At 72.6% G+C, this 55834-nt stretch carries 54 protein-coding genes, 1 other RNA gene and 2 pseudogenes (2 of these 57 cut by a window edge); 31 read left to right on the top strand and 26 right to left on the bottom strand.

Annotated features, from left to right (window positions below; all coding sequences use genetic code 11):
- The 5 genes in view from AC1Z4A_RS08515 to AC1Z4A_RS08495 are tightly spaced (at most 14 nt apart) and all read right to left on the bottom strand, a layout consistent with a single transcriptional unit that may run on beyond the window.
- Positions 1 to 558, bottom strand: the 5' portion of a protein-coding gene (locus tag AC1Z4A_RS08515; RefSeq protein ID WP_483677255.1) for an ECF transporter S component. It extends 390 nt beyond the left edge of the window; only the first 558 of its 948 coding nucleotides appear in the window; it begins with the start codon at positions 556 to 558; its stop codon lies off the left edge, out of view.
- Positions 555 to 2186 carry an ABC transporter ATP-binding protein gene (locus tag AC1Z4A_RS08510; protein WP_483677254.1) on the bottom strand — a complete coding sequence of 544 codons (1632 nt, stop codon included), beginning with the start codon at positions 2184 to 2186 and terminating at the stop codon, positions 555 to 557. Before AC1Z4A_RS08510 ends, AC1Z4A_RS08515 begins: the two co-directional genes overlap by 4 nt.
- Positions 2183 to 3496 carry an energy-coupling factor transporter transmembrane component T gene (locus tag AC1Z4A_RS08505; protein WP_483683538.1) on the bottom strand — a complete coding sequence of 438 codons (1314 nt, stop codon included), beginning with the start codon at positions 3494 to 3496 and terminating at the stop codon, positions 2183 to 2185. Before AC1Z4A_RS08505 ends, AC1Z4A_RS08510 begins: the two co-directional genes overlap by 4 nt.
- Positions 3497 to 3510: 14 nt before the next feature.
- Complete coding sequence (locus AC1Z4A_RS08500; protein WP_483677253.1) at positions 3511 to 4191, bottom strand: SCO2322 family protein; 681 nt, start codon at positions 4189 to 4191, stop codon at positions 3511 to 3513.
- Entirely contained in the window at positions 4188 to 5468 is a 1281-nt protein-coding gene (locus tag AC1Z4A_RS08495) for an SCO2321 family membrane protein (RefSeq protein WP_483677252.1), read from the bottom strand. Before AC1Z4A_RS08495 ends, AC1Z4A_RS08500 begins: the two co-directional genes overlap by 4 nt.
- A 251-nt stretch (positions 5469 to 5719) precedes the next feature.
- Here AC1Z4A_RS08495 and AC1Z4A_RS08490 point away from each other — a divergent pair, with 251 nt between their 5' ends.
- The gene (locus tag AC1Z4A_RS08490) at positions 5720 to 7189 is read left to right on the top strand and encodes an aldehyde dehydrogenase (RefSeq protein ID WP_483677251.1); all 1470 of its coding nucleotides are present in this window, start codon (positions 5720 to 5722) and stop codon (positions 7187 to 7189) included.
- On the opposite strand, the gene AC1Z4A_RS08485 is transcribed toward AC1Z4A_RS08490, so the two are convergent.
- A complete protein-coding gene (locus AC1Z4A_RS08485) occupies positions 7186 to 7404 on the bottom strand; it encodes a DUF397 domain-containing protein (protein ID WP_483677250.1) in 219 nt (72 codons plus the stop codon). The genes AC1Z4A_RS08490 and AC1Z4A_RS08485 overlap by 4 nt on opposite strands.
- Positions 7405 to 7406: 2 nt before the next feature.
- A complete protein-coding gene (locus tag AC1Z4A_RS08480; protein WP_483677249.1) occupies positions 7407 to 8258 on the bottom strand; it encodes a helix-turn-helix domain-containing protein in 852 nt (283 codons plus the stop codon).
- Between the two features lie 339 nt (positions 8259 to 8597).
- Between AC1Z4A_RS08480 and AC1Z4A_RS08475 the strand changes: the two genes are divergently transcribed.
- Positions 8598 to 8765, top strand: coding sequence for a hypothetical protein (locus AC1Z4A_RS08475; protein WP_483677248.1), 168 nt, complete (start codon positions 8598 to 8600; stop codon positions 8763 to 8765).
- Complete coding sequence (locus tag AC1Z4A_RS08470) at positions 8762 to 9112, top strand: hypothetical protein (protein ID WP_483677247.1); 351 nt, start codon at positions 8762 to 8764, stop codon at positions 9110 to 9112. The genes AC1Z4A_RS08475 and AC1Z4A_RS08470 overlap by 4 nt, the downstream gene beginning before the upstream one ends.
- 17 nt (positions 9113 to 9129) lie before the next feature.
- Here AC1Z4A_RS08470 and AC1Z4A_RS08465 read toward each other — a convergent pair whose 3' ends face one another.
- Positions 9130 to 10353 (bottom strand): esterase/lipase family protein, encoded by a 1224-nt coding sequence (locus tag AC1Z4A_RS08465; RefSeq protein ID WP_483677246.1) that lies wholly within the window; start codon positions 10351 to 10353, stop codon positions 9130 to 9132.
- 167 nt (positions 10354 to 10520) lie between these two features.
- The gene (locus AC1Z4A_RS08460) at positions 10521 to 11189 is read right to left on the bottom strand and encodes a TetR family transcriptional regulator (protein ID WP_483677245.1); all 669 of its coding nucleotides are present in this window, start codon (positions 11187 to 11189) and stop codon (positions 10521 to 10523) included.
- A 209-nt stretch (positions 11190 to 11398) separates the two neighbouring features.
- Here AC1Z4A_RS08460 and AC1Z4A_RS08455 point away from each other — a divergent pair, with 209 nt between their 5' ends.
- From AC1Z4A_RS08455 to AC1Z4A_RS08435, 5 genes are all read left to right on the top strand, one after another.
- On the top strand, positions 11399 to 12808 hold the full coding sequence (locus AC1Z4A_RS08455; protein ID WP_483677244.1) for a glycosyltransferase family 4 protein: 1410 nt from the start codon (positions 11399 to 11401) through the stop codon (positions 12806 to 12808).
- Positions 12809 to 13107: 299 nt separating this feature from the next.
- Entirely contained in the window at positions 13108 to 13842 is a 735-nt protein-coding gene (locus AC1Z4A_RS08450; RefSeq protein ID WP_483677243.1) for a class I SAM-dependent methyltransferase, read from the top strand.
- On the top strand, positions 13839 to 14933 hold the full coding sequence (locus AC1Z4A_RS08445; RefSeq protein WP_483677242.1) for a prenyltransferase/squalene oxidase repeat-containing protein: 1095 nt from the start codon (positions 13839 to 13841) through the stop codon (positions 14931 to 14933). Before AC1Z4A_RS08450 ends, AC1Z4A_RS08445 begins: the two co-directional genes overlap by 4 nt.
- A gap of 132 nt (positions 14934 to 15065) precedes the next feature.
- On the top strand, positions 15066 to 15632 hold the full coding sequence (locus tag AC1Z4A_RS08440) for a hypothetical protein (protein WP_483677241.1): 567 nt from the start codon (positions 15066 to 15068) through the stop codon (positions 15630 to 15632).
- Between the two features lie 65 nt (positions 15633 to 15697).
- Entirely contained in the window at positions 15698 to 16489 is a 792-nt protein-coding gene (locus AC1Z4A_RS08435; RefSeq protein WP_483677240.1) for a maleylpyruvate isomerase family mycothiol-dependent enzyme, read from the top strand.
- A 26-nt stretch (positions 16490 to 16515) separates the two neighbouring features.
- Here AC1Z4A_RS08435 and AC1Z4A_RS08430 read toward each other — a convergent pair whose 3' ends face one another.
- The 6 genes from AC1Z4A_RS08430 to AC1Z4A_RS08405 all read right to left on the bottom strand — a co-directional run bounded on the left by AC1Z4A_RS08430 (position 16516) and on the right by AC1Z4A_RS08405 (position 22309).
- The gene (locus tag AC1Z4A_RS08430; protein WP_483677239.1) at positions 16516 to 17526 is read right to left on the bottom strand and encodes an LLM class F420-dependent oxidoreductase; all 1011 of its coding nucleotides are present in this window, start codon (positions 17524 to 17526) and stop codon (positions 16516 to 16518) included.
- Positions 17527 to 17748: 222 nt separating this feature from the next.
- On the bottom strand, positions 17749 to 18630 hold the full coding sequence (locus AC1Z4A_RS08425) for a hypothetical protein (RefSeq protein ID WP_483677238.1): 882 nt from the start codon (positions 18628 to 18630) through the stop codon (positions 17749 to 17751).
- Between the two features lie 175 nt (positions 18631 to 18805).
- Positions 18806 to 19792 carry an N-acetylmuramoyl-L-alanine amidase gene (locus AC1Z4A_RS08420; RefSeq protein WP_483677237.1) on the bottom strand — a complete coding sequence of 329 codons (987 nt, stop codon included), beginning with the start codon at positions 19790 to 19792 and terminating at the stop codon, positions 18806 to 18808.
- A gap of 23 nt (positions 19793 to 19815) precedes the next feature.
- A complete protein-coding gene (locus AC1Z4A_RS08415) occupies positions 19816 to 20460 on the bottom strand; it encodes a class I SAM-dependent methyltransferase (protein WP_483677236.1) in 645 nt (214 codons plus the stop codon).
- An 83-nt stretch (positions 20461 to 20543) separates the two neighbouring features.
- The gene (locus AC1Z4A_RS08410; protein ID WP_483683537.1) at positions 20544 to 21149 is read right to left on the bottom strand and encodes a response regulator transcription factor; all 606 of its coding nucleotides are present in this window, start codon (positions 21147 to 21149) and stop codon (positions 20544 to 20546) included.
- A gap of 5 nt (positions 21150 to 21154) precedes the next feature.
- On the bottom strand, positions 21155 to 22309 hold the full coding sequence (locus tag AC1Z4A_RS08405; RefSeq protein WP_483677235.1) for a sensor histidine kinase: 1155 nt from the start codon (positions 22307 to 22309) through the stop codon (positions 21155 to 21157).
- A gap of 261 nt (positions 22310 to 22570) precedes the next feature.
- Here AC1Z4A_RS08405 and AC1Z4A_RS08400 point away from each other — a divergent pair, with 261 nt between their 5' ends.
- From AC1Z4A_RS08400 to AC1Z4A_RS08390, 3 genes are read left to right on the top strand one after another with little or no spacing between them, the layout of a single operon-like run.
- Positions 22571 to 23458: a MaoC family dehydratase gene (locus AC1Z4A_RS08400; protein WP_483677234.1), complete on the top strand. Its 888-nt coding sequence runs from the start codon at positions 22571 to 22573 to the stop codon at positions 23456 to 23458.
- Between the two features lie 32 nt (positions 23459 to 23490).
- Positions 23491 to 24567, top strand: a complete 1077-nt coding sequence (locus AC1Z4A_RS08395) for a Zn-dependent alcohol dehydrogenase (RefSeq protein WP_483677233.1) — start codon at positions 23491 to 23493, stop codon at positions 24565 to 24567.
- A complete protein-coding gene (locus tag AC1Z4A_RS08390; protein ID WP_483677232.1) occupies positions 24564 to 25523 on the top strand; it encodes a 3-oxoacyl-ACP reductase in 960 nt (319 codons plus the stop codon). The genes AC1Z4A_RS08395 and AC1Z4A_RS08390 overlap by 4 nt, the downstream gene beginning before the upstream one ends.
- A gap of 299 nt (positions 25524 to 25822) precedes the next feature.
- Here AC1Z4A_RS08390 and AC1Z4A_RS08385 read toward each other — a convergent pair whose 3' ends face one another.
- Both AC1Z4A_RS08385 and AC1Z4A_RS08380 read right to left on the bottom strand, forming a co-directional pair.
- Positions 25823 to 25984 (bottom strand): hypothetical protein, encoded by a 162-nt coding sequence (locus AC1Z4A_RS08385; RefSeq protein WP_483677231.1) that lies wholly within the window; start codon positions 25982 to 25984, stop codon positions 25823 to 25825.
- A gap of 243 nt (positions 25985 to 26227) precedes the next feature.
- Positions 26228 to 27499: a hypothetical protein gene (locus AC1Z4A_RS08380; protein ID WP_483677230.1), complete on the bottom strand. Its 1272-nt coding sequence runs from the start codon at positions 27497 to 27499 to the stop codon at positions 26228 to 26230.
- Positions 27500 to 27813: 314 nt separating this feature from the next.
- On the opposite strand from AC1Z4A_RS08380, the gene AC1Z4A_RS08375 reads away from it, so the two are divergent.
- From AC1Z4A_RS08375 to AC1Z4A_RS08365, 3 genes are read left to right on the top strand one after another with little or no spacing between them, the layout of a single operon-like run.
- The gene (locus AC1Z4A_RS08375) at positions 27814 to 28653 is read left to right on the top strand and encodes a Nif3-like dinuclear metal center hexameric protein (protein ID WP_483677229.1); all 840 of its coding nucleotides are present in this window, start codon (positions 27814 to 27816) and stop codon (positions 28651 to 28653) included.
- 14 nt (positions 28654 to 28667) lie between these two features.
- Positions 28668 to 29411, top strand: a complete 744-nt coding sequence (locus AC1Z4A_RS08370; protein ID WP_483683536.1) for a zinc ribbon domain-containing protein — start codon at positions 28668 to 28670, stop codon at positions 29409 to 29411.
- 6 nt (positions 29412 to 29417) lie between these two features.
- Positions 29418 to 30605 carry a bifunctional RNase H/acid phosphatase gene (locus AC1Z4A_RS08365; protein WP_483677228.1) on the top strand — a complete coding sequence of 396 codons (1188 nt, stop codon included), beginning with the start codon at positions 29418 to 29420 and terminating at the stop codon, positions 30603 to 30605.
- Positions 30606 to 30671: 66 nt separating this feature from the next.
- On the opposite strand, the gene AC1Z4A_RS08360 is transcribed toward AC1Z4A_RS08365, so the two are convergent.
- The 3 genes from AC1Z4A_RS08360 to AC1Z4A_RS08350 all read right to left on the bottom strand — a co-directional run bounded on the left by AC1Z4A_RS08360 (position 30672) and on the right by AC1Z4A_RS08350 (position 33349).
- Positions 30672 to 32264, bottom strand: a complete 1593-nt coding sequence (locus tag AC1Z4A_RS08360) for a hypothetical protein (RefSeq protein WP_483677227.1) — start codon at positions 32262 to 32264, stop codon at positions 30672 to 30674.
- A 250-nt stretch (positions 32265 to 32514) separates the two neighbouring features.
- Entirely contained in the window at positions 32515 to 32952 is a 438-nt protein-coding gene (locus tag AC1Z4A_RS08355; protein ID WP_483677226.1) for a hypothetical protein, read from the bottom strand.
- A gap of 46 nt (positions 32953 to 32998) precedes the next feature.
- Positions 32999 to 33349, bottom strand: coding sequence for a hypothetical protein (locus AC1Z4A_RS08350; protein ID WP_483677225.1), 351 nt, complete (start codon positions 33347 to 33349; stop codon positions 32999 to 33001).
- A gap of 109 nt (positions 33350 to 33458) precedes the next feature.
- On the opposite strand from AC1Z4A_RS08350, the gene AC1Z4A_RS08345 reads away from it, so the two are divergent.
- The gene (locus AC1Z4A_RS08345; protein WP_483677224.1) at positions 33459 to 34418 is read left to right on the top strand and encodes a helix-turn-helix domain-containing protein; all 960 of its coding nucleotides are present in this window, start codon (positions 33459 to 33461) and stop codon (positions 34416 to 34418) included.
- Positions 34369 to 34506 carry a DUF397 domain-containing protein gene (locus AC1Z4A_RS08340; protein WP_483683535.1) on the top strand — a complete coding sequence of 46 codons (138 nt, stop codon included), beginning with the start codon at positions 34369 to 34371 and terminating at the stop codon, positions 34504 to 34506. The genes AC1Z4A_RS08345 and AC1Z4A_RS08340 overlap by 50 nt, the downstream gene beginning before the upstream one ends.
- Positions 34507 to 34556: 50 nt before the next feature.
- On the opposite strand, the gene yaaA is transcribed toward AC1Z4A_RS08340, so the two are convergent.
- On the bottom strand, positions 34557 to 35354 hold the full coding sequence (yaaA, locus tag AC1Z4A_RS08335; protein WP_483677223.1) for a peroxide stress protein YaaA: 798 nt from the start codon (positions 35352 to 35354) through the stop codon (positions 34557 to 34559).
- Between the two features lie 176 nt (positions 35355 to 35530).
- Here yaaA and rnpB point away from each other — a divergent pair.
- An RNA gene (gene rnpB / locus AC1Z4A_RS08330) (RNase P RNA component class A) lies at positions 35531 to 35936 on the top strand.
- Between the two features lie 38 nt (positions 35937 to 35974).
- Here the strand turns inward: rnpB and AC1Z4A_RS08325 are convergent.
- Both AC1Z4A_RS08325 and AC1Z4A_RS08320 read right to left on the bottom strand, forming a co-directional pair.
- Complete coding sequence (locus AC1Z4A_RS08325) at positions 35975 to 36235, bottom strand: hypothetical protein (RefSeq protein WP_483677222.1); 261 nt, start codon at positions 36233 to 36235, stop codon at positions 35975 to 35977.
- Positions 36228 to 36590 (bottom strand): hypothetical protein, encoded by a 363-nt coding sequence (locus tag AC1Z4A_RS08320; protein WP_483677221.1) that lies wholly within the window; start codon positions 36588 to 36590, stop codon positions 36228 to 36230. Before AC1Z4A_RS08320 ends, AC1Z4A_RS08325 begins: the two co-directional genes overlap by 8 nt.
- Before the next feature lie 146 nt (positions 36591 to 36736).
- Between AC1Z4A_RS08320 and AC1Z4A_RS08315 the strand changes: the two are divergent.
- From AC1Z4A_RS08315 to AC1Z4A_RS08300, 4 genes and pseudogenes are all read left to right on the top strand, one after another.
- Positions 36737 to 37208 (top strand): annotated as a pseudogene (locus AC1Z4A_RS08315) (transposase); the annotation flags it as partial.
- A 361-nt stretch (positions 37209 to 37569) separates the two neighbouring features.
- On the top strand, positions 37570 to 38349 hold the full coding sequence (locus tag AC1Z4A_RS08310; RefSeq protein WP_483677220.1) for a hypothetical protein: 780 nt from the start codon (positions 37570 to 37572) through the stop codon (positions 38347 to 38349).
- Positions 38350 to 38511: 162 nt separating this feature from the next.
- Positions 38512 to 38737 (top strand): annotated as a pseudogene (locus AC1Z4A_RS08305) (DUF397 domain-containing protein).
- A gap of 408 nt (positions 38738 to 39145) precedes the next feature.
- Entirely contained in the window at positions 39146 to 39961 is an 816-nt protein-coding gene (locus AC1Z4A_RS08300; protein ID WP_483677219.1) for a hypothetical protein, read from the top strand.
- A 203-nt stretch (positions 39962 to 40164) separates the two neighbouring features.
- On the opposite strand, the gene AC1Z4A_RS08295 is transcribed toward AC1Z4A_RS08300, so the two are convergent.
- Positions 40165 to 40611: an Lrp/AsnC family transcriptional regulator gene (locus AC1Z4A_RS08295; protein ID WP_483677218.1), complete on the bottom strand. Its 447-nt coding sequence runs from the start codon at positions 40609 to 40611 to the stop codon at positions 40165 to 40167.
- A 93-nt stretch (positions 40612 to 40704) separates the two neighbouring features.
- Here AC1Z4A_RS08295 and AC1Z4A_RS08290 point away from each other — a divergent pair, with 93 nt between their 5' ends.
- Together AC1Z4A_RS08290 and AC1Z4A_RS08285 are read left to right on the top strand one after the other, a co-directional pair.
- Positions 40705 to 41517, top strand: a complete 813-nt coding sequence (locus AC1Z4A_RS08290) for an LLM class flavin-dependent oxidoreductase (RefSeq protein WP_483677217.1) — start codon at positions 40705 to 40707, stop codon at positions 41515 to 41517.
- Positions 41514 to 41951, top strand: coding sequence for a nucleoside deaminase (locus tag AC1Z4A_RS08285; protein ID WP_483677216.1), 438 nt, complete (start codon positions 41514 to 41516; stop codon positions 41949 to 41951). Before AC1Z4A_RS08290 ends, AC1Z4A_RS08285 begins: the two co-directional genes overlap by 4 nt.
- Positions 41952 to 42060: 109 nt before the next feature.
- Here the strand turns inward: AC1Z4A_RS08285 and AC1Z4A_RS08280 are convergent, their stop codons facing one another.
- A complete protein-coding gene (locus tag AC1Z4A_RS08280) occupies positions 42061 to 42357 on the bottom strand; it encodes a hypothetical protein (RefSeq protein ID WP_483677215.1) in 297 nt (98 codons plus the stop codon).
- Positions 42358 to 42384: 27 nt separating this feature from the next.
- Complete coding sequence (locus AC1Z4A_RS08275; protein WP_483677214.1) at positions 42385 to 42852, bottom strand: hypothetical protein; 468 nt, start codon at positions 42850 to 42852, stop codon at positions 42385 to 42387.
- A gap of 330 nt (positions 42853 to 43182) precedes the next feature.
- Between AC1Z4A_RS08275 and AC1Z4A_RS08270 the strand changes: the two genes are divergently transcribed.
- The 8 genes from AC1Z4A_RS08270 to ahcY form a co-directional block, all read left to right on the top strand.
- A complete protein-coding gene (locus tag AC1Z4A_RS08270) occupies positions 43183 to 43683 on the top strand; it encodes a superoxide dismutase family protein (RefSeq protein ID WP_483677213.1) in 501 nt (166 codons plus the stop codon).
- 594 nt (positions 43684 to 44277) lie between these two features.
- Positions 44278 to 46806: a lantibiotic dehydratase gene (locus AC1Z4A_RS08265; protein ID WP_483677212.1), complete on the top strand. Its 2529-nt coding sequence runs from the start codon at positions 44278 to 44280 to the stop codon at positions 46804 to 46806.
- Complete coding sequence (locus AC1Z4A_RS08260) at positions 46803 to 48575, top strand: ABC transporter ATP-binding protein (RefSeq protein WP_483677211.1); 1773 nt, start codon at positions 46803 to 46805, stop codon at positions 48573 to 48575. The genes AC1Z4A_RS08265 and AC1Z4A_RS08260 overlap by 4 nt, the downstream gene beginning before the upstream one ends.
- Positions 48569 to 50227 carry an ABC transporter ATP-binding protein gene (locus AC1Z4A_RS08255; RefSeq protein ID WP_483677210.1) on the top strand — a complete coding sequence of 553 codons (1659 nt, stop codon included), beginning with the start codon at positions 48569 to 48571 and terminating at the stop codon, positions 50225 to 50227. Before AC1Z4A_RS08260 ends, AC1Z4A_RS08255 begins: the two co-directional genes overlap by 7 nt.
- 1 nt (position 50228) lies before the next feature.
- Positions 50229 to 51239 (top strand): radical SAM protein, encoded by a 1011-nt coding sequence (locus AC1Z4A_RS08250; protein WP_483677209.1) that lies wholly within the window; start codon positions 50229 to 50231, stop codon positions 51237 to 51239.
- On the top strand, positions 51236 to 52147 hold the full coding sequence (locus tag AC1Z4A_RS08245; protein ID WP_483677208.1) for a PHP domain-containing protein: 912 nt from the start codon (positions 51236 to 51238) through the stop codon (positions 52145 to 52147). The genes AC1Z4A_RS08250 and AC1Z4A_RS08245 overlap by 4 nt, the downstream gene beginning before the upstream one ends.
- 87 nt (positions 52148 to 52234) lie before the next feature.
- Positions 52235 to 54754, top strand: coding sequence for a lantibiotic dehydratase (locus tag AC1Z4A_RS08240; RefSeq protein WP_483677207.1), 2520 nt, complete (start codon positions 52235 to 52237; stop codon positions 54752 to 54754).
- A 1-nt stretch (position 54755) separates the two neighbouring features.
- Positions 54756 to 55834 carry the 5' portion of an adenosylhomocysteinase gene (gene ahcY, locus AC1Z4A_RS08235; protein ID WP_483677206.1) on the top strand. 358 nt of this gene lie beyond the right edge of the window, so only the first 1079 of its 1437 coding nucleotides appear in the window; its start codon is at positions 54756 to 54758; the stop codon falls past the right edge of the window.

Raw genomic sequence — 55834 nt, 5'->3', positions numbered from 1 at the left:
CGCGCCCATGGTCACCCAGCCCATGGCCAGCATCTGGAACGGCAGCCACGGGCCGACCCCGCCGGTCAGCAGCGCCGACGCAAACATCGACAGGGCGCCGAGGACGAACCCGAAGCCCGGCCCCAGCACCCGGCCGGACAGCACCATCAGGAAGAACATCGGCTCGATGCCGGCCGTCCCGGCGCCCAGCGGCCGCAGCGCGGCCCCGGCGGCGGCCAGCACGCCGAGCATCGCGACGGCCTTGGCGTCCAGGCCGGTGTCGGCGATCGTCGCGACGACCACGGCGAGGAGGAGTGGCAGCAGCGCGGCGAAGAGCCAGGGGGCGTCCTTGGAGTGGGCCAGGCCGGAGGCGGAGTCGGCGAGGAGGGGCCAGCCGAAGGCGGCTATGCCGATGGCGCTCACGAGGGCGAGTGCGGTGACGGACCGCGGGCCGAGGCGGATGGGGCGGGCGCGGTGGTCGGCCGGGGAGGTTTTTCCCCCACCCCGCCCCTTCCCGTAACCGGCGGGCTCCGCCCCCCGGACCCCCCGGTCCTCAAACGCCGGACGGGCTGGAATCATGCCTCCACCCCCAGTGCATCCCGCACCTGCGGCACCGTCAGCCAAGGCTGCGGTGCCAGCACCTTCGCCACCTGCGGGGCGAACGCGGGGGAGGAGACCACCACTTCCGGCGTCGGCCCGTCCGCCACCACCTCGCCCTCCGCCAGGATCACCACCCGGTGGGCCAGCTCGGCCGCCAGCTCCACGTCGTGCGTGGCCAGCACGATCGCATGGCCGCGGCCGGCCAGGTCGCGCAGGATCCCGACGAGGCGGGCCTTGGCCGCGTAGTCGAGGCCGCGCGTCGGCTCGTCGAGGAGCAGCAGCGGGGGCCGGGCCGTGAGCACGACCGCCAGCGCCAGCGCCAGCCGCTGGCCCTCGGACAGGTCGCGCGGGTGCGTGGTGTCCGGTACGTCCGGGAGCAGCCGGGACACCAGGGCGCGGCAGGTGCCGGGTGCGGCGTCCGCGTCGCGGTCGGCGGCCGCGCACTCGGCGGCGACCGTGTCCGCGTACAGCAGGTCGCGCGGCTCCTGCGGGACGAGTCCGACGTGCCGCAGGAGTTCGCGCGGGGCCGCGCGGTGCGGCACGACGTCGCCGCTCAGCCGCACCGAGCCGCGGGCCGGCTCGTGCATGCCGACCAGGGTGCGCAGCAGTGTGGACTTCCCGGCTCCGTTGCGGCCCATGAGGGCGACGGTCTCCCCGGCCCGTACAGACAGGTCGACGCTGCGCAGGGCGGGGACGGGGCCGTGGTGCACGGCGAGACCGGAGACGGCGACGACGTCTGTATCTGTTGGCGTTGCGGCGGCAGCCGCCTCCGCGCTTAGCGGCGCCAGCCGCTCCCGCAACGGTGCCGCCTTGCGGCGGGCGTCCCGTACGGACAGCGGCAGCGGCGACCATCCGGCCAGCCGGCCCAGGGCGACGACCGGCGGGTGGACCGGCGAGACCGCCATGATCTCGGCGGGGTCGCCGGAGACGGGGGCCGTGCCCGGCCCGGGCAGCAGGACGACCTGGTCCGCGTACTGCACGACGCGCTCCAGCCGGTGTTCGGCGAGCAGCACGGTGGTGCCCAGGTCGTGCACGAGGCGCTGGAGGACGGCCAGCACCTCCTCGGCCGCCGCCGGGTCCAGCGCGGACGTCGGCTCGTCGAGGACCAGTACCTTCGGGTGGGTGGTCAGCACGGATCCGATGGCGACGCGCTGCCGCTGGCCCCCGGAGAGCGTGGCGATGGGCCGGTCGCGCAGGGGCGCCAGTCCGAGAAGGTCGAGGGTCTCCTCGACGCGGCGGCGCATCGTGGCGGGCGGGACGCCCAGGGACTCCATGCCGTAGGCGAGTTCGTCCTCGACGGTGTCGGTGACGAAGTGGGCGAGCGGGTCCTGCCCCACGGTCCCGACGACGTCGGCCAGTTCGCGCGGCCGGTGGGTGCGGGTGTCGCGGCCCGCGACGGTGACGCGGCCGTGCAGGGTGCCGCCGGTGAAGTGCGGCACGAGGCCGCTGACGGTCCCGAGGAGGGTGGACTTCCCGGCGCCGGAGGGTCCGACGAGGAGGCACAGCTCGCCTTCGGGGACGGTGAGGTCGACGTCGGTGAGGGCGTGGTGAGTGGTGGTGCCGTCGGGGCCGTCGTAGGAGACCGAGACGTGCTCGAAGCGGATCACTGGGGGGTCTCCTTGTCGGGGGCGGCACCGGCGGGCCGGTGGGGGCGGGGGAGGAACTGGGGCTTCGCCCCGTTCCCTTCGGGGGTCCGGGGGCTTGCCCCCGGTTTCGGGAAGGGGCGGGATCGGGGAACAACTCCCGCCGCAACGGCGGGCAACCCCCCGCGGCCGGCCCGGCGGTGCCCAACCGCCCCCGGCCCCCGGGTAATCGACGGGGACGTCGGCGCCACAAACGCCGGCAGCAGGCCCAGCAACACCCCCGCCGCCGGCCATAGCGGCAGCACCGGCGCCGTCAGCGGCACCGCCGGCGGATGCAGCGCGTCCGGCGCCCAGTCCCCCGCGACGATCATCAACGCAGCCACCGCCACCCCCGAGCCCGAGACCAGCCACGCCCGCACCCCCCACCGGTCCGGCCGGTAGCGCGTGCGCACCGAGCGGCGGCCGCCCAGCCACAGTCCGCCCAGCGCCGCGGCGAGCCCCGCCAGCAGCAGGGGCAGCCCGTAGCCCGCGCCCTCATCGCCCAGCAGTCCGTACGTCCCCGCGCACACGCCCAGCAACCCGCCCAGCGTCAGCACGTTCGTGGTGAGCCGGACCGGGCGCGGCACCTCCGCGGTGCGGCCGTAGCCGCGCGCGTCCATCGCCGCCGCCAGTGCCACGGAACGCTCCAGCGCACCCTCCAGCACCGGCAGTCCCACCTGGAGCAGCGCCTTCAGGCCCCGGTCCGGTCGGCCCCGCAGCCGCCGCGCTGCGCGCAGCCGCTGGACGTCCGCGACCAGGTTCGGGGCGAAGGTCATGGCGACGACGACCGCCACGCCCGCCTCGTACAGCGCGCCCGGCAGGGACTTCAGCAGCCGCGCCGGGTTGGCGAGCGCGTTGGCCGCGCCCACGCAGATCAGCAGTGCGGCCAGCTTCATCCCGTCGTACAGGGCGAAGACCAGCGCCTCGGCCGTCACCCGGCCCCCGATGCGCACCCCGCGCGCCCAGTCCGGAAGCGGCACCTCCGGCAGGGTGACGAGGATGTGCGTGCCGGGGATCGGCGAGCCCAGGACGACCGCGAAGACCAGCCGGATGCCGATCACGGCCAGTCCGAGCTTGAGGAAGGCCCCGTACGAGCGCGCCCACGGCGCGTCCGTGCGGCGCGCCGCGACGACGTACCCGGCGACGCCGACCAGCATCGCCAGCAGCAGCGGGTTGGTGGTGCGCGAGGCGGCCGTCGCCAGCCCCAGCGCCCACACCCACCACGCGCCGGCGTGCAGCGCGGACGCGCGCCCCCCGGCCGGGTCCGTACGGCGGCTACGGCTCGCCCAGTTCATGCGGACCGTCCGGCTCATCCGCGACGGCGTCGGCGGGCTTGCCAGAACCCGGCGGCGCCGAGGGCGGCCACGACGGCGATGCCCCCGATCAGTCCGGTGGAGGGACCGCCGTCGCTGCCGTCGCCGTCGTCGTTCTTCTTCTGCTGCTCTGTTGCTTTCTGCTCCGCGGCCGAGGTGTCGACCTTCTCCGCGCACCCGCTCCTCGGATACCCGGCGATCGCGCACAGCAGGGCGGAGGAGTCGTAGCGGAGCGGCTTGGCGACGGCCGCCAGCGCGTCGCCCGCGCTCGCGTCCCCGCCGAGCCGCGCGCAGGCCGTGCGGGCCGCGGGCGGGGTCTCGCCGCCCGGTGCGTCGGCGGCCGTGCCGAAGTCGAGGACGACTGCGACCCGCTTGGCACCGTCCTCGGCGGGCGTGCCGTCGCACACCGCGCCGAAGTCGGCCGCCGCCCGCGGCTTGGCGGCCTGCGCGGAGTCCTCGCTCACGGCGAAGCGGAAGCCGACGACCTCGCCGTCGCGGGGCCGCAGCGTGGCGGGCCCCTGCGTGGCGTACGTCCAGTCCTTGCCGGAGGCCTGCCAGAACGACCAGTAGCGGTAGCCCTGGGCGGCGTGGGCCGGTGCCGCGCCGAGGGCGGCGAGCAGCCCGGTGAGGAGCGCGGCGAACAGTGACGCGCGGACGGTGCGGCGTATGCGGGTCACAGCTGGTTCTTCTTCTTGCGGCCGCTGATCAGGAAGCCGACGCCGACGCTTGCGACGAAGAAGATGCCGACGAACAACCAGATCTGGGAGCTGTCGCTGACCCCGTGCTTGTTCCGCTTCTCGTTCTTCTCCGGCGAGGCCGACGCGACGCTCGCGGGCGGGGGGCCCGTCAGGTTCAGGTCCGTGACCAGGTCGTTGCTGCCGAAGGAGCGCGGGTCGGCCCCGCCCGCACGGGCGGCGAGGACGAGCTTGGCGAGGCGGCCCGGGTCGCCCTTGGCCCACTCGGCGGCCTTGTTGCCCGGGTCCTGGAGCCACTTCAGGGACTTGCCGGCGGCGTCCCGGTGGCCGCCCGTGGCGAGGGCGAGGACGGTGTCGGCGGTGGTGCCGAAGTCCGGGCCCTCGGGGGCGCCGGGCATGGCGGACTTGAGGTAGCCGCCGTTCGCGTCGAGCTTCCTGGCCAGGTAGGCGGCCACGGCGTCGGCGGACGCGGCAGGGTCCTGCGGCTTGGCCTGCCCGTCGCCGCCCGCGCAGTCCAGCGGCTTGACCGGCCGGTCCGCTGCGTCCTTCTTCGCGGGCTCGGTCAGGAAGCCCTTGCCGAGCACCGCCTGCGCGGCGGCGGCCGAGGCCAGGTCGTTGGGCGCGAGTTCGTTCTGCTGCGGCTGGTAGGCGAACGCGCCGCGCTCGTCCTCCTTCTTGTCGCAGCCGAGCTGGAGGGCGAGCAGCGCGTCGTACGGGCTCTTGCCGCCCTTCGCCGTCGTCTTCGCCGGGTCCTGGCCGGCGGCCGCGAGGGCGCCGACGGCGATGGCGGTGGAGTTGGCGTCGCTGGGGCTGCCGGGGTTCATGCCCCAGCCGCCGTCCTCGTTCTGATGGGCCTTGAGCCAGTCGACGCCCTTGGTGACCGCCGCGGCCCGGCCGCCCACCGCCGCCAGGCCCTGCACGGCCGCCGCGGTCGCGTCGGTGAACTCGCCTGCCTTCGCGTCGCAGGCCTGGGCCGTGTCGGCCCGGTAGGAGGCGAAGCCGCCGTCCGCGCACTGCTGGCCTGCCAGCCAGTCGACGGCCTGCGGCGCGGGCGAGACGCCCGTCGCGTGCTGCGCGACGAAGGCCAGCGACTGCCGGAACACGCCGTCGAACTTCGGGTCCTTGGCCCCGTACAGCCCCGGTGCCGGGGACGGTGCACCGTCGGCGAAGGCGGCGGGGGCCGCGGCCGCGCTCAGGACGGCGGCGGTGGCCAGTGCCGCGGCGCCGCGGCGCGCGTGGACGGCGAAGGAGGGGGCCATGGGCTCGGTGCCTCTCGGTGTCGTTTTGGTGGGGAGCTGAACACTTTATCCGGCCGTTTTCCTGCCGCTCAGGCCGCCATACCGCCACGGGACCGGCAGGGAATCGCCACCGGAACGGCGCGGCCGGGGTGATATCAGGGGATATGCCGGATCCGGCGCCTGCGGCCTTGCCATTGCCCGCCCTCACGGGAGCTGCTATCAGTTCTGAAGCACGCTGCTTCTGATGCACCGTCAGATAGGGGGCCCCGGCCATGGCCGAATACGTCGAGCACGGGCAGCTCTTCATCGGCGGCAGGCCGGCCGACCCGGCCGCCGGTTCCGCCGGAGAGGTCATCGAGGTGGTCTCGCCGCACACCGAGGAGGTCATCGGGCGCGTCCCGCACGCCTCCCGGGAGGACGTGGACCGGGCCGTGACCGCCGCCCGCGCCTCCTTCGACTCCGGGGTGTGGGCCGGGCCGCCCCTGGCCGAGCGGCTCGCGGTCGTCACCCGGATCAAGGACGGGCTCGCCGCCCGCCACGAGGAGATCGCCCGGCTCGTCTCCGCCCAGAACGGCTCCCCGTACTCCTGGAGCGTCCTCGCCCAGGCCCTCGGCGCGGTGATGGTGTGGGACGCCGCGATCGCCGTCGCCCGCTCCTTCCCGCACGAGGAGCGGCGCATCGGGGCGCTCGGGCCGCTGCTGGTCCGGCGCGAGCCGGTCGGGGTCGTGGCGGCGGTCGTGCCGTGGAACGTCCCGCAGTTCACGGCCGCGGCAAAGCTCGCGCCCGCGCTGCTGGCGGGCTGCTCGGTGGTGCTCAAGCCGTCGCCCGAGACGCCCCTGGACGCGTACGTGCTCGCCGAGATCGCCGCCGGAGCGGGGCTGCCGGAGGGCGTCCTGTCGATCCTGCCCGCCGGGCGGGAGACGGGCGAGTACCTGGTCGGGCACCCCGGGGTCGACAAGGTCTCCTTCACCGGATCGGTCGCGGCGGGCAAGCGCGTCATGGAGGTCGCCTCCCGGCATCTCGCCCGCGTCACCCTGGAACTGGGCGGCAAGTCCGCCGCGATCGTCCTCCCCGACGCCGACCTGGACGCGGCCGTCGCCGGCATTGTGCCCAGCGCGTGGATGAACAACGGGCAGGCATGCGTCGCCCAGACCCGCGTCCTCGTCCCCCGCACCCGCTACGCCGAACTCGCCGAGCGTTTCGCGGCAGCGGCTTCCGCGCTGACCGTGGGCGACCCGCTCGACCCCGCCACGCAGGTCGGCCCGCTGGTCACCCGGCGCCAGCGGCAGCGCTCGCTGGACTACATCGCGCTCGGCCGCAGCGAGGGCGCCGAGGTCCTGGCGGGCGGCGGCCGCCCACCAGGCCGGGATCGCGGCTGGTACGTCGAGCCGACGCTCTTCGGCGGGGTCACCAACGCCATGCGGATCGCCCGCGAGGAGATCTTCGGGCCGGTGGTGTGCCTGCTCCCGTACGGGGACGAGGACGAGGCGGTGCGCATCGCCGACGACTCGGAGTACGGGCTCTCCGGCAGCGTCTGGACCGGTGACGTCGAGCACGGCATCGACATCGCGCGCCGGGTGCGCACGGGTACGTACTCGGTGAACACCTTCAGCCTCGACATGTTCGGCCCCTTCGGCGGCTACAAGAACTCCGGCCTCGGCAGGGAGGGCGGGCCCGAGGGGTATGCCGAGTATCTGGAGCAGAAGACGATTCACCTGCCGAAGGAGGCCGCGGTCGGCTAGAGGGTGCCGTTGAGTATGCCTGCGCGGAAGGCGTTCCATTCGTCGGCGGTGTAGCGCAGGTCGGGGCGGTCGGGGTTTTTGGAGTCGCGGACGGCGATGCCGCCGCCGGGCAGGTCGGTTATCTCGACGCACGACGCGCCACCATTGCTCTCGGGCGACTTGCGCCATGCGGCTCCGGACAGGTCAAGGCTGTAGAGGTCTTCCTTGCGATCCATTTCTAGTCCTTCTCCATGACGTGTTTGATGATCTCCCGTGAGTCGTCTACGGGAAGTGCGGCGGCAACGATGCGCTCGAACGCCTTCTCGAAGAGGTCTACGTGTTCGGTACCCTCGACGAACTGCCCACCCACCAGGTTTTCCGTGAGGACGACTGTCGGCCACGGGGCGGGGAACCGGACGACCTCGAACAGGCCGACCATCCCGGGGTTCGGTGGCATGGCCATGGGCAGGAGCTGGATGGTGATGTTCGGCAGCTCGATCATGTCCAGCAGGTGTCGCAACTGATCGCGCATGAGGGCCGGCTGGGAAGCGAATCGCTGGTGCAGCACCGACTCGTGGATGACGGCCCAGAAATTCAAAGGGGGCCTGCCGTCGCGGGCGGTGAGTACGGACTGACGCGCCTTGCGGACTTCGGCGAGGGCGATCACTTCCTCCTGGTGTCGCCAGAAGGTCGAGGAGGCGATGATCTCCCGGGCGTAGCTGCCCGTCTGCAACAGGCCAGGGACCAGTCCCATGGAGCAGACGCGGGTGCTCTCGGCGTCCGATTCCAGTGACAGGTAGTCCTTGATGTGCGCGTCGACCACGCTTCCGTAGGTCGTCCACCAGCCCTTCTTGCCTGCGTCTCTGGCCAACGCCTCGATCGCCATGAGCACATCCGGCGCGTCCACGCCGTAGACGCCGAGAAGCTTGGCGGCCTCGACGGGCCGGATGTGGACCTTGGCGTTCTCGATTCTGGAGAGCTTGCTGTTGTCCCAGCCGATAAGGGAAGCGGCTTGTTCGATGGTGAGACCGGTTTCGGTGCGGAAGCGGCGGAGGGCTTCACCGAGGCGTCGACGACGGAGGGTGGGCACCAGCGGAACTGTCGGCATTCCTTCGTTTCGCCTTCCTGTCGGCTATTGGGTTCCAGTAAGCGCAAGTTGGGTCTCTTGATGGGGCAACCAGGGGCATGCGCGGGATAGTTGGGTCCCGAGGATCTCCATCTGGGTGCAGTGTGTCGTGAAGCGGGTATGCAAGTCGATAGAACACCCTTTCTTTCTTTGGGGATTGGCGCCCCAATATTGCGCGACCCGTGTGCGTGCGGGCATGCTGCATGAGTCGAGGTGATGCGCATCACGCAAGCGCTCGCCCGGCCGTTTCCGTGCGTGGCAACCCGCCGCGCCCACCCGCATCCGCTCATACGGAGCTGCCCCATGCCCTGGTTTCCCGGTACTGCCGTGGCCCCGCTCCCGCCCCTGGAGCGACGGACGCTTCAGCAGCGGCTCAAGGCCCGGCACCAACTCGTCGAGGAACCGACGGAGGTCATCACCTCGGACGAGGACGACAACGACGAGGAGCCGCACGCCGAGGGCGCCTCGTGAGGGGGCTCGTCGGACTGGGCCGCAGCCTCCTGCGCCCGGCCAGGCGCGACACGGTCACCATGACCGTGGACCCCCGCCCCTTCCACGGCCTCCTGGAGGCGCCCCCCGTCCCCCACACCGGCGGCCCGCCCTCCTGGCCGACCAAGGAGGAGTGCGGTGTCTGCGTCCGGCACCGGGCCGCCGTCCGCCGGGCCGAAAACCACGGTTGCCCCGAGCACGCAGCCGCGTACCGCACGGCGTGGGCGCGGCACTGCGCGGAGATCCCCCACAAGGAGACGCCGCGGGCTGCCCGGACACACGACACCGCCCACCCCGCCTCGGCGGGAGGCGGCGTGGGCGGCGGCTGAAGTGAATGCCGGCCGGGTTACGGCAGCCGGTCGAGGATGAAGGTGCACAGCTCCTCGGTGACCAGCGTGTGCTCCTCGTTCTGCGACGCGACCAGGAACTCGTCCAGTTCGCTGTCGTCCGGCGTCAGGTCGTCGATCACGGTGTGCAGCTTGTCGTGGGTGTCGATGTCGCGGACCGCGACGGCGCTGACCGCCGGGACGAAGCAGTGCTCGCGCACCGGGTCCTCGACCCCGAAGCCCAGGATCTTGTTGAGCTGGTCGGCGAGGATGCCGAAGCCTTCCAGCGTGCCGCCGGGCGCGCCGTCGACGTCCGGCAGGCCGACCGCGTGGATCTCCGGCTTGTCCAGGGTGATGACGCGCAGCGTGGCGACCAGGGTGTCGGTCCCGGTGCCCTGGGTGCGCAGGTCGGTGCCGGTGACGGACAGGCCCTTGCCCCGTACGGCGGTCACGCCCGGGTCGATGCCGTTGCCGGTGCCCGAGCCGACGCCGTTGGACACACCGATGAGGCGGGGGATGCTCGGCCAGCCGCCGACCCGCTCCAGCTCGGCGAGGAACTCGGTCCGCTCCTTGTCGATGCCGGGGGAGTCCCGCCACTCCGCGATGTGCCACCGCAGCAGCTGGCGGGAGGCCGGGCTGTTGATCTGGTCCGAGAACCGGGGGTCGAGCTTGCGGATGTAGTGCGCGAACGCCTGGAGCGAGATCGGGATGTACGCGCCCCGGTGCGGGCTGTCGTAGGAGAAGTACAGCTCCGTGTGATGGCGCATCTTCATCGTTTCGAGCTTGGCGAGCGCGTACCGGGTGACCAGGCCGCCCATGCTGAACCCGCCGACGGTGAGCGCGTGGTTCCCCTGCCGCCGTTCGATCGCCTCCTGGATCGCCGCGACGGCGGTTTCGGCGTTGTCCAGAATCGATGCGCTCCGCTCGGTGAACCCGACGAGGACCACGTCCCGGCCGCGCCTGCGCAGTTCGCTGATGAAGCGGTAGCCCCGGAACTCCAGGACGCTCCAGGAGAACTCCGGCGTGCTGGGACCGGTGTTGAACCCGTCCGCCATGATCACCGGCCGGGTGAGACCGTCGTTGCCCTCCCCGTAGTAGACCCAGGCGGTGCCGCCGGGCAGCTCCCATACGTCGTCGGGCGGCGGGGGAAGCTCGGTCGGCGGCTCCTTGGGGCCGGGCGCGAGGACGATGGGCGGGGCGGCGCGCAGGGCTTCGGTGATCTGCTGCTCGGTCGGTTCGCTCATGGTGGTCCCCTCCGATGGCAGTGGCAGTGGGCGTCATCCTGGGTGCGGAGGGCGGCCGTCGGAAGGTGGCCTCGGCGTACGCCCCGCGCGCCGGGCGGCTTTTTGGACAGCGGCTGCACCCGCTGCACCCGCTGCACCCGCTGCACCTGCTACGGGCGCTACCGGGCTCAGCGGGTGGAGCCGTGGGCCGCAGGTGCCACGGGGCCGATCAGCCGGCACACCGTCTCTATGTCCGTCCGCACCTGCGCGATGGACGCCCGCCCCGACAGCCAGGTGATCAGCGCGGAGTGCCAGGTGTGCTCGATGACCCGCACCACCGACAGCTGCTCCGGCGTGGCCGGCCCCGTCAGCCCCATCGCGTCCAGGACGATCGCCGTGGTCAGCCGGGAGACCGTGTCGACCTCGGCGCTCACCGAGCGGTCGGCGAAGGTGAGTGCGCGCACCATCGCCTCGGCCAGGTGCGGCTCGCGCTGCATCGCGCGGAAGGCCCGCATCAGGGTCTGCGCGACCCGGGCCGCGGGGGCCGGGTCGGTGGGCGGGCGCTTGCGCAGAGTCTCGTGCAGGTGCTCCAGCTGGTCCTGCATCGTGGCGACCAGCAGGTGCACCTTCGAGGGGAAGTAGCGGTAGAGCGTGCCCAGCGCGACGCTCGACAGCTCCGCGACCTCGCGCATCTGCACCGCGTCGAAGCCGCCGCGCCCGGCCAGCTGCGTGGTGGCCTGGAGGATCCGGCGGCGCCGGGCCTCCTGACGGGCGGTCAGCGCACCGGGCGGCGGCGTCACGGCGGACGCCACGGGCGCAATGGCCGACTTGGGGGTTGGCGTCGTCTTGTGTCCCATTCCGTGGCAATCCATCCAGCGGTGTCTGTGCGGCCCGGACGGCACAGCATGGCAGGGGTAGGGCCGTGGCGCGAATCACCCGGTGCGGACCTTTCGAGTCCCTGACATCCCGGTAGATTCAAGCTTCTGGACGACCCAGTCTGAAACTTGTTCTAGATTAGCGCGACCCGTTACGCTCCGGCGGAACAGCCAGCGAGAAGGAGGCCGGAGTGACCGCTGAGGCCACGGAGGCATCGCTCACGCGAGACCCGCGAAACACGCGAGACCGCAGCCTCCTGGACGGCGGCGACGCCGGCACCGACCGCCCGCTGCGCATCGCCCTCCTCACCTACAAGGGCAACCCCTTCTGCGGCGGCCAGGGCGTCTACGTACGCCACCTCTCCCGCGAACTCGCCCGGCTCGGCCACAGCGTCGAGGTCATCGGAGCCCAGCCCTACCCCGTCCTGGACGAGGGCGTCACCCTCACCGAGCTGCCCAGCCTCGACCTCTACCGCCAGCCCGACCCCTTCCGCACCCCGGCCCGCGACGAGTACCGCGACTGGATCGACGCGCTGGAGGTCGGCACGATGTGGGGCGGCGGCTTCCCGGAGCCGCTCACCTTCTCGCTGCGCGCCCGCCGCCACCTGGCCGCCCGGCGCGGCCGGTTCGACGTCATCCACGACAACCAGACCCTGGGCTACGGCCTGCTCGGCGGCCCCGCCGTGCTCGGCGCCCCGCTGGTCACCACCATCCACCACCCCATCACGGTGGACCGGCAGCTGGAGCTGGACGCCGCCCAGGACTGGAAGCGCCGCGCCTCCGTGCGCCGCTGGTACGGCTTCACCCGCATGCAGAAGCGCGTCGCGCGCCGCCTGCCGTCCGTGCTGACCGTCTCCGGCTCCTCCCGGCAGGAGATCGTCGACCACCTCGGGGTGCGCCGCGACCGCGTCCACGTCGTGCACATCGGCGCCGACACCGAGCTGTTCTCGCCCGATCCGGCCGTCGCCGAGATCCCCGGCCGGATCGTCACCACCTCCAGCGCCGACGTCCCGCTCAAGGGTCTGGTGCACCTGGTGGAGGCGCTGGCCGCGGTCCGGCGCGAGCACCCCGGCGCCCACCTCGTCGTGGTCGGCAAGCGCGCCGAGAACGGGCCGGTGGCCACGGCGATCAGACGCCACGGGCTCGAGGACGCCGTCGAGTTCGTCAAGGGCATCAGCGACGCGGAACTGGTCGACCTGGTGCGCTCGGCGCAGGTCGCGTGCGTTCCCTCGCTCTACGAGGGCTTCTCCCTGCCGGCCGCGGAGGCCATGGCCACGGGCACCCCGCTGGTGGCCACGACCGGGGGCGCGATCCCCGAGGTCGCCGGCCCCGACGGCGAGACCTGCCTGGCGGTCCCGCCCGGGGACGCCGGGGCGCTGGCCGCCGCGCTCTCCCGCCTCCTCGGCGACGCGGACCTGCGGGGCCGCCTGGGGGCGGCGGGGCGGGAGCGGGTACTGGCCAAGTTCACCTGGCGGCAGGCGGCGATCGGGACGGTGGAGCGCTATCGGCGGGCGATTGCGGTGGCCGCGGTGGCCTCCGGCCGGGGCCTGGGGCCGGGGCCGGGCCGGTTCGGCACCGCCGGGCTGCGCCGCAGTGGCTGAGCGCCGTGGCGGCGGGGGTTGGTTCCCCAGCCCCGCCCCTTCCCGAAACCGGGGGCAAAGCCCCCAGACCCCCGGGGGGAACGGGGCGAAGCCCCAGTTCCGGCCCCGGCGGGGGTCCGGGGCGAAGCCCCGGTTCCTTCCCCCCACCCCCGGGGTCCGGGGCGGAGCCCCGGTTTCGGGAAGGGGCGGGATCGGGGAATCCCACCCCGCCGCCACGGCGCCCAGCCTCCACCGCCTTCCCCGGCGGTGCCGAACGACCTGTAGCGACCTGTAGTCCTCCCCGACACGAAAGCAAAAACGTGCTGACCGTCGATTTCTCCCGCTTCCCGCTCGCCCCCGGCGACCGCGTCCTCGACCTCGGGTGCGGCGCCGGCCGGCACGCCTTCGAGTGCTACCGCCGCGGAGCCCACGTCGTCGCGCTGGACCGCAACGCCGAGGAGATCCGCGAGGTCGCCAAGTGGTTCGGCGCCATGAAGGAGGCCGGCGAGGCCCCCGCGGGCGCCACCGCCACCGCCATGGAGGGCGACGCCCTCGCGCTGCCCTTCCCCGACGAGAGCTTCGACGTCGTCATCATCTCCGAGGTCATGGAGCACATCCCGGACGACAAGGGCGTCCTCGCCGAGATGGTCCGCGTCCTCAAGCCCGGCGGCCGCATAGCCGTCACCGTGCCGCGCTACGGCCCGGAGAAGGTCTGCTGGGCGCTCAGCGACGCCTACCACGAGGTCGAGGGCGGCCACATCCGCATCTACAAGGCCGACGAGCTGCTGCGCAGGATGGAGGAGGCCGGCCTCAAGCCGTACGGCACCCACCACGCCCACGGCCTGCACAGCCCGTACTGGTGGCTGAAGTGCGCGTTCGGCGTGGACAACGACAAGGTGCTGCCCGTACGGGCGTACCACAAGCTGCTGGTCTGGGACATCATGAAGAAGCCCCGCGCCACCCGCGTGGCCGAGCAGCTCCTCAACCCCGTCATCGGCAAGAGCTTCGTGGCGTACGCGACCAAGCCGCACCTCCCCGCGGGCGCCGCCAAGTGACCACCTTCAGCCGGGGCCCCGGCCGCACCGAGCGCCTCGTCCTGCCCGGCGTGCTCACCGCCGAGCAGGCCGCCCGGACCGTCGCCGGGATCGCCGACGCCCAGCGCCCGGACGGCGCCATACCGTGGTTCCGCGGGCACCACCTCGACCCCTGGGACCACGTCGAGGCCGCCATGGCCCTCGACGCCGCGGGCGAGCGCGGGCGCGCCGAGGCCGCCTACCGCTGGCTCGCCGAGCACCAGAACCCCGACGGCTCCTGGTACGCCGCGTACGCCGACGGGCAGGCCGGTGAGCCCACCGACCGGTCCCGCGAGACCAACTTCGTCGCGTACGTCGCCGTGGGCGTCTGGCACCACTACCTCTCCACCGGCGACGACGCCTTCCTCGACCGCATGTGGCCGACGGTCTTCGCCGCCGTCGAGTTCGTCCTGCGGTTCCAGCAGCCGGGCGGCCAGATCGGCTGGAAGTGCGAGGAGGACGGCACCGCACGCACCGAGGCGCTGCTCACCGGCTGCTCCTCGATCCACCAGGCGCTGCGCTGCGCGCTCGCCATCGCGGAGCACCGCGAGGAGCCGCAGCCGGACTGGGAGCTGGCGGCGGGCCTGCTGGCGCACGCCATAGGCCGGCACCCGGAGCGGTTCCTGGACAAGGGCCGCTACTCCATGGACTGGTACTACCCCGTGCTCGGCGGCGCGCTCACCGGCCCGGCGGCCAAGGAGCGCATCGAGGCGCGCTGGGACGACTTCGTGGTGCCGGGCCTGGGCGTGCGCTGCGTGGTGCCGAACCCCTGGGTGACCGGCGGCGAGAGCTGCGAACTGGCGCTCGCGCTCTGGGCGATGGGCGAGTCCGACCGTGCGGTGGCCATCCTCCAGTGGATCCAGCACCTGCGTGCCGACAACGGCATGTACTGGACCGGGTACGTCTTCGCCGACGACGCCGTGTGGCCCGAGGAGCAGACGACCTGGACGGCCGGTTCGCTGCTGCTGGCCGTGGCCGCGCTGGGCGGCGACGAGGCGACCACGGCCGTCTTCGGCGGCGAGCGCCTGCCCAGGGGGCTGGAACCGGACTGCGGCGACTGCAGCGACGGCTGAGACCCGGAGGCTCCGGCGGCCGTTCCGGCGCACGCTCCGACGGGCCGCTCCGGACGGACCAACCCGGTGGCGGCGCCCCGCGGCGTGGGCGACCCTGGGAGGGACCGCACCGAGCGCCCGCCGGAGGTACCCGTGTCCCAGCGAGCCCGCGCCCGCGTCCGCCGCGCCGCCGTCGCCCTGCCGCTGGCCGGCTGCCTGCTGCTCACCGGGACGGCCTGCGGGGGCGGCGAGAAGAAGAAGGAGAAGGCGGCGGCCGGCGAGGAGCCCACGGCCACCAGCTCCGCGGAGCGGCAGAAGTTCGCCAAGACCCGCTTCGTCGCCAACGCGGGTCTCGCGGCGGGCGCGACCTACCAGTGGATTATCAAGCCCTTCCGGAGCGGCGCCTTCAAGAAGGGCGCCGACGGCCGTACGGTCGCGCTGGTCAAGGCGGGCCTCGCGGGCACCTTCGCGTACAACCGCCTCAAGGCCGCGATCACCAACGCCAAGGGCGACCCCACGCTGTCGAAGGCGCTGGCCCCGCTGGGCGCCGGAATCGACTCGCTCAAGGGCCTGGGCAGCAAGATCCGCAAGGGTGATGCACAGGAGAGCGACTTCAACGCCTTCGACAAGGTCGTCGGCGACGTCAAGGACGCCGGGAAGAGCGCGGGCGCGCCCGTGACGGACAAGGTGCCCTCGTACTCCGAGATCCAGAACGGCTGAACGGGCGCAACTGAACGGCCGCAACGGCACTGGGCGTTGTCAGTGGTGGCGCCTACTGTTCCGTCATGACCCTTTTCACTCATGAACGTTACTGCGACGAGATCGTCGCCCAGGCCGACCTGCTGTGTGCCGCCGTGCGCGGCGCCGACCCGACCGCCCCCGTGCCCTCCTGCCCCGACTGGACCCTCGCCGATCTCGTGCTGCACACCGGAAGGGCGCACCGGGCCGCCGAGACGGTCGTGCGCACGGGAGCCAAGGAGTTCGTGATGCCCGACGTCTCGCCGGAGGCGGGCGGCCCGGACCCGGCCGACGCGGGCGCGCTCGCCGACTGGCTGGCCGAGGGGGCCCGGACGGTGGCGCGGACCCTGCGGGAGGCCGGTGCCGAGACGGTGGCGTGGACGTGGGCGGGGGAGCAGCCGGTCGCGTTCTGGTCCCGCCGCATGACGCACGAGACGGTCGTGCACCGGGCGGACGCGCTGCTGGCCGTCGGCGGCGAATTCACCGTCGGGCCCGACGTCGCCGCCGACTGCCTCGACGAGTGGCTGGACATCCTCCGGCTGCTCCAGGACATGAACTTCCGGCCGGAGTACAAGGAGCTGCAGGGCGAGGGGCGCACGCTGCACTTGCACTCCACGGACACCGAGCCCGCGCTGAACGCGGAGTGGTTCCTCGACTCCACGGAGGAGAAGCTCACCTGGCGCCGTGCCCACGAGAAGGCGGCCGTCGCCGTCCGCGGCCCGGTCGCGGACCTGCTGCTCCTCTTCTACCGCCGGCTGTCGCTGGCGGAGGCCGGCCGGGTCGAGGTGATCGGCGACCGCGAGCTGCTCGAGTTCTGGCTGGAGCGGGTCAAGTTCTGACCCAGTTCTGACCCATCGGACAAGCTCTAGGAGTTGAGTTCGGCGAGTACGCGGAGCGTCGTGCCGTCCTGCGTGTTCACCAGCAGGTCGGTGACGGGCCCCGCGCGCCAGGACTCGAGCCGCTCGGCGATGCGCTCGCGCGGGCCGACCAGGGAGATCTCGTCCGCGAAGGCGTCCGGCACGGCCGCCACTGCCTCGTCCCGGCGGCCGGCCAGGAACAGTCGCTGGATCCGGCGCGCTTCCTCGCCGTACCCCATGCGTGCCATGAGGTCGGCGTGGAAGTTGCGGGAGGCGTGGCCCATGCCGCCGATGTAGAAGGCGAGCATGGCCTTCACCGGGCGCAGCCCCTCGGCGACGTCCGCGCAGACGCGTGCCCGGGCCATGGGGGCCACCATGAACCCCTCGGGGGTCCCGGCGAGCGGGGCGGTGTAGAGGTCCGCGCGGGCCGGTGACCAGTACAGCGGCAGCCAGCCGTCGGCGATGCGCGTGGTGAGGGCGATGTTGCGGGGGCCCTCGGCGCCCAGCAGCACGGGCAGGCCGGGGCGGAGGGGGTGGGTGACGGACCGCAGCGGCTTGCCCAGGCCGGTGCCGCCGGGCCCGGTCCAGGGGAGGGAGTGGTAGCGCCCGTCGAGCGCCACGGGGGCCTCCCGCCGGAGCACCTGCCGGACGACGTCGACGTACTCGCGGGTGGCGGTCAGCGGGCTGTCCGGGAACGGCCGCCCGTACCAGCCCTCGACGACCTGCGGTCCCGACAGGCCGAGCCCGAGCAGCACCCGGCCGCCGGAGAGGTGGTCGAGGGTGAGCGCGTGCATGGCGGTCGCGGCGGGGGTGCGGGCAGCCATCTGGGCCACGGCCGTGCCCAGCCGGATCCGGCGGGTGTGGGCGGCGATCCAGGTCAGCGGGGTGAAGGCGTCCGAGCCCCAGGACTCGGCGGTCCAGACGGAGTGGTAGCCGAGCCGCTCCGCCTCCCGGGCGAGGCGGAGGTGCCGGGGGTCGGGGTGGCGGCCCCAGTAGCCGAGCGCGAGACCGAGCCGCATGCGAGCCTCCTCGGGTCAGCCGACGGTAGCTGACGTAGCTGACGGTACGTCAGCTCGATCGGGTGGGGGAGGACTCTAGGCCCGCACAGGGTCGGGGGCAAGCCCGGTACGGGCCGCACGGTGTGCGGCGGCAAGCCCGGCGCGGGCCGGGCCGCCCCGGACACGCCGACGGCCCCGCCGGGAGAACCCGGCGGGGCCGTGCGGAGCGGGGCGGGCGGGGCGTCAGCCGCGCTGGATGCCCGAGGTGTCCTGCAGGACGCCGCGGCGGCCGTCCTGGGTCTGCGCGATCAGCGCCGGACCGCGCTGGTCCACGGCCAGGTACCAGGTGCCGGGCGTCAGCTCGGCGATCTGCGCCGGGGAGCCGTCCTCCGCGAACAGCGGACGGTTCACCGGAACCGCGAACCAGAACGGCGCGAACTCGCCGCCGCCCGCGGCGGCGGGCTGTGCGGCGGCCGGCTGCGGGGCCGCGGCCTCCGGGCCCGGCTGCGGCTGGACCTGCGTCGGGCCGACCGGCTGCACGCCGCCGAAGGACGCCTGCTGCGGCTGGCCGCCGTAGGGGGCGCCGGGCTGCACGCCGCCCGGACCGGGGTAGCCGTAGCCCTGGTTCGGGGCGGGGGCGCCGTAGGGGGCCGGGGCGGCAGGGCCCGGAGCGGGCAGCAGCGGGGCCTTCAGGGCCGGGACGCGCTGGGTGAGCAGCGCTCCCGCGGCCATGGCCAGGGTGGCGATCAGGGCCAGGATGCGGCCGATGCCGACGCCGATCTTGTCGTTGTCCGCCAGCTGCCCGCCGAACATCGTCCACAGCGTGGTCCAGGCGGCGAAGACCGCGAGCGCCGTGCCCCACTGGTCGAGGCTCAGGCCGAGCATGTTGCGGCCCTGCGGCTGGAAGCGCGCGGCGACGATCAGCGCTGCGGCGACCAGACCGGCGAGGACGATCGAGCCCAGCGCGGGGAAGACCTTCGAGTCCCACAGGTTGGGGACGTCGAGCTTCTCGCAGATCGGACCGCTGCAGTCGACCGAGTAGTAGTCGAGGAACGAGGCGATGAACAGCAACACCGCTGCTCCGCTCACCACGCCGTCGCCTCGAGTGAGGGAGCGGAGGTTCACCTAAAATCCTTTGCTCAGTTTGTGTCGCTGTCGTCGCTGTCGCCGGTATCGAAATGCCGAGGGCGCGAAGGCGCGGGGGTGGCGGCCACCCATCGTACGGGGAACCTATCGTCCGGATGTCCGGGGCGTCCTCTTCGTATCACCGTCGTGACACGCCCGTGGCCTGCCGTTACGTCTACCTGCGCAAGAAGTCCGTGATGCCGTCCGCAATGCCCTGTGCGGCCTTCTCGCGCCACGCCCCGTCGGTGAGCAGCGCGGCGTCCTGCGGATCGCGCATGTTGCCGCACTCGATGAAGACCTTCGGAACGGTCGAGAGGTTGAGGCCGCCGAGGTCGCCCCGGGTGTCGAGCCCGGTACCGCCGCCGATGTAGTTGGAGGGTGCGCTGCCCGTCACCCGCACGAAGTTCCCCGCGATGCGCGCCCCCAGCTCCTTGGACGGCCCCACGATGGCGGAGGTGTCCGCCCGCCCGGCGTGCACCTGTGCGGGCAGGATCACATGGAAGCCCCGGTCGCCGACGCCGGCCCCGTCCGCGTGGATCGACACCGCGGCGTCGCCGTGCGCCTTGTTCCCGATGTCGGCGCGCTCGGTCACGCACGGTCCCCAGGGCCGGTCGCCGTCGTGGGTCAAGACGACCTTGGCGCCACGGGATTGGAGGACCATCCGGAGCCGGTGGGCGACGTCGAGGCTGAAGGTGGCCTCGGCGTAGCCGGAGTTGGTGGAGGTGCCGGTGGTGTCGCACTCCTTGTGGCCGTTGCCGATGTCGACCTGGCGGTCGATCTCGGCGGTGTGCTCGCTGTTGTGGATGTTGTGACCGGGGTCGATGACGACGGTCCTGCCCTTGAGCGGCCCGTCGGCGGTGGGCCCGTCCTCGTGCGGGGCGGCCGAAGAGGCCGAACCGGAGGGATCGGATCCGCTTGCGCTCGGCGACCCTGAGGACTCCGAGGGCTCCGACGGCTGCGGCCGCGGCTGGGGCGGCTGCGCGGCCGCCGCGGAATGGCCGGCGGCGGGGTGCCGGTCGTCGCCACCGCTCAGGTCCGGTCCGCCGTCCGGCCCGCCGCAGCCCGTCAGCGCACCGGCGGCCAGGCACAGCAAGGCCACCCCGGCGGCCAGGCGCCGGGGCGCGCGGACGAAGCTGCCGTGGGTCACGCTGCCGTTGAACACGCGGGCGATGCTAGCGCTGCCGCTCAGCAGCCGGGGCCCGTACGCCGGAGTACGCGGAGCGAGTGCGTCACCGAGATTTCGGTGAACGCCCCGGACTCCAGCGCCCGGCGGTACACGCGGTACGGGGCCTGGCCGCCGTCCGCGGGGTCGGGGAAGACGTCGTGGACGACGAGCAGCCCGTCCGGCGCCACCCGGGGCGCCCAGCCCTCGTAGTCGGCGGTGGCGTGCTCGTCGGTGTGCCCGCCGTCGATGAACACCAGCCCCAGGGGCGTCTGCCAGACCTTCGCCACCTGGGGCGAGCGGCCGACGACGGCGATGACGTGCTCCTCCAGCCCGGCCCGGTAGAGCGTGCGCCGAAACGTGGGCAGGGTGTCCATTCGCCCGATGCCGGGCGCGTCGTCGACCACGGACGGGTCGTGGTACTCCCAGCCCGGCTGCTGCTCCTCGCTGCCGCGGTGGTGGTCGACGGTCACCGCCACGGTCCCCGCGTCGCGCGCCGCGGCGGCCAGCAGGATCGTGGACCGCCCGCAGTACGTGCCCACTTCGAGCAGCGGCAGGCCCAGTCGGCCCGCCTCCTCGGCCGCCGCGTACAGGGCGAGCCCCTCGTCGACGGGCATGAACCCCTTCGCGGCCTCGAAGGCGGCGAGTATCTCCGGCTTGGGCGCCATGCTGTCCCTGTCCTCCTGTTGCCCGCGTGCGTGGTGTCGGGTGCGATGCGTGCGGGGTGCGACGACGTGTTCGGGGTGCGACGTTACAGCCAGCCGTTCTGCCGCGCCGCGCGGACCGCCTCCATGCGGTTGCGGGTCTGCGTCTTGCCGATGGCCGCGGAGAGGTAGTTGCGGACCGTCGCGGGGGACAGGTGCACCTTCGCCGCGATGTCGGCGACCGTGGCGCCGTCCACCGCCGCGGCCAGCACGTCGCGCTCGCGCTGGGTGAGCGGATTGGGCCCGGCGCTCAGCGCGGCGGCCGCGAGGGCCGGGTCGATGACCCGCTCGCCCGCCAGCACCCGGCGGATGGCCGCCGCCAGCTCCTCCACCGGCCCGTCCTTGACCAGGAAGCCGGAGGCCCCCGCCTCCATGGCCCGCCGCAGATAGCCGGGCCGGCCGAAGGTGGTGAGTATCAGCACCCGGCACTCCGGCAGCCGCGCCCGCAGGTCCGCGGCGGCGTCGAGGCCGCTGCGGCCGGGGAGTTCGATGTCCAGCAGGGCGATGTCCGGCCGGACCTCCAGGGCCTTGGGCAGGATCTCGTCGCCGTCCGACACCTGGGCGACGATCTCGATGTCCTCCTCCAGGCCCAGCAGCAGCGCCAGCGCGCCGCGCATCATGCCCTGGTCCTCCGCCAGCAGTACCTTGATCACGCCGGTCACGCGGCCCGCTCCTCGTCCATGTCGTCCACCGGAAGTTCCGCCACGAGCCGGAAGCCGCGCCGCCCGTCGGGACCCGCCGCCAGGGAGCCGCCCGCGGCGGCCAGCCGCTCGGTCAGCCCCTTGAGACCGTTGCCGCCCGTGCCCGGAGCACCGGCGTCCGAGCCTACGCCGCGCCCGTCGTCGCCGATCTCCAGATGAACGCGGTCCGGCAGCCCCCGCACCTCGATCGCACACCGCTCCGCACCGCTGTGCCGTACGACGTTGGTGACCCCTTCCCGCACCACCCAGCCCAGCAGGGCCGCCGTCTGAGGCGGCAGCGGCGGGCCCGACTGGCGGATGTCCACGGCTATCCCGGACGCCTCCAGGACCGAGCGGGCGCGGTCGAGTTCGGTGACGAGGCTGCCCTCGCGGTAGCCGGTGACGGCCTCGCGGATCTCGGTGAGCGCCTGGCGGCCCACCGCCTCGATGTCCGCGGCCTGGCCCAGCGCCGCCTCGATGTTGCGCGGCGCCAGGCGGCGCACCGCCTCGGACTTGACCACGATGACGGAGAGCGTGTGCCCCAGCAGGTCGTGCAGGTCGCGGGAGAAGCGCAGGCGCTCCCGCTCGACGGCGGCGTGGGCCAGCTCCTCGCGCGTGGCGCGGAGTTGGGCGACCGTCTCGGAGAGATTGAGGATGGAGGCCGCGACCAGCCCGGACAGCGAGGTGCCCCAGGCGATGGCCAGGACGTTCTCCGTGCCGCTCTGGACGGTGAGGATGATGCCCACCGTCGTGCCGAACAGGCCCATCGCGGCCCCGAGCCAGCGGTGCCTGTCCCGCAGGACGACCCCGGCCGAGAGCGAGAGCAGCGGGAAGCACAGCAGCCAGTCGTCGCCGTACCCGATGGCCAGCGCGTAGGTGACCGCGGTCAGCAGGCCCAGGGAGACGAGCGGGGTGCGGGCGGTGCGGCGGTGCACGTCGAGCCCGGTGCAGACCGTGACGACGTAGAGCACGACGACCGTCACCAGCGCGGGAACGGCCAGCCACGGCAGCGCGACCCGGCCCCGGCAGAGGTCGACCACATCCCCGGTGAGGATGAAGAGCGCGGGCATGAACGTGCGCCAGTCCGGCCGTTTCGGCCCCCGCGGCTGCGTGCTGTCGTGCGTGTCCTGCATGGCTCGAAACCCTACGGAATGCGCGCATGAGCACGTCAGGGGCGAATGTCGTCCCGTACCCGTGACATTTGTCTTCACACGCCATCCGCCGTCGGCTATACATGACCGGTTGGCCCTAGAACGAGTTCTAGTCATGCTGTCCGGGCCGCCGCGCCGCCCGCCACCGCCGTCGTCACACCGCCGTACCTGCCATACGCGCCACACCCGTCACGCCCCATCACGCCCCGTCACACCGTCACCGGCGTAAGGAGTGCCCCCTTCATGCCCATCGACCCCGTCAAGGCCACCGCGGCGAAGCCGCGCATCGCTCCGCTCGCCTGGGACCAGAAGGACATCCTGCTCTACCACCTCGGCGTCGGCGCCGGTTCCTCGCCCGACCGGCGGCACCCCGCCACCGACCCCGACGAGCTGCGCTACACCCTGGAGAGCCGGCTGCACGTCCTGCCGAGCTTCGCGACCGTGGCGGGCGGCGGCATGGGCGAGGACGGAGGCATCTCCGCACCCGGCCTCGACGTCGACCTCGCCGCCGTGCTGCACGGCGGGCAGTCCGTCACCCTGCACCGGCCCATCCCCCTGCGCTCCTTGGCCGGCACCACCCGGACCCGCCGGGTCGAGGCCGTGTACGACAAGGGGAAGGCCGCCCTCATCGTGCTCCGGGCCGACGTTGTGGACGGCGACGGCCCGCTCTGGACCAGCGTCAGCGAGATCTTCGTCAAGGGGGAGGGCGGCTTCGGCGGCGAGCGCGGCACCGGCAGCCGTCTCGAAACCCCGGACACCGACCCCGATCTGACGGTCGACCGGCCCGTCCGCCCCGACCAGGCCCTCCTCTACCGCCTCTCCGGCGACTGGAACCCCCTGCACGCCGACCCCGAGTTCGCCAAGCTCGCCGGCTACGACAAGCCGATCCTGCACGGCCTGTGCTCGTACGGGATCGTGCTCAAGGCCGTCGTCGACACCGTGCTCGGCGGCGAGGTCGCCCGCGTCCGCTCGTACCGCACCCGCTTCGCCGGGGTCCTCTACCCCGGCGAGACGCTGCGCGTGCGGATGTGGCGGGACACCCCCGCCCCCGGCCGCGTCCAGGTCATGGCGACGGCCGTGGAGCGCGGGGACGCGGCGGTGCTCACGGACACGGTCGTCGAACACTCCTGACGGGCACTTACGCCGTACGAAGGGAGCACAGCATGCGCGCCGCCGTACAGCACGAGACAGGGCAGGACAAACTCGACGTCCTCGACGACGTCGAGCCCGCGGGCTTCGGCCCGGGCAAGGTCAGAATCCGCCTCCGGGCCGCCGGGCTGTGCCACTCGGACCTCTCCGCGATGTCCGGCGTGCTGCCGCAGCCCGCCCCCTTCGTCCCCGGGCACGAGGGCGCGGGCGACGTCGTGGAGGTCGGCGAGGGCGTCACGGGCGTCAAGCCGGGCGACCGCGTCCTGATCTGCTGGCTCCCCGCCTGCGGCAGCTGCCCGTCCTGCCGGCGCGGCCAGACCCAGCTGTGCCTGGCCGGCTTCGCCAACAGCGGCACCCCCAACTTCCGCCGCCACACCACCGACGTCTTCGGCTTCGCCGGCACCGGCACCTTCGCGGAGGAGCTGGTCACGGGAGCCGAGTGCGCCGTGCCCATCCCCGACGACGTGCCGTACGAGATCGCCGCCCTGCTCGGCTGCGGCGTCACCACCGGTCTGGGCGCGGCGCTCAACACCGCGTGCGTGGCGCCCGGCTCCTCGGTGGCCGTCATCGGCTGCGGCGGCGTCGGCATCTGCGCGCTGCAGGGCGCGCGGGTCGCGGGCGCCGCGCAGCTCCTGGCCGTCGACCCCGTCGAGTCCCGCCGCGAGGCGGCCCTGCGCTTCGGCGCGACCGAGGCCGTCGCCCCCGAGGGCCTGGCCGACGCCAAGTCCCGCATCACCGGCGGCGAGGGCTTCGACTACGTCTTCGAGGTCGTCGGCAAGTCCGCCACCGCACGGACCGCGTACGAGGCCACACGGCGCGGCGGCACGCTGTGCGTCGTGGGGGCGGGCGCGATGGACGACCACCTGCACCTCAACATGTTCGAGCTGTTCTTCGACGAGAAGCGGATCCTGCCCTCGCTCTACGGCGGCGGCGACGTACGGCGCTCGTACGGGCGCGCCGTCGCGCTGTGGCGGGCGGGCCGCATCGACCTGGAGGGGCTGATCACCCACCGGGTGCCGCTGAGCCGGATCAACGACGCCATCGACCAGATGCGGACGGGCGAGGCGCTGCGCACCTGGATCACGCTGTGACGGGCGGGCTGCTGGCGGGCCGGACAGCAGTCGTCACGGGCGCGGGGCGGGGGCTGGGCCGCGCCGAGGCCCTGGAACTCGCCCGCCAGGGCGCCCGGGTCGTCGTCAACGACTACGGCCGCGCCGGCCGCGACGGCTCCGGCGAGGCGTCCGCCGCCCCGGCCGGGTCGGTCGTGGCGGAGATCCGCGCGGCGGGCGGGGAGGCCGTGGCCCACACGGGCGACGTGTCCGACTTCGACGAGGCCCGCGGGCTGGTGGAGCTGGCCGTGAAGACGTACGGCTCGCTGGACGTGCTGGTCAACAACGCGGGCATCCTGCGCGACCGGATGGTCTTCTCGATGACCGAGGACGAGTGGGACTCGGTGGTCCGGGTGCATCTGAAGGGGCACTTCAACACGATTCGGTTCGCGGCCGCGTACTGGCGGGAACGCGCGAAGTCCGGGGGCCCCGGCTTTTCCGGCTCCTCCGGCTACGGCCGGATCGTCAACACTTCCTCGGAGGCGTTCCTGGCCGGCTCGGCCGGGCAGCCGAACTATGCGGCGGCCAAGGGCGGGATCGTCGGCCTGACGACGTCGACGGCGGAGGCGCTGCGGAAGTACGGCGTGACGGTGAACGCGATCTGCCCGCGGGCGCGGACGCGGATGACGGAGGACGTCTTCGCGCGTGTCGACGCGGCGGGCCCGGACGGCCTGGACCCCCTGTCCCCGGAGCACGTCGCCCCCCTGGTGGCCTATCTGGCCTCGCCGCGGGCGGCGCGGATCAGCGGCCAGGTGTTCGTGGTGCACGGGGGGATGGTGGCGGTGCTGGAACGCCCGAGGATCGCGGCGAAGTTCGATGCGCGGGGGGCGGCGTTCGGGGTGGGGGAGCTGGATGGGTTGCTGACGCCGTACTACGAGGGACGGCCGGAGGGGGAGACGTTCGGGGCGGTGGAGGTACTGGGGCTGCGACGGGGGTAGCGCCTGCGGCGGGCCTTACCCCACCCCGCCCCTTCCCGTAACCGGGGGCGGGGGGCAAATCCAGCCCGTCCGGCGTTTGAGGCTGCGCTCGATTTGCGGCTCCGCCGCGCGGCGCGCGCAGCGCGGTCCGGGGTCTGGGGCGAAGCCCCCCACGCGGCGGAGCCGCAAATCGATACAGCCGGGAAGGGGCGGGGTGGGGAAAGGCGCCGCAGGCACCCGCACAGCAAACCGCCCGGCCAGGCCCGTACGAGTACGGACCCGACCGGGCGGCAGCCGGAAGTGCAGAGGACCTGCGAGGGCTAGTTCGCCTCGCCCGGGCGGCGGTGCTTGCCTTGGGCGGGGGCGCGGTTCTCGTCCGAGGCGGACGCCGGACCGCGGTGCTTGCCGGAGCCGGCGGCTGCGGCCTGGGCGGACGCCTCTACGCGGCGCGCCTCGGTCGTGTCGGTTCGGGCATCGGGCATGGGGAAAGTCACTCCGTCGGATTGGGGTGCGTGCGCATCGGGGCCCACAGCGGCGCTCGGCACGGCACAGAGCTCGCCCGACGACCTCACCCGGCAACAACGCGCTCTCCGTGCAAGGCCGTTGCGGCTGCCTCGGTGCCCGCCGGAACAGCTGCGCGACCCCCGCCCAATTCTAACGGGACCTTGATCACCGAGCCACCCGCACCACCGGCGTGTCCACGGCAAACAAAGCGCGGTGAACCCTCACAATCCAGACGTACGGGCGCATGGTGCCTGTTGCAGCGGCACCGGCCGCGGCGCGGCGAACGGATCCGCGTCCGCCTCCTCCGACGGCGCCGAAGACGCCGAAGACGGCGCTGAAGACGACGGCGAAGCCGAAGCAGAGGCCGCGGCCGAAGCCGAAGCCGAGGCCGAAGCCGCGCCCGCGGTCCCCTCCACCGCGGGCGCGGCAAGCTCTCCCTCCACCGCCCCCTCCCCGTCCGGCACGCGCAGCCGCGCCAGCCCGCACGGCACGTCGGCCGTCACGAACGGCAGCCGCAGCTCCCCGTCGGCCGTCCAGAGGCCCGCCCCCGCCAGCCACCCCGCCGGGCCCGCGAGCTGCCGCAGCCGCTTGGTGCCCGGCCGCCACACCCCCAGCCAGCTGCCCGCCGCCTCCCGCTCCACCCGGAAGGCCACCGAGCACCCCTCGGGGGTGAGCCCCTGGCCGGGCTGGGCGGCGAACGGGGTGACCGAGGTGTCCGGCAGCAGCAGGCACTCGGGGAAGCGCACCGGCCGCGCCGAGCCGAGCACGCCCCAGCCGAGCCGCTCGACGCCGGGCGCGTCGGACCGCACCACCAGCAGGCCGCTGTCCGGCTCGGCCAGCAGCAGCCGGTCGTTGCTCTTGTCGGTGATCTGGAGCAGCGGGCTGGTCTCGCCGCCCCGGCCCAGGTCGACCACGACGGCCTTGGTCAGCCCGTCCAGCTCCCGGTCCAGGGCCAGCAGCCGCCCGGTGCGGTCCAGCCAGGCCCCGCCCTCGCACCGCCCCGGCACCGTGGCGAGCAGCTCCGGGCCGCCGGTGCCGCCGTGGACGCGCCAGAGCGTGGTCGACCGCTCGCCGTGCACCAGCGCGTAGGCGGAGGTGCCGTCCGGTGCGGGCGGCAGCAGGGAGAGATACAGGCACTCGATCGTGCCCAGCGGCAGCTCCCCGGTGCCGGGCCCGGTGGGGTAGAGCAGCGAGAGCGCGTACCGCTCGGCGACCCGGCGGCGGATCAGCACCCGGCCGTCGGAGAGCGGCAGCACCTCGCTGTCCGCCTCCTCGGGCTGGGTGCCGGGCAGGGACACCGCGTACGGCTCGGGGCCGTCCAGGGTCCAGCGCTCCGGAAACCAGCCATCCGTGCCCCGGCCGAGAGCGAGCCGGGCCGCGTACGAACCGTCCGCTGTGACCGTGAATGCCCTGCGTCTCATGTCCGGCGGCGGAGCACTGCGAGGAGTACTCGGAAGGGTGCTCTGGGCGCCTTGGGGAGCACAGACAGTCATGAGATGCGTCACCTCCGGCACTGAACGTAGTTATCGCTTCTCCGGCTTAACCCTCCGACCCCGGGTGGTTCACGCGTAAGGGTGTTAGATGTCCGGTTCGCCTGAGGAATGGGGAGCGGGTGTGCTTCGCCCCGGCGGGGTGAGGCGGGGTGATGAAGGCAAGGCGAACCCAAGTGGCCAAGGGTTGGCCGACCGGCCCCCTTGACCAGGCAGGGCCGGGCCGGACGTCGTCAAGTTCTCGTGACGTCCTCGTGAAGCGGTGACGGCCGGGCTTCAGTGGGGTACGGGTGCGGGGGGCAGGTAGCCTTTCCTCCGTGCCCGTACTGTCTGAAGTCATCGCCGCCCTCGAAGCCCTCTGGCCCCCGGAGCGCGCCGAGCAGTGGGACGCCGTCGGTACGGTCTGCGGCGACCCCGATGCCCCCGTCGGCACGGTCCTGTTCGCCGTCGACCCCGTCCAGGAGATCGCCGACGAGGCCGTACGGCTCGGCGCCGATCTGATCGTCGCCCACCACCCGCTCTACCTGCGCGGTACGACGACGGTCGCGGCCGGCACCTTCAAGGGCCGGGTCGTCCACACCCTGATCAAGAACGACATCGCCCTGCACGTCGCGCACACCAACGCCGACAGCGCCGACCCCGGCGTCTCCGACGCCCTCGCCGGCGCCCTCGACCTGCGCGTCACCGGCCCGCTCGTGCCCGACCCGGGCGACCCCTCCGGCCGCCGCGGCCTCGGCCGTATCTGCGAGCTGGACCCGCCGATGCGCCTCGCCGATTTCGCCGAGCGCGCCGCCAAGCGGCTGCCCGCCACCGCGCAGGGCATCCGCGTCGCGGGCGACCCCGAGCGCACCATCCGCACCGTCGCCGTCTGCGGCGGCTCCGGCGACTCCCTCTTCGACCAGGTCCGGGCGGCCGGCGTGGACGCCTACGTCACCGCCGACCTGCGCCACCACCCCGCGTCCGAGGCCCAGCAGCACAGCCCGCTGGCCCTCGTCGACGCCGCGCACTGGGCCACCGAGTGGCCCTGGACCGAGCAGGCCGCCGCCCAGCTCGACGCGATCTCCGACCGGCACGGCTGGGGCCTGCGCACCCATGTCTCCCGTACGGTCACCGACCCCTGGACCGCCCACGCGGCGTCGTCCGTCCACAACCACTGACACAGGAGCTTCCACTGAACGCCGCGCCCGCCGACCAGATCCGCCTCCTCGATCTCCAGGCCCTCGACGTCCGCCTGACCCAGCTCGCCCACAAGCGCAAGAGCCTGCCCGAGCACGCCGAGATCCAGACCCTCGAGGGCGACCTCGCCCAGCACCGCGATCTGCTCGTCGCCGCGCAGACCGAGGAGAGCGACTGCGCCCGCGAGCAGAACAAGGCCGAGCAGGACGTCGACCAGGTCCGCCAGCGCGCCGCCCGGGACCAGCAGCGTCTGGACTCCGGCATCGGCATGTCCCCCAAGGACCTGGAGAACCTCCAGCACGAGGTCGCCTCCCTCGCCAAGCGCCAGGGCGACCTGGAGGACGTCGTCCTCGAGGTCATGGAGCGCCGCGAGGCCGCCCAGGAGCGGGTGAAGGAGCTGACCGGCCGCGTCGAGTCCGTCCAGGCCAAGGTCAACGACGCCGTCGCCCGCCGCGACGCCGCCACCGAGGGCCTCGACGCCGAGGCCGCGACCGTCACCAAGGAGCGCGAGATCGTCGCCGCCTCCGTCCCCGCCGACCTGCTCAAGCTGTACGACAAGCTGCGCACCCAGTCCGGCGGCGTCGGCGCCGCCCGCCTCTACCAGCGCCGCTGCGAGGGCTGCCAGCTGGAGCTGAACATCACCGAGCTGAACGAGGTGCGGTCCGCCGCTCCGGACGCCGTGGTGCGCTGCGAGAACTGCCGCCGCATCCTGGTCCGTACGCCCGAGTCCGGCCTGTAAGCGACCATGGCGCATCGCTTCGTCGTCGAGGCGGACGGCGGTTCCCGGGGCAACCCGGGTCCCGCCGGCTACGGCGCGGTGGTCCTCGACGCGGCGACCGGTGAGGCGCTGGCCGAAGCGGCCGAGTACATCGGCACGGCCACCAACAACGTCGCCGAGTACAAGGGCCTGATCGCCGGGCTGGAGGCCGCCAGGGCCATCGACCCGGAGGCGAGCATCCAGGTCCGGATGGACTCCAAGCTCGTCGTCGAGCAGATGTCCGGGCGCTGGAAGATCAAGCACCCGGACATGAAGCCGCTGGCCGCACAGGCCCAGCGGATCTACCCCGCGGACCGCGTCTCCTACCAGTGGATCCCGCGCGAGAAGAACAAGCACGCCGACCGGCTGGCCAACGAGGCGATGGACGCGGGCAAGGCGGGCAGGCAGTGGGAGCCGGGCCGCTCGGCGGCCGCCCTCGCGGCGTCCGCCGCGGCGAGCGGGGTCGCCGCCGCGCTGGAGGTCCCCGCCGCCGAGCCGCTCGCCGAGCCCAAGGCCGCCCCGGTCGGCTGGGCCGCGCCCGCCGACCTCGGCACGCCGACGACCCTGGTCCTGCTGCGGCACGGCGAGACCGCGCTCACCCCGCAGAAGCGTTTCTCGGGCAGCGGGGCCGGCGCGGACCCCGAGCTGTCCCCGGCCGGCCGCCGCCAGGCCGAGGCGACGGCGGCCGCGCTCGCCGCGCGCGGCACGATCCAGGCCGTCGTCAGCTCCCCGCTGCGCCGCTGCCGGGAGACCGCGCAGACGGTCGCCGACCGGCTCGGCCTGGAGGTCCGCGTCGAGGAGGGCCTGCGCGAGGCGGACTTCGGCGCCTGGGAGGGCCTGACGTTCACCGAGGTGCGCGAGCGCTACCCCGAGGACCTCGACGCCTGGCTCGCCTCGACCAAGGCCGCGCCGACCGGCGGCGGCGAGAGCTTCGCGGCCGTCGCCCGCCGGGTGGCCGTGTCGCGGGACAAGCTCCTCACCCGGTACGCGGGCCGCACGGTCCTGCTCGTCACGCATGTGACGCCGCTCAAGACGCTGGTGCGGCTGGCGCTGGGCGCGCCGCCGGAGTCGCTGTTCCGGATGGAGCTGTCGGCGGCGTCGCTGTCGGCCGTGGCGTACTACGCGGACGGCAATGCGTCGCTGCGGCTGCTGAACGACACGTCGCACTTGCGGTAGTCGCGACAGGGGGGTGGGGAGGGGGAAGCACGTGCTTCCCCCTCCCCACCCCCACCTGCCCGACCGCTATGACCGAAGGCCCGGCCAGACCTCGAACAGGTTCAGGTCCTCGACGAAGCTGCCGTCGCCCCACCGGCACTGGACGTACTGGTCGCCCCTGATGAAGCGGGGGTCTCCGTCGGGCCCGAGGAAGGCCGCGTCCAGGTGATCCGTCATCTGGGCCTGCACCAGCCCCGGCCACACTTCGGCGATCTTCCGCGTGTACCCGACGCGGGTGCCGTCGCTCCACGCGCATTCGGCGTACTGGTCACCGTTCGGTCCGCCGAAGAAGCGGGGGTTCCCGTTCGGGCCCATCAGCGCCGTGTTGACGATGTACCCCATGTCCTCCAGCCCGGGCCAGACGGCGGCGATGTCCCGGACGTCGCCGATGCGCTGCCCGCTGTCCCAGTCGCACTCGACGTACTTGCCGCTGCGGAAGAAGCGCGGGTTGCCGTTGTTCGTGCCGGGGAAGACCGCGTCGAGGTCGCTCTGCATCTCGGGCGGCAGGCCCGGCCAGACCTCCTTGATCTCCCGGGTGAACCCGACGCGGGAGCCGTCGGACCAGTTCAGCTCGACGTACTTGTCGCCCCGCTCGTCGCCCCCGAAGAAGCGGGGATTTCCGTTGGAGCCCAGGAACACTGCGTCGACCTTGTTCATCTGTGCGCTCCTCTTTCCGGTGAATGTCGCGGACCAGGTCGGGTCGTTGTCGACCCAACGCGCCTTGTAGAAGTCCTTCCAGCCGACCTTGCGCGTCTCGGTGGGCCGGTAGAACTCGATGCGGTCGGACGAATAGCCGCTGTCCGGCAGGTCGTGGCGGAGGAGGGTGATCTGCTGTGACTGGGGGTGGATTCCGAGGCCCTTGACCTCGAAGAGGTCGGCGATTTCCTCGGGCGCGTCGGTGAATTCCCCGCGGGCGGTGTCGAATGAGACCACCTTGACGTCGGTGGTGACGAGGAAGTTCCGGGTGCCGGGGACGGGCGCGATGTCGTGCGGGGACTCGTACCAGCCGGGCCAGCCGCGGAAGTGGTCCGAGATCTCCTGGAGCGGCCGCGGATCGGTCGGCACCGTGAACTCCTCGGAGAGGGAGAGCGGTGCGGCGGCCGCGTACCCGTTCCACGTGTACTTGCGGAGCAGGCCCGAGCCGCCCGGCGTGGTCGGCCCGGTGCGCTGCCGCCCGACCGCCCAGAGGACCTGGCTCGCCTCGTCCCAGAGCACGCCGTGGGCGTCGAGCAGCCGGTCGCTCCAGTCGGCGAGCGGGGCGCCGTCGGCGTAGAGGTGCTTGCGGTGCACGGTGAGCGAGCCGATCTGCCCCTTGCCGTCGGGGGCCGTCCCGTGCGGCGCCGCGCTGATCACCGCGCCGTCGGGCAGGAGTTCGGCGGAGTGGGTGCTGGGGTGGGCATCCGTGTCGAGCACCGGTTCCCCGTGAGGGAACCGGACGACGATTAACCTGCCGCTCCCGGCCGCGACGACGAAGCGATTGCCGCGGGCATCCTGGCGGACTTTCGCGTCGGTGGGGCCATTCCAGCCGTCCCGGTCCCAGGACCAGAGCGGGGAACTCCAGTCGGGGTCCGAGGTGTCGAATACGTAGATTGCTTTCGCCGAGGCAATGACCAGGCTCATGGAATTGAGTGTGGTGGCCCGCGCGGAGACGTATCAACGGGGCGGTGGCGCGGCGCGGGTGCAACCGGCCAGTACGGACCTGGCCGGATCCGGAAGCGGGTAATTCCGGGGGACGGCGCTGGTGGGGCCGGGCGTTTCGAAATCCCGCTCGATGCGCTGCGGGCCGGTGCAGGAACGTCATTTCGCCGAGTTCTCGCCAGCGGACGATCCGGGGCGGGGCGGCGGCGGTCGGCCCGGACGGCCGAAAGTGTCAGTCCCCTGTGCAGTCTCCGACGCTCGGCGCCAGACGACGCTGCCGCCGCCGCTGCTCACGCTCCTCGATGTCCTGCGCGCTCTCGCCGGTGGCGGCGACCCTCGGGCAGACGGGGCACTCCCACAGATCCGGACCGCCGAGCACGGGTGGCGTCATGTCGACGTCGCACCGCGGGCACCGCACGACGACCGGCTCCACATGCCCGCACGTACCGCAGACCCAGAGCGGCCCCTCGGAGTCGTGCTGCCGCCAGGCCGTCCGGTGGCACCGCCCACAGCCGGTCGTCACGATCCCGGCGCCCCGGCTCATGACCGGGGGCTCCGGGGTGGAGTCGGCGTACTCGATGATCTGTGCCCTGATCCGGTCGTCCGTGGTGTTGGCCATCCTGAGCAGGTGTGCGACTCGCGAGCGTGCTTCGTCAACGAAATCGTTCATGGCGGCAGCAGGCTATCGCCTGGCGGTCAGAAGAAAGCAGTTGTTGTCAGTGTGCCGCCCTTAGGTGTCGTCCCATGGCCTCGGTCATGGCGACTGCGGTATCGACGTCCTGCGTGCGGACGGCGTCGGTGCGCCGCCGCTTGATGTCCTCGCATTCCGGGCAGTGGCGGACGATCAGCCGCCGCAGCCCGGCGATGATCTGCCGGGCGACATCCACGCGCAGGGGCGGAAACTCCACGTATGCGGTGCCGCTCACGGGCTCTCCGGCGGCGATGTGCAGGGCCCAGCCGTGCTCGCGACACACGTCCTGGAGAGCGGCGGCGGTCTGGGCGGCGATGCGCCGGAGGTCGGCTTCGGTGGCGCGGCGGGGGGCGGCGGGGGAGGGGATCGGGGCCATCGGGTTCCTTGTGCTCGGCCGGTAATTCACCCCATGTGGGTGACCAACTACTCGTTGCCGGTACAGAGTTCCGCGGTGCGGCCTAGGCTCACAACGTTTTGCACGTGCCATGGGCAAGGTGTCACAGGGGGCGGATGTGAAGCGGCGCAACGGCGACGGTCCGGGTTCGGCGGCGACGACGGCAGCGGTCTTCGGGGAGGTGCTGCGGCACCACCGGGAGGGGGCGGGCCTGACGCAGGAGGAGCTGGCGGGGAAGATTCCGTGCGATCGGTCGCTGGTGGCGCGGGTGGAGGCGGGGACGCGGGTTCCGCAACGTCACTTCGTGAGGGCTTGCGATCAGGTGCTGGGGACGGGGGAGTTGTTCGGGCAGCTTTGGCGGAGGATCGACTGGTATCCGGAGGTCAGCCATCCCGACTGGTTCAAGCGGCGCGTCGCCATGGATGCAGAGGCAGTTGCACTCCGTGTCTATCAGGCGCAGGTAATGCCCGGCCTTTTGCAGACCGAAGAGTACGCGCGGACGCTACTGTCCCGGGTATCGCAAGGCCGGGAGTTGGACGAGCGGGTGGCGGCCCGAATGAGTCGCCAGGCGCGATTTCTGAGGGCCGACGGCCCGCTTCTGGTTGTCGTCCTCGACGAGAGTTCGATCCGGAACATGGTCGGCAGCGCGATGGTGATGCGCGACCAATGCGCTCAACTGCTGCTCGCGGGGGCGCGCCCTAACATCCGCGTCCAAGTCGCGCCCTTCAACGATCCGTTGATCAAGCGGCCGGACACCTCGATGACCTTGATCACGATGCCTGACGGTCACGTCTGGGCCTACTCGGAGTCCCTGGACAGGGGGCACTTCAACGACGATCCGACGCTTATCGCGCGTCATGCTCACACCTATGATGTGCTCAGGGCGGACGCCCTTTCTGCTCATGACTCTGCTGCTCTGATCAGAGAAGTAATGGAGAGGTGCGGGCACGATGACTGTATGGCGCAAGAGCAGCTACAGCGGAACCAATGGCGGCGACTGCATAGAAATAGCCCCCGATATCCCCGGCTTCGTCCCGGTAAGGGACAGTAAGAATCGCGACCTCCCGGCCCTGGTCTTCCGGTCCGAGGCCTGGGCTGCCTTCGTGTCCCGCGTGAAGACGGGCTACTGGCTGTCGTAACGGGGTCCGGGGCGGAGCCCCGGTTACGGGAAGGGGCGGGGTGGGGGAGATCAAACCTCCGTCACCACAACGTCCAGCCCCCACGGCCTACCGCCCCGCTCCGGCGCCCCGCCCTCCACCACGTACCCCAGCCCCCGCAGCGCCTCGGCCAGCTCGGCCGGGCGACCGGGCTCGTACCCCGCGGTCAGCAGATCCCGTACGAGCCGCCCCTTCGTGGCCTTGTTGAAGTGGCTCACCACGGACCGCTTCTCGACCCCGTTCACCACCTTGGACTGCAGCACCCGCACCGTCGCGGTGCGCTCCGCGAGCGCCCCCTTCGGCTTCCATGCCGCCGCGTAGGCGGCGGACCGCAGGTCCAGCACCAGTCCGTCCCCGGCGGCCTCCGGCAGCACGTCGGCCATGGGCCCGCGCCAGTACGTACCCAGCCCGCCCAGCCCGGGCAGCTTGACGCCCATCGAGCAGCGGTAGGAGGGGATCGCGTCGCCGATGCGCACGGCGCCCCAGAGCCCGGAGAAGACGAGCAGCGACCGCTCGGCGGCGAGCCGCGCATCGGGGCTCAGTGTGGCGAGGTCCAGGGCGTCGTACAGCACGCCCGTGTAGATCTCGCCGGCCGGACGCGTCCCGGCGGTCCGCAGTCCGGCGTTCTTGGCGATCTCGCCGCGGAGGCCGGGGCTGAGCCCGAGCACGTCGGCGGCCTTCTCCTCGTCGCCCGAGCACAGCTCGACCAGCTCGTTCAGCACCGCCTCGCGCGCCGCGCCGAGGCCCGGCAGGGACAGCCCGCCGACCTCGACCGCCGGCCCGGTGCCACCGGTGGCCTTCCCTTCGGACGGCGGCAACAGCACGAGCACGGCGGGTCTCCTTCGGGGGCTTTCGCAAGGTCGAGGGTGCCCCTGCACCTTACGCTGTCGGCTGCGCCGGTAACGCTGTGCTGTCTGCGCATACGCAATTGGTTACGTCCGGCCCGCCGGATTCCGGCCGGGTTCGCCCCGGCCTGGGCGGCCGGTAGCATGGTCGTCACGGCGGACGAGCCGGCCGGGCGGCCGCGTGGGATCTTCGGATCTCCCGAGGAACGTCCGGGCTCCATACGGCAGGGTGGTGGGTAACGCCCACCCGGGGTGACCCGCGGGACAGTGCCACAGAAAGCAAACCGCCGGGGATCTTCGGATTCCCGGTAAGGGTGAAACGGTGGTGTAAGAGACCACCAGCGTCCGAGGTGACTCGGACGGCTAGGTAAACCCCACCCGGAGCAAGGTCAAGAGGGGCAGCCGCCTTGGCGGCGGCCCTGCGCGGACGATCGAGGGCTGCCCGCCCGAGTCCGCGGGTAGACCGCACGAGCCTGCCGGCAACGGCAGGCCTAGATGGATGGCCGCCTTCCCGGCGCCCGCAAGGGCTTCGGGAGACAGAACCCGGCGTACAGGCCGACTCGTCCGCCTTCCCCTCCGGCCTGCGCTGGTGTTTCACGCTCTGATCAGAGCACCGTGATCTGCAGGACGTAGACACACTGCTGGCGGGGCACGATCTGGTAGACGAACATCCCGCCACTGATCACCTCGCGACGCAGGGGCGGGGACGCTCCCTGGTAGGCGCACCCGTCGAGGTACAGGGCAGCGGCAGCGCGGACGAGTTCTTCAGTACGGGTCTCGACGCGGGCGATGAATGCGAGGTCATCGAGACCGCCGATGACGTGCTCGGCATCCGGGTTGTACTCCCACCGCCAGCCTTCAGCCACCGGCCACCGCCGCCTGGGCCTCGTTGTGGACGGCAAGGGCTTCGTCCATCGCGGCCCGCCACGCGGGATCGTCCCGTTCCAGGGCGTGGATGGCTCTCTGCGCATGGTCCATCCGCCGGGCCAGGCCGGGAAGGCGCAGAATCTCGATCTCAGTGGCCCACTTGACCAGGAACCCCCGGATCGGGCTGAACGACTGCTCCGCGGTCGCCAGGTTGAAGAGCACATCGCGGTCCGCGAGGAACTCGGGCATGCGCGCGGGTGCGACGCGGGCAAGAGCTACCCGCAGGGCGGCGAAATTCATCTCGGGCCGGGGGATGATCTCTTCGGCGGGCTCTGGAGCAGATGCGGTGGTCACGCGGTGTACTCCCGACGGTGTGGTTCTCCGCGACGCGTGCGCTGTTCCGCGTCCCGGACGGCGCTTCCAGGCTACCGAGGGGACAGCCGTCCCGTGGGCCACGTTGCGTAGGCAACAGGACCTGCGGTAAGGCCTGACGTCATGAGTGGTCCCAGCAGGGGATTTCGCAAACGCTGCGCGCTCTGGCCCCTGGACGCCTACGACCGGATGATCGGCCTCGACCTGGGCGAGATCTCGGTGGACGGCTGCATCACCAAGGCCCCGTCCGGCGGGGAGAAGGCCGGCCGTTCGCCGGTCGACCGGGGCAAACAGGGCCTTGAAACGCTCCGCTGCCTGTGACGCCCGCGGTGTCCCGCTCGGGATCGTCTCCGACGGGGCCAACCGGCATGACTCACCGCTTCTCGGGCCAACCCTGGACGCCGCGAAGAAGCAGGTCGGGCCGCTGCCGGAAACCGTCAACGTCAACCTCGACCGGGGCTACGACAGCAACAAAAGATCCCGAGCTTCGTCGAACACCGTTTCCCCCCAAGGTGATTCGACTACGCTTGCGAGTCCAAGATCGAACGACTGGGGGCACCCATGCCGTACGAGGCCGGCACGAGGGTCACGCTGACCAGGGATGCGCAGGTCACCGCAGGTGACACCGCGACCAGGGGCGGCGTCCCCGGTCCGCTGTTCCTCGCCGAGGGCCTGGCGGGAACGGTCATGGGCTCGACCACGGAAGCCGGCCGCGCGGGCCAGGACTACCTCGCGAGCTTCGATCAGCAAATTCGCGGCCATCGGTTCGACGCGTTCGCGGCGAGCCTGATCGATGACCTCCGCCAGAACGTCGCCCGGGTGGGAGCGGTCAACGCCGGAGCGGGCGCTCGGACGACCTACCGGGTGCGCTTCGACAACGGGTTCGTCCTTGACGGTCTTGAAGAAGGCTGGCTGGCCCGAGCCTGAGCACCTGCCACCCTCACCACCACCGAGGAGATCCATGGCCGACACCGTCACGTCACTGACCGCCCGCGTGCACGATCTTCAGGTGGCGGTCATGACCCATGGCCTCACCCCGCGGGGCGTCGACGTCGTCGCCGGCCTCCACGACATCGTCGTGCGCGCCTCGGCGCTCGGCCCCGACGGCAGGTGGCTCGTCGCGTCGGGGCACTCGGGCCTCGGCGGTCTGGCCATCGCACAGGGGCAGGTGGATCAGGGCCTCCTCCACTTCGACGCCGCCGTGGCGAACGGGTTCAACGACTGCGTGGCGTTCCACATGCCGCTCGTGCGCCCGTTGCACCACGACCCCCGGTTCCGGGCCCTGTACGAGCGGATGCGCGTCACCCCGGCCGACCTCGACGAGTTCCTCTGGCTGCACCGGGAGATACAGATCACGGCGAGGGAGGCCCAGCAGGCGACCGTCGACAACATCGGCCGCCTCGACACCGGGGTCTCGCTGCTCCCGCAGGCCCCCATGCCGACCCGCGAGCCGAACACCCCCGGCGTGCTGATCACCCGCCTCGACCTCGCCGCCACGCAGACCGCACTGCGGCAGGCCGCCGTGAAGGCGGACTTCCAGCGCAGCGCCGGCAACGTCAGCCTCAGCCTCATCGACGACTCGTGGGACTACACCCGTGCCAGGCACGACGCCTGGCACGCCGACGATCTGGACACCCGACGCGAACAGGCCGCCGCAGCCCGGGCTTTCGTCGAACGCCCGGGCATCGGCACCATGCTGATCCCCTGCCCACCGCTGGGCTCGATCGTCTACCCGTCCTGACGAGGGACAAGCGCACGCGCAGGAAGTCGACCCTGCCGACGTCCTGCGCCGGGCACACAGCAGCTTGAGAACGACTGCCTGAACGTCTGCCAGACGGGTACAGGATCCATCCTCGTCCAAGGCGACGTGTCCGACGCCTTTGCACTATCAGGAAGGCACATCATGACCGACCTGTACGGGCTCAACATCGACAGCGCCCAGTTCTCGAAGGCGTGCGGTGGCAACACCCACCCCCGACGGCGAAGCGTGCGTGACGCTCGCCCGCATCGGTGACGACGCCTGGGCCATGGGCGACAGCAAGCGGCCCGGGGCGGAGCCGCTGAGGTTCACCACCGCCGAGTTGAACGCAGCCGGTATCGACCCGGCGCGCTTCAACCTCACGGCCTGACCCACGGCCTCACCGGCCACTTGTTGACCGGCGGCCTTCACCCTCTGGGGAGGGTGGGGGCCGCCTTCCCTTGCTCTGGACAGGACGACCAGTTGCACGTACACGGGTATCTCTGGACCGGCGAGAAGACACCGAGTTCGAGGGCGGCAATTACCGCGACGCGGTGCATGCCGCTGGCCTGCTGCGATGCCAAGAGGACCTCGTTGGAGCCCCGGGACCGTCAGAAGGTCTACACCCAACGCGTTTCACCCGTCGCTGAGGTAGATAGCTCAGGACAATCGCCAGCGACCACCTTGTTGGGCTAATAAAAGCGAGTTGCTGCTGAACAGGTATGTGAGTCTTGGGAAGGCGTTCAAAACGCAGCCCAGACCGAATGTTAGGCCGTTACTGAGCTGAAGGAGGCTTTACGTGAGTGACATGATTTTTGAGAAGAAGGACGCGTCGGGCAAGGTCGCGATCGCCGTGTTTCGGGAGCAGGCATCGGCAGACTCGCAACATTTCCTCGACTTCCCTTGCACAGTGCCCGAAGACATGGTGGTTGTGGGTGGTGGGGCCACCGGGGCAGAGCAGCCAGGCGGAGCATTGCTGACGGCCTCGTACCCCAGCTCCGACCGGACAGCATGGCTGGCGTCCTCCAAGGACCACGAGGTGCCCAACCCGCACCGCCTGGTGACTTTCGCCATTGGCATGAAGATTAACGGTATGGACCGAGGGACCCTCCTGAGTAACCTCCAGTACAACCAGAGAGACAGCGACCAGATGGATCATCCCGACCTCGGCGTGGAAGTCGCGGACGATTTCACCCTCATCAGCGGAGGCTTCCGCGTGAACTGGCCGCCTGGTGCTGGAAATCTGGCGACCGATTCCTTCCCCGAAATCGGCAACAGGTGGCGAGCCCGCTCCAAGGACCAGGATGTCTCCGACCCCTGCACCATCACGACCTTCGCCATCGGGCTCCGAACGGTCCTGCCCAATATTGGACGGATCCAGCGCGGTGAAAACAGCGACGGCAGCGTTCAGGCAGCACATCCCGTGACCCAGACCCTGCTCGACGATCGCTTCGCTCTCACAGGATTTGGCGCGGAGACACGCACCTGCGGACCAGGCCAGCTGCTGTGGCGTATGGAACCAATTAACCAGGGAGCCGTCGTTTCCTCCAAGGACCACGTGAACTCCTCACCGGGTACCATCAGGGCATTCGCGCTCGGAATCCAGATTGTTTAGTTGGCTGCCAGGCCCTCCACTCAGGCGGCCTCAGCCATGTAGCGCCGCCCAGTCCGGGGGGAGCATGTCCGGCTCCGCACCGGCCGCTTCCGTAGCCATCGCGTGCGGCATGTGCATCAGGTGCGCCATGACCACCGGCGGGGTCGCGGACACGGCGGCCACGACTGGCCGTGACGTCCGCGCGGAGGCTGTCTCTCTGTTGGTCAGGGCCGACTGGGTCCGCGATGGGGCAGTGTTCGGCTGTAGACGACGCTCGTGGTCGTGCTGCCGAAGCCGGCCAGCTCGTCCACGAGTGTCTCCAGGTGTTCCATGGAGGTCGCGGCCACCTTCAGGGTGTAGCAGTCGTCGCCGGTGGTGCGCAGGCACTCCAGGATCTCGCGGCGTTCGGCGAGGAGGCGGTGCAGTGGCTGGTGGCGGTTGCCGGGGTACTTCAGGCGGACGACGGCGAGCACCGGGTAGCCGACCTTGGCCAGGTCCACGGTGGCGTGGTAGCCGGTGATGACGCCCAGCGACTCCAGATTGCGCACCCTCTCGGTGGTGGCCGACGGGCTGAGGTTGACGCGGCGCCCCAGCTCACTGAGGGAGATGCGGGCCTCCTGCTGGAGCTGCTCGATGATCACCCAGTCGATGTTGTCGAGGTTCACGGCCATAGCGCGATATTACCGGGAAATTTGCTGTGGAAAGCGGGGACCGCCGCGAGGATCCTGTTCACTCGGGCACGATCGCCGTCATAGCCTCGGGGCATGCAACTTGGCGTCAACGTACCGAACTTCGGGCCCGGAACCGACCCCGGCGTCCTGCGCGAGTGGGCGCGGGTCGTGGCGGGGCTCGGGTTCGACCTGCTGATGGTGTCGGACCATGTGGCCGTCACTCCGGATGTGGCGGAGCGGTATCCGGAGCCGTTCTACGACCCGTTCACCACGCTGTCCTGGCTGGCCGGAATCAGCGGTGGCGAGCTGCGGCTGGGCACGACCGTGCTGGTGCTGCCGTACCGGCATCCGCTGCTGGTGGCGCGGATGGCAAGCAGCCTGCAACGGCTCAGTGGTGGGCGGTTCGTGCTCGGGGTGGGGGTCGGGTGGGCGCGGCAGGAGTTCGACGCGCTCGGTGTGCCGTTCGGCGCGCGGGGTCGGCTGACCGACGAGTACCTGGGGTTGGTGCGGGAGGCATGGCGGGCGGAGGACGGAGCCGCGCCTCCGGTGTGGGTCGGCGGGCACAGTGCGGCGGCGATCCGGCGGGCGGTCAGGTTCGGCGATGCCTGGCATCCGCTGCGGCTTCCGGTGACGCGGATGCGGTCGGTTCTCGCGGACAACGCGTTGCCGGGGTTCGCGCCACGGATTGCGCTGCGGCTGACCGACGCTCCGGCCGAGGAGGTCGAACGGCCTGCCGGCGTCGGGGATCTGGAGCAGATCGTGGGTGATCTGGGGGAGCTTCGCGGGCTCGGTGCCGAGACGGTGGTGCTCGACCCGTACCACGGGGACCCGGCTCAGACCCATCGGCCCGAGGCCGCGTGGCGGGCGCTCACGGCGGTGGCCGAGCGGTGGAGGATGGCGTCGTGATCACCCCTGCTGACGAGGCGCTGCTGCGGCGCGCCATCGGTATCGCGGCGCGAGCGGTGGAGCTGGGCGACGCGCCGTATGGCTCGCTGCTGGTCGGGCCGGACGGGGCGATCCTCGCCGAGGCGCACAACACGGTCCGGCGAGACGACGACATCACGGCCCATCCGGAGCTGAAGCTGGCCCGGTGGGCGGCCCGTGAGCTGGAGGCGGACACGGCCGCCCGCACCACCATGTACACCAGCTGCCAGCCGTGCAGCATGTGCAGCGGCGGCATCGTCCGCTCCGGCATCGGCCGGGTCGTTTACGCGCTCTCCACCGAGCAACTCGTCGAACTCAACCCGCAGTCGGGTGACTGGCCGACGGTGGCCCAGGACGGCCCGGCCCTGTTCGACGAGGCACGCACACCCATCAATGCCTACTACCGGCAAATCTGATGGCATCGGCCAGTTTTCGAGTTGCGCAAGCAGCCGTCTGTCGGGGAGCGACCACCTTCAGCGCCGGCTCACCTGGTGGGCCGCGGGTCGTGAGCAACCCGGACGACACTCAGGTGAGCGAACCCGAGCCTGCTACTTGGAAAAGCCTTCCGAACACCGAAGACTCGTGGGCGCCGCCGACGGGGCCGATGTCGTTGTCGGACCAGACTACGAGGGCGTGAAGCGGAAAATCGCCGAGGGCGGTGGAGGCGCATACCTGAGCCGGCGCGTGCGTTTGCCCCGTGTTGGCCTGGACCTCGTCTCCGAGGGCCCCCTTGGTGCCGCCCCCGAGCGCATCCGAGCTGCCGGTGAATATTCTTGCCTTGACCACCGGTGGCTGGGCAAATGTTTCGGCGCTGCGCTCCACCCAGGTCGGTTTACGCCGCGAACAGTTTCAGCCGGGCCGCCTCCCGAGGAACGGCCCCCGCGGCTTCTGCGGCGTCTCCGCGTCACCGCCCTGGTCTCCGGCGCCTGCCGGCCCCGTCGGGCCCGGAGCCTTCTGGCCGCCCGTGGAGTCGTCCCCGCCGAGAGACTTGGCCATGCTCTGGGCGGTGTTCGAGACGGCCTTCAGGCCGAGATACGCCGTGGTCATGGTGCTCACCGCCGTGAACGCGGCGGAGAGGACGCCCACGAACACCGCGTTCTTGACGCCCAGTACGTGGGCGCCCCAGATCACGGCCACCACGATCGCGGCGTCGCCCGTCAGTACCGCCAGCAGGCCCGTCAGGGACCGGATGCGTTCGTTTGCGCTCTGGCTCGGGCCTTCCTTCGGAGTGATGAACAGCGCCCTCGTGGCTCCCCATACGAGAGCCAGGACCGCCACGGCCAGGATCACCACTGCCACTTGAGTTGCGATGGGCATTCTCATCCCCGTCCCCGGACGCGGGACGCTCCTACGGGGTCGCACCGGGACATTTCATCCACCTGATTCCATCGTTGCTCGCACGGCCCCGCACCGCACGCGCAGTGCGCCCCGGGCCCGCACCCCGGGCGCCCCTCGCCCGCCGCTCGAGTTGCGCGATGGCCGGATAGGGTGTAGCCAGAGGCGCGATGCAGAGGGAAGGGTGCGGGAGCTGTAGGGAGACAGCCCCGCGCCGGGGGCCCAGAGCGGGGGCTGCGTCGAAGAGGGGCGGATCAGATCATGTCCTTTGTCACGTCAGCAATTGCCGCTTCGATAATGGTGGCCTCGCCCATGAGTCCGCAGTGCTACGGAACCCACGTGGACGGGTGGTTCGAATCCGCGGCCGGTGGCGGCACGTACGCGGCGGTCACTTTCAAGACGGACGCGGTACCGGAAGGCAGCCACATTTCGGTGGTCGAGCGCACCGGCCACGACAGCACCCGCATCGAGTTGCGCCTGCACGGCATCGAGCCGGACCGTGCGTTCGGCGCCCATGTCCACTCCAAGCCGTGCGGCACCCGCCCGGAGGACTCGGGGTCGCACTACCAGAACGTCAAGGACCCGAAGCAGCCGTCCACCGATCCCGCCTATGCCAACCCCGACAACGAGGTGTGGCTGGACTTCACCACGGACGGGAACGGCAACGGCGGCGCCACCGCGACCGTCGACTGGCGCTTCCGGGCCGGAGAGGCCCGTTCCGTCGTGGTGCACGAGCACGCCACCGAGACCGGTTCCGGCCACGCCGGGATGGCCGGTGCGCGGCTGGCCTGTGTGAACGTTCCCTTCAAGTGACCGAGTGACCGAGTGACCGAGTGACCGAGTAGCCAAGTGGTCAAGTGACCAAGTGGCGGAAGGTGGTCGTCATTTCGCAGGGGGCCCGCACAAGGCCCCCTGCGTAACACCTGCGCCCTTCCCTCCCATGTGCGCCACGTTGCCCTGAGCCCTGCTTGCCGTGCGGGGCTCTTTTCGTCCCGTCCGCCGCCCGCCGTCCGCCATGGCGGCTGCCTGAATGGCATCTTCCTGACACGGGACTGTGCGCGTCTCGCGGCTTCCCGCATGCCCGCCCGAGGTTCCTGCTTGCACATCATGCGCTGAACGCCATGGCCGATCGGCCCTGCCCTCCACAGGAAACTCGGCTGGTCAAGTGGCGTGCCGGCGTCCGTCCCGACCTTCCGCGCGATGGCCCGATGCGGTTGTGTGCGGCGGGAGTTCAACCATCCAGTGAATGTCGCAGCGCGCAATTGGGCGGTTGATAAACGGCATTGACAGTTCCGTCGGGCCTGATAGATCGTTCCGGATCACGCGGCCTCCGTGCTGCCGCCGTGTCTCTTCCGGTCAAAGGCCGGTTCCGGAGCGGGAATTGGTTCACGCGAAAGGTTGGGGGACGTGAGTCCGAGCAAGCGCTGGACCTTGCTGCCGGTGGTGGCCCTGCGGCACGCGGGCTTCTCGCCTGCTGTCCTCGAACCGCTCTCCGGGCCGGGCGTGCAGGACGAGGCGGCCGCGCTGCGCACCGCCGTCGTGCGGGCCCGGGAGGCCGGGGCCGCCCTTCTGGAGAAGCTGCGCGGCACGCCGGAATCGGCCGTGGCCGGGCCCCGGATCGGCATGCTCGCCGACCTGCCGTACGGTGTGCCGCACGCGGAGGAGTACCGGCGGGCGCGGGCCCAGTTGGCCGACCGGTGGGAGCGGTACGAAGCGGGGCACCGGGACCGGGTCGCGGCGGGGCGCCGTCACGTGGCGGCGGCTTTCCGCGAGGACGACGCGCTGCGCGAGGTGCTGCTGCTCTCCAACGACGCGCACTACCCCCGGTTCGCCTCCTGGCTGGACCGCGGCACGGAGGGCCACGGCAAGGCCGACCGCCGGATGTCCGACCTGCTCGTCCGCTATCTCCAGCGGGTGGCCACCAAGAACGAGACCACCGCGCACTTCGGACCCATCGCCGCCGGACGGCTGGCGCCCAGTGCCACGGGGGTGCACTGGGCGGACGCCGGAACGCCGCAGCGGAGGGTCCACTGCGCGTACTGGGCGGCGGAGGCCCTCGCCGCGGTGCTGAGCGCCCGGCCCGGGCTGCGCGACCTGGTCCGGCCGCGCCGGCGGCCCCTCGCCTTCCCCGGCGACGGGCGGATCACGGTGTACGCGCCCACGACGACCACCGGCTTCCTGGCCGACTGGCGCTTCGAGCGGGTGGCGGAGGCCGGGCTGACGGAGCGGCAGGAATGGCTGCTGGAGCGGTGCGACGGTGAGCGGACCCTGGCCCGGCTGCGGCAGGAGTGGCCGTTCGGCGACGAGGGCGGCGACAAGGGCGGCGATGCGGGCGCCGGGTTCGACGCCACGCTCCGTGACCTCGCCGAGCGGGACTGGGCCGTCGACCGGTTCGAGATCCCCGTCGGCACCGCCGACCCCCTGGGCGCGCTGCGCGACGCACTGCCCCCGGCCGCCCACTCGGCGGCCGCCGCCGAGGCCCACCGGCAGGTCGGCGCCCTGCAACGGAGGCTGGCGGACTTCGCCACGGCCGCCACACCCGGCGCCCGCGCCACCGCGCTCGCCGCCGCCAAGGACGAGTTCACCGCCCTCACCGGCGCCCCGGCCAACCGCGGCGAGGGGCGGCACTACGCGGACCGGGCGATCTTCTACGAGGAGTGCCACAGCCGGGTGGCTGACCTGACCCTCGGCTCCGACGTCGAGCGGCTGCTCGCCGACGAGATGGCGCCCGTCTACGACCTGATCCTGGCCGGTCCCCGGCTGCGGATGCGGCGCGAGCGCAAGATCCTCGCCGACTGGGCCGCCGGGCGCTTCGGGACCGGCCGCCGCATCCCGCTCACCGAGTTCTACGCCGGGTACTTCGCGGACCGCGCCGCGCTGGCGGCCGCCTGCGACGAGGTGGACCGCGAACTCGCCGCCCTGGACGACACCGTCACCGACGCCCTGCTCGCCGACGCCCGCCCCGGGGCGTCCGAGATCGAGGTGACCGCCGACCGGCTGACCGGGCTGGCCGCGCCCCGCCCGGACGACCCCGCCGTGGTGTGCAACCCGGACGTCCTGCTCGCCGCCCGCAGCGCCGCCGACATCGCGGCCGGCCGGTTCACCGCCGTCCTCGGCGAGTGCCACGCCGTGCGCGAACTGCTCTGCCACGCCAGCTACGCGCCCCTGCTCGCCGAGCGCGAGCCGGACCTCGCACAGCTGGCCCACGAGGCGTACCAGCAGCTGCTCGGGCCCGGCGAGATCCTGTGCGACCTGGTCCGTTCCCACCCCAACAAGACCGGCGCCCAGCTGCTCTTCCCGATCCCCGACGTGGAGATCACCGGCAAGTCCGGCAAGCCCCGCGACCAGGTGCTCCAGCCCGACCGGCTGTACGTCGTCGTGCGCGACGGACGCGTGGAACTCCGCGCCGGGACGGCCGATGGCAACGACCTGCGGCTGCGCCCCCTGTCCGTGCCCGCGGGCGGGCAGAGCATCCGCCAGGACCCGCTGGCCCCGCTCGGTTTCCCCCGCCACTACGGCGGCGTCAGCCTGCGCTCCCGCCACCGCGACCACGTGCCCAGGATCCGCTGCGGCCGCATCGTGCTGCGGCGCGAGAGCTGGCGGGTGCCCGCGGAGGCGTTCCGGGGCGCCCGGCCGTTCCCCGGCACGGGCGACACCGACGCCGCCGACTTCCACGCCGTGCAGGAGCTGCGGGACCGGCTCGGCCTGCCCCGGCACCTGTTCGCCAAGGTGCCGGGCGAGCCCAAGCCCCTCTACCTCGACCTCGACGCACCGCTGCTCGTCCGGCAGGTGTGCCGCGCGGTCCGCGCCGCCGACGGGTCCGTGGAGCTGAGCGAGATGCTGCCGGGCCCCGACGGGCTGTGGCTGGACCTCGGCGGCCGGGGCCACACCGCGGAGTTCCGCTACGCCGTCTTCTCGCAGCCGGAAGGGCGGTGACCGCCGTGCAGCAGCCTGCCACGGGCGCCACCCGCCGGGTGTGGGCCTACGCCGGACGCGACCGTCGCCGGCTGTCCAGGCTGGGGCTCGTCGCCCTGGCCATGGCCCTGGTCAGCTCCGCCGCCCCGATCCTCATCGCCCAGGGGCCCGGGTACGGGCTGCGGTCGGCGGGCGGCGGAGCCGCGCTCGCCGCCGGGGTGATCGCCAGTGGTGTGGTGGTCTGGGCCCTCAACCGGCTGCGCGCCTACCTCACCAAGTGCCTGGTGGCCGATGCCGTGCTGGAGATGCGGCTGGACGCGCTGCGCTCGGCGCTCGGCCAGGACCTGGAGTTCTACGACCGCAACGACCGGGCCGCCGTCACCAGCCGGATCACCAACGACCTGGAGTCGTTCGGCGAGGCCGCGTTCAACCTGCTGGAGCTGCTGCAGCAGCTGCTGGTCGTCCTGCTGCTGGTGCCGCTGATGTTCGTCCTCGAGTGGCGGCTGACGCTGGCGACGCTCTTCGGCAGCCTGCTGATCGCCCTGACCACCCGCCGGTTCGGGCGGGAGACCCGCAGCCGGGCCGGCCGGGCCGGTGCCGCGACCGCGGACCTGACCGCCTCGGTCGCCGAGAGCGTCGCCGGGCTGGCCACCATCCGGGCCTTCGGCTGCGAGGAACCGCTCGCGCGGACCGCCGCCGAGCACAACGACCGGCTGTTCGAGGCGAACCGGCGGGCCGATGTCTTCGCCGCCCTGCTCCAGCCCGCGCTCTCCGTCATCAGCGGGGCGATCATGACGATGCTGGTGCTGGCCGGCGGCATCATGGTCGGGCACGGGGTGCTCACCGTCTCCTCCTGGTACCTGTTCGTGCTGGCCACCGACCGGGTCGCGTGGCTGCTGGGGTCCACCGGAGCGCTCGACGGCCAGGCGCAGACGGCACTCGCCGCGGCGGAGCGGGTCTTCGAGCTGATCGACGCCCGCGTCCCGGACGGCCCCGCCGCCGCGGACGGCCCGCGGCCCGCGGGCGCGCTGCGGGTGACCGGACTCACCCTCACCTACCCCTCCGGGAACCAGGCCCTGCGCGGCATCTCCCTGGACGTGCCCGCGGGCTGCCACCTGGGCCTCGTCGGGCCGTCCGGCTCCGGGAAGTCCAGCCTGCTGAAGGTGCTCGCCCGGATGCAGTCGGCCTCCGGCGGCGAGGTGCTGCTGGACGGCAGGCCGCTGTCCGGGGTGCCCGAGACGGAGCTGCGCCGCGGCGTGGCGTACGTACCGCAGCACCCGCAGCTCTTCGACGGCACGCTCGCCGACAACCTCCGCCTCGCCGCCCCCGACCGGACCGACGAGGAGCTGACCCGGCTGCTGGCCGACGCCGGGCTCGAGGACTGGCTCGACGCCCTCCCGCAAGGGCTCGCGACCCCCGTCGGGCCGCGGGGCGAACTGCTCTCCAACGGCGAGCGGCAGATCGTCTGCCTGCTGCGGGCGCTGGCCAAGAAGCCGTTCCTGGTCCTGCTCGACGAGCCGACTGCCAACGTGGATGCCGCGACGGACGAGCACCTCCAGGCCGCCCTGCGCACCCTGCTGACCGGAGTCACCTGTGTCATGATCGCGCACCGTCTGAACACCGTCCGCAGCGTCGACCGGATCGCGGTGCTGCGCGAGGGCCGGATCACCGAGACCGGCACCCACGCCGGACTGCTCGCGGCGGGCGGGGAGTACGCGGCCCTGCACGAGGACTTCGCGTACGCCTCGGCGGAGGGCCGGGCCCCGGTCGGGGGCGGTGAGGCATGGTAGACATCGAGCAGCTCCGCTGGCTGGCGCCGCGGCTCCGCGGCTCCCGGGGCACCCTGCTGTTCGTCGTCGTCGGCGGTGTCGTCTCCTCGCTCCTCGCGGTGGTGGCGTCCTGGGCCACCGGGCTCGCGCTCGACGAGGCGCTGAAGAACGGCGTGGGCACCGGGCCGCTGCTCGCCGTCGCGGGCGCGCTGCTGGCCAGCCAGCTGATCCGGGCCGTCGTGCTCTACGTACGGCAGGCCGCGAGCATCCGCCTCGGCACCGCCCTCGAACGCGACCTGCGCCGGGAACTGGTCGCCAAGGTGCTCCGGGAGGGCCGCCCCGGCGAGCACAACGGCCGCCTCGCGACCCTGATCAGCGATGTCCGCGCCCTGCGGTACATGATCACCCCGGGCGTCGATGTGGGCATCTCCTCCTGCGCGTTCGTCGTCGTGGTGCTCGGCTCCGCGGTGATCTGGTCGCCCCAGCTCGTGCTCGCGCCCCTGCTGTACGCGATCGGCTTCTGCTGGGTCTCCGTCCGCCTGCTGGGCGGCATCGGCAAGGCGGCGCGCACGGCGCGGGACCGGTCCGCGGGCATGACGGAGTGCGTCACCGAGGCGCTCGGGAACATCGAGGCGGTACGGGACGCGGGCGGGGCCGCCGCCGTGTGGGGGCGGCTGCAGGCCGCGGCCGCCGCCCACCGCGACGCCGTCGTCCGGCAGGGCCGTGCCGAGCGCCGCACCCCGCTGTTCCTGCTGCTCGGCGTGGTGCAGGGCATCGGCTTCGCCCACGCCCTGGTGCTGGCCCGCGACGGGCAGCTGACCGTGGGCGACATGGTGGGCTACCACAGCCTGCTCCTGCTGCTCGGCGGCCCCACCTTCTCCGTGGGCGCGGCCTTCCCCGCCCTGGCCGGCGGCCTGGCCGCCGTCGCCCGGATCCGCCAGGTGCTGCTGCCCCCGGCCCGCGACGGGGAGGGCGGACGGTTCCGGCCCGCCCCGGACGTACCGCACATCGAGGTCGCCGACGCGGCCGCGCCCCCCGGACGGCAGCTGCCCCCGGTGGTCTCGCTCGCGCTCCCGCCGCGCTCGCTCGCGGTCGTCACCGGGCCCACCGGCTCGGGCAAGTCGACCCTGCTGCGGCTGCTGGCCGGAGTGGAGACGCCCGTCTCGGGCACGGTGCGCATCGGCGGCGCCGACGTCACCGAGTGGCACCGGGAGGAACTCGCCCGGCGCGTGGTCCTCGTCGCCGACCACGACTCGCTGTTCTCCATGACCCTTGCCGAGAACATCGGCCTCGGACGGCTGGACGCCACGGACGACGAGATCCGTTCCGCCGCACGGCACGCGGGGGTCGGCGAGTTCGCCGCGGCGCTCGCCGACGGCTGGGACACCCGGCTGGGCACCCGCGGCACCACTCTGTCCGGCGGGCAGAAGCAGCGCATCGCCCTCGCCCGCGCCCTGCTGTCCCGCGCCGACGTCCTGCTGCTCGACGACCCGTTCAGCGCGCTGGACGCGGCCATGTCCCGCTACCTGGCGAACGAACTGATCGAGGCGGCGCGGCAGCGCACCGTCGTGGTGGTGTCCGATCGCGCGGACCTGCGCGCCCACGCCACCCACGTGCTGCACCTCGGCGACGCCGAACTGACCGTCACCACCACCGAACTGCGAGGAGCATGACGTGCCGCACGCCCTGTCGAGCGTCCGCGAGCTCTACATCTGGCCCCACGCCGGGTGCAACCACCGCTGTGTGTCCTGCGACATCTGGCAGGACAAGTCCCGCCGCGAGCTGTCCGCCGAGGACATCGAGCGCTGGGTCGAGGAGTGGGAGCGCCTCGGCGTCAAGGAGGTCATCCTCACCGGCGGCGAGCCGCTGATGCACCGCGACCTGTCCGCCGTCGCCAGGCCGCTGCGCGAGCGCGGCATCCCGCTGGTCCTGCTCTCCACCGGCATCCTGCTCAAGAAGCACGCCCGGCAGGTGGTCGACGACTACGCGGTCGTCCTGGTCAGCCTGGACGGGCCGCCCGAGGTCCACGACCGGGTGCGCCGGGTGCCGCGCGCCTACGACCACCTGGTCCGCGGGCTCGACGCGCTCCGCGCGCTCAAGCCCGACATACGGGTGGCCGCCCGCTGCACCGTCCACCGCTACAACTACCGGCACCTCGCCGAGACCGTGCGCACCGCACAGGAACTCGGCGTCTACCGCTTCAGCTTCATCCCCGCCGACGTCACCAGCGAGGCCTTCAACCGGGCCGGCGGCTGGGACGCCGACCGCCAGGAGGACCTGGTGATCGGCCCGGACGCGCTGCCGGAGCTGGACGCCGAGCTGGACCGTATGTTCACAGAGTGCGCCGACGCGTTCAGCAGCGGAATGATCCAGGAGTCCCCGGAGCACATCCGCACCTACGTCCGGCAGTACTACGAGGCGTTCCACCGCAAGGCCGAGTACCCGCCCGTCTCCTGCAACATGCCCTGGGGCTCCGCGGTCATCGAGGTGGACGGCACCGTGCGGCCCTGCTTCTTCCAGAAGGAGTACGGCAACCTGCACGAGGCGGAGAGCCTGGACGCGCTGCTCAACTCCCCCGAGGCGGTGCGCTGGCGCGCCGAGCTGGACGTGGCGAACGACCCCACCTGCCGGCGCTGCGTCTGCTTCAACACCCTGGAGCTGCCCGCGGGGGTCGGTCCGCAGTGAGCATCGTCCTCGACCGGCCCGTCGCCACCGCGCGCACCACGGTGGACCTGCACCTGCACAGCGTGGTGTCGGACGGCGACGACACCCCGGCCGTCCTCGCGCGCAAGTGCGCCGAGGCCGGGCTGAAGATCGCGGCCGTCACCGACCACGACAGCATGGCGGGCTTCGAGGAGTTCCGCGCCGCGGCCGGGCCCGCCGGGCTGACCGTGGTGCCGGGCACCGAGATCACCGCCCGCTGGGCCGGGCAGGAGGTGCACTGCCTGGCCTACTTCGCGGACCCCGCCGACACGGCCTTCCGGGCGCGCGTCGACGCGGTGCGCGGCGCCGAGGTGGAGTGGTGGCGCACCTGGTTCGGGCAGGCCGCCGCCCTGGGCGTGGACATCTCGTGGGCGTCGGTCGCGGACCGGTTCGGCGCGGACCGGGTCGCCTTCCTCGGCGACTACCTCGACACCTTCCTCGCCGCCGCCGGGGACGACCCGCGCTTCGCCGGGTACGAACGCGGCGGCCGGCACGGCGAGTTCATCGCCGACTGGTGCCGGGCGGGCAGGCCGCTGCACGTGCCGCACCCGCAGCGGCCCGAGCTGGCCGAGGTCGTCGGGTGGATCCGCGAGGCGGGCGGCGCGGCCGTGCTCGCCCACCCCGGACGGATCCGGGACGAGCCCGGGACCGAGCTGTCCCGCCTCCGCGACCTGGGCCTGGCCGGGCTGGAGGCCTGGACCACCTGGCACGACCCGGCGGACACCCGCAGGGTCCTGGCCGCCTGCGAGGCCCTCGGGCTGGTCGCCACCCAGGGCTCCGACTTCCACGGCGGCCGGCTCAAGCCCTGGTCCCCGGCCCCGGGCCTGGTCCCCGAGGCCGCGCCCGACCCCATGGCCGTCGTGGACCGGCTCCATGAGGCGCGCGGCTGACCCGGCCCCGCCCGACCCCGGCCCGCACCCGACGACAGAACGCCCACACCACGTGAACGCCACAGGAACCCAAGGGAGGCGGCTCGCATGAGCGCACAGTCCGACCAGGGCCGCACCGGCGACTGGCAGCTGCTGCCCGTCTTCGCGCTGCGGCAGTCCGGCTTCGGCTTCGAGCTGCTCGAGCCGTACGCCGAGCCGGAGGCGGTGGCAGAGGCCGGCCGCATGACGGAGACCAGAGAGCGCCTGGAACGGCTGGCGCCCGAACTCAAGTCGCTGATCAGACAGGCCCGTCCGGCCGACAACGGGGCGTCCGCCTCCGCCGTCGGCGCGCTGCGCCCGCTGTCCGCACCGCACGCCGCACTTGTCGGGGAGCTGCTCGCGCCCGACGCCCTGCCGGTGCTGCGGGACTACCAGGCGGCGGCCGGCGAGCTGGCCGCCGGATGGCAGCGCTGGGAGCAGGAGTACGAGGAGCGGCTGCACCGGGCCAAGACGGTGCTGCGCGAGACCTTCCGCACCGACCCGCTGCTGCGGGACGCCCTGCTGCTCTCCAACGAGGCCGGCTACCGGCTCTTCGCCGACTGGCTGGACGGCGCCGAGGGGGTGGGCGGGCCGCGCGGCCGGAAGATGACGGACCTGCTCGTCCGCTACCTCCAGCGCGTCACCACCAAGAACGAGACCGCCTCCCACTTCGGGCCGCTGAGCGTGGGCCGCGTGGACCGCTCGCTGCGCGGGATGGTCTGGGAGCCGGCGCCGCTGCGCCGCCGGGCCTTCCTCGCCCACTGGGCGGCGGAGAAGGCCGCCGGGGCGCTGGGCCGCGACCCCGCCCTGGCCGAGCGGGTCCTGCCGCGCCGCCGCCCCTGGGCGTTCGAGCGCGACGGGGAGGTGACGCTGTACGAGTTCACCACCGAGGACGGCTTCTCCGCCGACTGGCAGTTCCGCAACCGCCCGCCGGTCGCCCTCTCCGGCGACGAACTCGCCGTGTTCCGCCGGTGCGACGGCAGCACCACCCTGGCCCGGCTGCGCGCCGACTTCGGCGACGGGGTCGACGCGGTCCTCGGCTCGCTGGTCGAGCGCGAGCTGGTGGTCTCCCGCTTCGAGGTGCCGGTCGGGGTGACCGAGCCGCTGCTGGCGCTGCGCGAGCAGGTGGGCGACGCCCCGGCCGTCGAGCGGCTGGCCCGGGACCTGGCCGCGGTGCCCGAGGCCGCACCGGCCGACCGCCCGGCGGCGATCGAGGCGCTCAAGGACACCTTCGTCGAGGTCACCGGCGCCGCCGCCAACCGCGGCACCGGCATGCACTACGCCGACCGCAGCGTCTTCTACGAGGAGTGCCACGGCCCCGTGGGCTCCCTGCGCGCCGGGGCCGACATCGCCGAGCTGATCGAGCGCGAGCTGGCCCCCGTCTACGCGCTGGCCTCGGCCGTGCCCCGGCTGCGGATCCTGCGCGAGGGCGAGCTGCTCACCCGGTGGGCGACCGAACGGTTCGGCACCGATGCGGCCATCCCCCTGGACCGCTTCTACGCCGCCTACTTCGCCGGCAAGGCGGCCCTGCTGGAGCAGTGCGACAAGATCGACGCGGAGCTGGACGGGCTCGACGAGGACCTCACCGACCTGCTCCTGGGCGACGCCGACCCGGCCGCGGCGGAGGTCGAGGTGGCGCCCGAGCGGCTCCGGGCGTTCCTGGCGCGCTGCCCCGACGGCCCGCCGTCGCTCCTCAACCCGGACGTCATGCTGGCCGCCGCGGACGCCGACGCGCTCGCCCGCGGCGAGTTCCTCGCGGTCGTCGGCGACTGCCACGGCACCCGCGAGCTGCTCAGCCACTCCAGCTTCGCCCCGCTCATCGCCGAGGAGCAGCCGGGCTTCACCGACGACGTGACGGCCGTCTACCGGGCGCTCGTCGACGACGACGAGACCCTGTGCGACCTGGCGCGCAGCCACCCGGACAAGACGGCCGCCCGGGCCCGCCTCGACATGGCCGACGTGGAGATCTTCGGCCGCTCCAGCCGGCCCCGGCAGCAGGTGATCCAGCCGTCCGCGCTGTACCTGAAGGTGACCGGCGGGCGGCTGGGGCTGCACGCCGAGGGCGTGCCCGGGCGGCTGCGGCTGCTCGCCCCGCCGTCCGGCGGGCCCACCATCCGCCTCGACCCGCTCGCCCCGTTCGCCTTCCCGCGACGGCTCGGCGGGCTCGTCCTCGAGGCCGACCGGCACACCCACGTGCCCCGCATCCGCACCGGCCGGATCGTGCTCCAGCGCAGGCTGTGGCGGGTCCCCGTCGCCGAGCTGGCGGGCACCGGGGCCGACGGCATGCGGCGCAAGGGCAACGCGGCGGAGTTCTACGCCGCGTGCGAGCTGCGCCGCCGCCACGGACTGCCGCGCCACGTCTTCGTGAAGTTCGACTCCGAACCCAAGCCGCTCTACGTGGACTTCAGCGCCCCCCTGCTCGTCCGGCAGATGTTCCGGCTCGCCCACGGCGCGGGCGGCATGGCGACCTTCAGCGAGATGCTCCCCGGCCCGGACCAGCTGTGGCTGCACCGGGACGGGCGGCGCTTCACGACCGAGCTGCGCTGTGCCGTGTCCACCGTCCGAGCCGATTCGACCCCGGAGAGCTGACGTGACCTTCGACCACCGCATCGCCGACATCGGCCTGGCCGGGGAGGGCCGGGTGGCCATCCGGCTCGCCGAGCACGAGATGCCCGGCCTGATGGCCCTCCGGCGCGAGTACGCCGGCAGCAGGCCGCTCGCCGGGATCCGCATCGCCGGCTCGCTCGGCATGACCGTCGAGACCGCCGTGCTCATCGAGACGCTCGTCGAGCTGGGCGCGGACGTCCGCTGGGCGACCTGCAACGTGCTGTCCACCATGGACCACGCCGCGGCCGCCGTCGTCACCGGCCCCGACGGCACCCCCGACGACCCGCGCGGCATCCCGGTCTTCGCCTGGATGGGCCTGACGCTGGACGAGTACTGGTGGTGCCACTCCCGGGCGCTGCAGTGGCCCGACGGCGGCGGCCCCGACCTCATCCAGGACGACGGCGGCGACGCCACGCTGCTGCTGCACCGGTCGGTGGCGTACGAGAAGAGCGGCACCGCACCCGACCCGGCGACCGCGCACAACGCCGAGCGCGCCGCGCTGCTGAAGCTCATCGCGGATTCGATGGCCGAGGACCCCGGCCGCTGGACCGGCATCGCCGCGAGCGTGCGCGGCGTCGCCGAGGAGACCACCTCGGGCGTGCGGGCGCTGCGCAGGCTGGCCGACTCCGGGGAGCTGATGTTCCCCGGCATCAACGTCAACGACGCCGTGACCAAGTCCAAGCTGGACAACATCTACGGCTGCCGGCACTCCCTCATCGACGGGCTGAACCGGGCCACCGACCGCATGATCAGCGGCAAGACCGGCGTCGTCGTGGGCTACGGGGACGTCGGCAAGGGCTGCGCCTCCGCGCTCTCCGGGCTGGGTGCCCGGGTGATCGTGGTCGAGGTCGACCCGATCTGCGCGCTCCAGGCGGCCCTGGACGGCTACCAGGTGACCACCCTCGAGGAAGCCGCGCCCGTGGGCGACATCTTCATCACCGCGACGGCCAACCGCGAGGTCATCCGCCCGGAGCACATGGCCCGGATGAAGCACCTCTCCATCCTGGGCAACATGGGCCACAGCGATGTCGAGGTCGACGTGGCCGCCCTGGCGGCCGTCCC

Source organism: Streptomyces sp. 17_S59 (genome assembly GCF_056930295.1).
The sequence above is the reverse complement of the archived record's forward strand: the minus strand, read 5'-3'. Positions and strand labels throughout refer to the sequence as shown.

Excerpts from the sequence above, each read along its gene's own strand:
- AC1Z4A_RS08505 (WP_483683538.1), bottom strand. The coding sequence starts at position 3,496 with ATGAACTGGGCGAGCCGTAGCCGCCGTACGGACCCGGCCGGGGGGCGC.
- AC1Z4A_RS08495 (WP_483677252.1), bottom strand. The coding sequence starts at position 5,468 with ATGGCCCCCTCCTTCGCCGTCCACGCGCGCCGCGGCGCCGCGGCACTG.
- AC1Z4A_RS08490 (WP_483677251.1), top strand. The coding sequence starts at position 5,720 with ATGGCCGAATACGTCGAGCACGGGCAGCTCTTCATCGGCGGCAGGCCG.
- AC1Z4A_RS08485 (WP_483677250.1), bottom strand. The coding sequence starts at position 7,404 with ATGGATCGCAAGGAAGACCTCTACAGCCTTGACCTGTCCGGAGCCGCA.
- AC1Z4A_RS08475 (WP_483677248.1), top strand. The coding sequence starts at position 8,598 with ATGCCCTGGTTTCCCGGTACTGCCGTGGCCCCGCTCCCGCCCCTGGAG.
- AC1Z4A_RS08465 (WP_483677246.1), bottom strand. The coding sequence starts at position 10,353 with ATGAGCGAACCGACCGAGCAGCAGATCACCGAAGCCCTGCGCGCCGCC.
- AC1Z4A_RS08460 (WP_483677245.1), bottom strand. The coding sequence starts at position 11,189 with ATGGGACACAAGACGACGCCAACCCCCAAGTCGGCCATTGCGCCCGTG.
- AC1Z4A_RS08435 (WP_483677240.1), top strand. The coding sequence starts at position 15,698 with ATGACCCTTTTCACTCATGAACGTTACTGCGACGAGATCGTCGCCCAG.
- AC1Z4A_RS08430 (WP_483677239.1), bottom strand. The coding sequence starts at position 17,526 with ATGCGGCTCGGTCTCGCGCTCGGCTACTGGGGCCGCCACCCCGACCCC.
- AC1Z4A_RS08415 (WP_483677236.1), bottom strand. The coding sequence starts at position 20,460 with ATGGCGCCCAAGCCGGAGATACTCGCCGCCTTCGAGGCCGCGAAGGGG.
- AC1Z4A_RS08405 (WP_483677235.1), bottom strand. The coding sequence starts at position 22,309 with ATGCAGGACACGCACGACAGCACGCAGCCGCGGGGGCCGAAACGGCCG.
- AC1Z4A_RS08400 (WP_483677234.1), top strand. The coding sequence starts at position 22,571 with ATGCCCATCGACCCCGTCAAGGCCACCGCGGCGAAGCCGCGCATCGCT.
- AC1Z4A_RS08395 (WP_483677233.1), top strand. The coding sequence starts at position 23,491 with ATGCGCGCCGCCGTACAGCACGAGACAGGGCAGGACAAACTCGACGTC.
- AC1Z4A_RS08385 (WP_483677231.1), bottom strand. The coding sequence starts at position 25,984 with ATGCCCGATGCCCGAACCGACACGACCGAGGCGCGCCGCGTAGAGGCG.
- AC1Z4A_RS08380 (WP_483677230.1), bottom strand. The coding sequence starts at position 27,499 with ATGACTGTCTGTGCTCCCCAAGGCGCCCAGAGCACCCTTCCGAGTACT.
- AC1Z4A_RS08365 (WP_483677228.1), top strand. The coding sequence starts at position 29,418 with ATGGCGCATCGCTTCGTCGTCGAGGCGGACGGCGGTTCCCGGGGCAAC.
- AC1Z4A_RS08360 (WP_483677227.1), bottom strand. The coding sequence starts at position 32,264 with ATGAGCCTGGTCATTGCCTCGGCGAAAGCAATCTACGTATTCGACACC.
- AC1Z4A_RS08355 (WP_483677226.1), bottom strand. The coding sequence starts at position 32,952 with ATGAACGATTTCGTTGACGAAGCACGCTCGCGAGTCGCACACCTGCTC.
- AC1Z4A_RS08350 (WP_483677225.1), bottom strand. The coding sequence starts at position 33,349 with ATGGCCCCGATCCCCTCCCCCGCCGCCCCCCGCCGCGCCACCGAAGCC.
- AC1Z4A_RS08345 (WP_483677224.1), top strand. The coding sequence starts at position 33,459 with ATGGGCAAGGTGTCACAGGGGGCGGATGTGAAGCGGCGCAACGGCGAC.
- AC1Z4A_RS08310 (WP_483677220.1), top strand. The coding sequence starts at position 37,570 with ATGGCCGACACCGTCACGTCACTGACCGCCCGCGTGCACGATCTTCAG.
- AC1Z4A_RS08295 (WP_483677218.1), bottom strand. The coding sequence starts at position 40,611 with ATGGCCGTGAACCTCGACAACATCGACTGGGTGATCATCGAGCAGCTC.
- AC1Z4A_RS08290 (WP_483677217.1), top strand. The coding sequence starts at position 40,705 with ATGCAACTTGGCGTCAACGTACCGAACTTCGGGCCCGGAACCGACCCC.
- AC1Z4A_RS08275 (WP_483677214.1), bottom strand. The coding sequence starts at position 42,852 with ATGCCCATCGCAACTCAAGTGGCAGTGGTGATCCTGGCCGTGGCGGTC.
- AC1Z4A_RS08270 (WP_483677213.1), top strand. The coding sequence starts at position 43,183 with ATGAGTCCGCAGTGCTACGGAACCCACGTGGACGGGTGGTTCGAATCC.
- AC1Z4A_RS08255 (WP_483677210.1), top strand. The coding sequence starts at position 48,569 with ATGGTAGACATCGAGCAGCTCCGCTGGCTGGCGCCGCGGCTCCGCGGC.
- AC1Z4A_RS08240 (WP_483677207.1), top strand. The coding sequence starts at position 52,235 with ATGAGCGCACAGTCCGACCAGGGCCGCACCGGCGACTGGCAGCTGCTG.